The 54487-nt window shown below is 63.5% G+C and carries 56 protein-coding genes and 2 pseudogenes (1 of these 58 cut by a window edge); 26 read left to right on the top strand and 32 right to left on the bottom strand.

All coding sequences use genetic code 11. The features are described 5' to 3' along the window. Positions 1-45, bottom strand: partial view of a hypothetical protein gene (locus tag NKJ93_RS29855; protein ID WP_352592740.1) — the 5' portion only. 198 nt of this gene lie to the left of the window's left edge; 45 of the gene's 243 nt are visible here — the first part of the coding sequence; it begins with the start codon at positions 43-45; its stop codon lies off the left edge, out of view. A gap of 208 nt (positions 46-253) precedes the next feature. Here NKJ93_RS29855 and NKJ93_RS29850 point away from each other — a divergent pair, with 208 nt between their 5' ends. Next, positions 254-949: an XRE family transcriptional regulator gene (locus NKJ93_RS29850; RefSeq protein ID WP_023722940.1), complete on the top strand. Its 696-nt coding sequence runs from the start codon at positions 254-256 to the stop codon at positions 947-949. Positions 950-1171: 222 nt separating this feature from the next. Here the strand turns inward: NKJ93_RS29850 and NKJ93_RS29845 are convergent, their stop codons facing one another. Beyond that, positions 1172-1468 (bottom strand): hypothetical protein, encoded by a 297-nt coding sequence (locus NKJ93_RS29845; protein WP_031195369.1) that lies wholly within the window; start codon positions 1466-1468, stop codon positions 1172-1174. Between the two features lie 185 nt (positions 1469-1653). On the opposite strand from NKJ93_RS29845, the gene NKJ93_RS29840 reads away from it, so the two are divergent. The 3 genes from NKJ93_RS29840 (at position 1654) to dinB (ending at position 4189) form a co-directional block, all read left to right on the top strand. Beyond that, positions 1654-2016 carry a hypothetical protein gene (locus NKJ93_RS29840; RefSeq protein ID WP_031195368.1) on the top strand — a complete coding sequence of 121 codons (363 nt, stop codon included), beginning with the start codon at positions 1654-1656 and terminating at the stop codon, positions 2014-2016. A 70-nt stretch (positions 2017-2086) separates the two neighbouring features. Then, the gene (locus NKJ93_RS29835) at positions 2087-2545 is read left to right on the top strand and encodes a GNAT family N-acetyltransferase (RefSeq protein ID WP_352592737.1); all 459 of its coding nucleotides are present in this window, start codon (positions 2087-2089) and stop codon (positions 2543-2545) included. Between the two features lie 402 nt (positions 2546-2947). Further along, entirely contained in the window at positions 2948-4189 is a 1242-nt protein-coding gene (gene dinB, locus NKJ93_RS29830) for a DNA polymerase IV (RefSeq protein WP_352592734.1), read from the top strand. Between the two features lie 25 nt (positions 4190-4214). On the opposite strand, the gene NKJ93_RS29825 is transcribed toward dinB, so the two are convergent. From NKJ93_RS29825 to NKJ93_RS29815, 3 genes are all read right to left on the bottom strand, one after another. Next, positions 4215-5735 carry an FAD-dependent oxidoreductase gene (locus NKJ93_RS29825; protein WP_352592761.1) on the bottom strand — a complete coding sequence of 507 codons (1521 nt, stop codon included), beginning with the start codon at positions 5733-5735 and terminating at the stop codon, positions 4215-4217. 158 nt (positions 5736-5893) lie between these two features. Next, positions 5894-6787 (bottom strand): DUF2182 domain-containing protein, encoded by an 894-nt coding sequence (locus tag NKJ93_RS29820; protein ID WP_352592731.1) that lies wholly within the window; start codon positions 6785-6787, stop codon positions 5894-5896. 8 nt (positions 6788-6795) lie between these two features. Next, on the bottom strand, positions 6796-7428 hold the full coding sequence (locus tag NKJ93_RS29815) for a DUF1326 domain-containing protein (RefSeq protein WP_352481656.1): 633 nt from the start codon (positions 7426-7428) through the stop codon (positions 6796-6798). 539 nt (positions 7429-7967) lie between these two features. On the opposite strand from NKJ93_RS29815, the gene NKJ93_RS29810 reads away from it, so the two are divergent. After that, positions 7968-9125, top strand: coding sequence for a sulfite oxidase (locus NKJ93_RS29810; protein ID WP_352592728.1), 1158 nt, complete (start codon positions 7968-7970; stop codon positions 9123-9125). Positions 9126-9477: 352 nt separating this feature from the next. On the opposite strand, the gene NKJ93_RS29805 is transcribed toward NKJ93_RS29810, so the two are convergent. After that, on the bottom strand, positions 9478-10353 hold the full coding sequence (locus tag NKJ93_RS29805) for a sigma-70 family RNA polymerase sigma factor (protein WP_031195362.1): 876 nt from the start codon (positions 10351-10353) through the stop codon (positions 9478-9480). Positions 10354-10397: 44 nt separating this feature from the next. After that, on the bottom strand, positions 10398-10709 hold the full coding sequence (locus tag NKJ93_RS29800; protein ID WP_023722929.1) for a hypothetical protein: 312 nt from the start codon (positions 10707-10709) through the stop codon (positions 10398-10400). Positions 10710-10853: 144 nt separating this feature from the next. On the opposite strand from NKJ93_RS29800, the gene NKJ93_RS29795 reads away from it, so the two are divergent. Further along, on the top strand, positions 10854-11219 hold the full coding sequence (locus tag NKJ93_RS29795; protein ID WP_023722928.1) for a VOC family protein: 366 nt from the start codon (positions 10854-10856) through the stop codon (positions 11217-11219). A gap of 230 nt (positions 11220-11449) precedes the next feature. Beyond that, complete coding sequence (locus NKJ93_RS29790) at positions 11450-11674, top strand: hypothetical protein (protein WP_031195360.1); 225 nt, start codon at positions 11450-11452, stop codon at positions 11672-11674. A 24-nt stretch (positions 11675-11698) separates the two neighbouring features. On the opposite strand, the gene NKJ93_RS29785 is transcribed toward NKJ93_RS29790, so the two are convergent. From NKJ93_RS29785 to NKJ93_RS29745, 9 genes and pseudogenes are all read right to left on the bottom strand, one after another. Further along, positions 11699-12940: an MFS transporter gene (locus tag NKJ93_RS29785; RefSeq protein WP_352494405.1), complete on the bottom strand. Its 1242-nt coding sequence runs from the start codon at positions 12938-12940 to the stop codon at positions 11699-11701. Further along, complete coding sequence (locus NKJ93_RS29780; protein ID WP_352494536.1) at positions 12937-14313, bottom strand: NAD(P)-binding domain-containing protein; 1377 nt, start codon at positions 14311-14313, stop codon at positions 12937-12939. The genes NKJ93_RS29785 and NKJ93_RS29780 overlap by 4 nt, the downstream gene beginning before the upstream one ends. A 50-nt stretch (positions 14314-14363) precedes the next feature. Continuing rightward, positions 14364-14696, bottom strand: a complete 333-nt coding sequence (locus NKJ93_RS29775; protein WP_352481662.1) for an ArsR/SmtB family transcription factor — start codon at positions 14694-14696, stop codon at positions 14364-14366. Between the two features lie 100 nt (positions 14697-14796). After that, positions 14797-15505 (bottom strand): annotated as a pseudogene (gene arsH / locus NKJ93_RS29770) (arsenical resistance protein ArsH). Positions 15506-15598: 93 nt separating this feature from the next. Further along, a complete protein-coding gene (gene arsC / locus NKJ93_RS29765; RefSeq protein WP_352494406.1) occupies positions 15599-16021 on the bottom strand; it encodes an arsenate reductase (glutaredoxin) in 423 nt (140 codons plus the stop codon). Further along, positions 16018-16704 carry an aquaporin gene (locus tag NKJ93_RS29760; protein WP_352494407.1) on the bottom strand — a complete coding sequence of 229 codons (687 nt, stop codon included), beginning with the start codon at positions 16702-16704 and terminating at the stop codon, positions 16018-16020. The genes arsC and NKJ93_RS29760 overlap by 4 nt, the downstream gene beginning before the upstream one ends. 1 nt (position 16705) lies before the next feature. Next, positions 16706-17212, bottom strand: coding sequence for an arsenate reductase ArsC (locus tag NKJ93_RS29755; protein ID WP_352494408.1), 507 nt, complete (start codon positions 17210-17212; stop codon positions 16706-16708). Positions 17213-17226: 14 nt separating this feature from the next. Then, positions 17227-17559: an ArsR/SmtB family transcription factor gene (locus NKJ93_RS29750; RefSeq protein WP_023722919.1), complete on the bottom strand. Its 333-nt coding sequence runs from the start codon at positions 17557-17559 to the stop codon at positions 17227-17229. A gap of 347 nt (positions 17560-17906) precedes the next feature. After that, positions 17907-18575, bottom strand: coding sequence for an NAD(P)H-dependent oxidoreductase (locus NKJ93_RS29745; protein ID WP_352494409.1), 669 nt, complete (start codon positions 18573-18575; stop codon positions 17907-17909). Positions 18576-18868: 293 nt separating this feature from the next. On the opposite strand from NKJ93_RS29745, the gene NKJ93_RS29740 reads away from it, so the two are divergent. Then, positions 18869-19612: an SDR family oxidoreductase gene (locus tag NKJ93_RS29740; protein ID WP_352592725.1), complete on the top strand. Its 744-nt coding sequence runs from the start codon at positions 18869-18871 to the stop codon at positions 19610-19612. Positions 19613-19654: 42 nt separating this feature from the next. Here NKJ93_RS29740 and NKJ93_RS29735 read toward each other — a convergent pair whose 3' ends face one another. Next, positions 19655-20245 (bottom strand): DUF922 domain-containing Zn-dependent protease, encoded by a 591-nt coding sequence (locus NKJ93_RS29735; RefSeq protein ID WP_352592722.1) that lies wholly within the window; start codon positions 20243-20245, stop codon positions 19655-19657. Between the two features lie 115 nt (positions 20246-20360). Here NKJ93_RS29735 and NKJ93_RS29730 point away from each other — a divergent pair, with 115 nt between their 5' ends. The 3 genes from NKJ93_RS29730 (at position 20361) to NKJ93_RS29720 (ending at position 23372) form a co-directional block, all read left to right on the top strand. Next, complete coding sequence (locus tag NKJ93_RS29730) at positions 20361-21125, top strand: pseudouridine synthase (RefSeq protein WP_352592719.1); 765 nt, start codon at positions 20361-20363, stop codon at positions 21123-21125. A 100-nt stretch (positions 21126-21225) separates the two neighbouring features. Beyond that, positions 21226-22617, top strand: a complete 1392-nt coding sequence (locus NKJ93_RS29725) for an NfeD family protein (RefSeq protein WP_352592716.1) — start codon at positions 21226-21228, stop codon at positions 22615-22617. After that, the gene (locus NKJ93_RS29720) at positions 22614-23372 is read left to right on the top strand and encodes a slipin family protein (protein WP_023722913.1); all 759 of its coding nucleotides are present in this window, start codon (positions 22614-22616) and stop codon (positions 23370-23372) included. Before NKJ93_RS29725 ends, NKJ93_RS29720 begins: the two co-directional genes overlap by 4 nt. Positions 23373-23413: 41 nt before the next feature. Here NKJ93_RS29720 and NKJ93_RS29715 read toward each other — a convergent pair whose 3' ends face one another. Then, positions 23414-24343, bottom strand: coding sequence for a LysR family transcriptional regulator (locus NKJ93_RS29715; protein WP_352592713.1), 930 nt, complete (start codon positions 24341-24343; stop codon positions 23414-23416). A gap of 106 nt (positions 24344-24449) precedes the next feature. Between NKJ93_RS29715 and NKJ93_RS29710 the strand changes: the two genes are divergently transcribed. Then, entirely contained in the window at positions 24450-25460 is a 1011-nt protein-coding gene (locus NKJ93_RS29710; RefSeq protein WP_352592710.1) for a zinc-dependent alcohol dehydrogenase family protein, read from the top strand. 229 nt (positions 25461-25689) lie between these two features. Here the strand turns inward: NKJ93_RS29710 and NKJ93_RS29705 are convergent, their stop codons facing one another. From NKJ93_RS29705 to NKJ93_RS29695, 3 genes are read right to left on the bottom strand one after another with little or no spacing between them, the layout of a single operon-like run. Continuing rightward, positions 25690-28011: a xanthine dehydrogenase family protein molybdopterin-binding subunit gene (locus NKJ93_RS29705; protein ID WP_352592707.1), complete on the bottom strand. Its 2322-nt coding sequence runs from the start codon at positions 28009-28011 to the stop codon at positions 25690-25692. Then, a complete protein-coding gene (locus NKJ93_RS29700) occupies positions 28008-28988 on the bottom strand; it encodes an FAD binding domain-containing protein (RefSeq protein WP_352592704.1) in 981 nt (326 codons plus the stop codon). Before NKJ93_RS29700 ends, NKJ93_RS29705 begins: the two co-directional genes overlap by 4 nt. Then, positions 28985-29470: a (2Fe-2S)-binding protein gene (locus NKJ93_RS29695; protein WP_352592701.1), complete on the bottom strand. Its 486-nt coding sequence runs from the start codon at positions 29468-29470 to the stop codon at positions 28985-28987. The genes NKJ93_RS29700 and NKJ93_RS29695 overlap by 4 nt, the downstream gene beginning before the upstream one ends. A 779-nt stretch (positions 29471-30249) precedes the next feature. Between NKJ93_RS29695 and NKJ93_RS29690 the strand changes: the two genes are divergently transcribed. Beyond that, positions 30250-30882, top strand: coding sequence for a TetR/AcrR family transcriptional regulator (locus tag NKJ93_RS29690; protein WP_023722352.1), 633 nt, complete (start codon positions 30250-30252; stop codon positions 30880-30882). Between the two features lie 18 nt (positions 30883-30900). Here the strand turns inward: NKJ93_RS29690 and NKJ93_RS29685 are convergent, their stop codons facing one another. Beyond that, positions 30901-31341, bottom strand: a complete 441-nt coding sequence (locus NKJ93_RS29685; protein ID WP_023677323.1) for a lipid-binding SYLF domain-containing protein — start codon at positions 31339-31341, stop codon at positions 30901-30903. 285 nt (positions 31342-31626) lie between these two features. On the opposite strand from NKJ93_RS29685, the gene NKJ93_RS29680 reads away from it, so the two are divergent. Continuing rightward, a complete protein-coding gene (locus tag NKJ93_RS29680) occupies positions 31627-32562 on the top strand; it encodes a hypothetical protein (RefSeq protein ID WP_023722353.1) in 936 nt (311 codons plus the stop codon). 30 nt (positions 32563-32592) lie between these two features. On the opposite strand, the gene NKJ93_RS29675 is transcribed toward NKJ93_RS29680, so the two are convergent. Together NKJ93_RS29675 and NKJ93_RS29670 are read right to left on the bottom strand one after the other, a co-directional pair. After that, positions 32593-34116 (bottom strand): serine hydrolase, encoded by a 1524-nt coding sequence (locus tag NKJ93_RS29675; RefSeq protein WP_502904411.1) that lies wholly within the window; start codon positions 34114-34116, stop codon positions 32593-32595. 172 nt (positions 34117-34288) lie between these two features. Continuing rightward, a complete protein-coding gene (locus NKJ93_RS29670) occupies positions 34289-35722 on the bottom strand; it encodes a coiled-coil domain-containing protein (RefSeq protein ID WP_352592695.1) in 1434 nt (477 codons plus the stop codon). 247 nt (positions 35723-35969) lie between these two features. Here NKJ93_RS29670 and NKJ93_RS29665 point away from each other — a divergent pair, with 247 nt between their 5' ends. After that, positions 35970-36908, top strand: a complete 939-nt coding sequence (locus NKJ93_RS29665; protein ID WP_352549414.1) for a DUF930 domain-containing protein — start codon at positions 35970-35972, stop codon at positions 36906-36908. A gap of 166 nt (positions 36909-37074) precedes the next feature. Continuing rightward, positions 37075-37875, top strand: coding sequence for a class I SAM-dependent methyltransferase (locus NKJ93_RS29660; RefSeq protein ID WP_023722357.1), 801 nt, complete (start codon positions 37075-37077; stop codon positions 37873-37875). Between the two features lie 8 nt (positions 37876-37883). On the opposite strand, the gene NKJ93_RS29655 is transcribed toward NKJ93_RS29660, so the two are convergent. The 4 genes from NKJ93_RS29655 to NKJ93_RS29640 all read right to left on the bottom strand — a co-directional run bounded on the left by NKJ93_RS29655 (position 37884) and on the right by NKJ93_RS29640 (position 40263). Next, on the bottom strand, positions 37884-38459 hold the full coding sequence (locus NKJ93_RS29655; RefSeq protein WP_292662105.1) for a dihydrofolate reductase family protein: 576 nt from the start codon (positions 38457-38459) through the stop codon (positions 37884-37886). 101 nt (positions 38460-38560) lie between these two features. After that, positions 38561-39094, bottom strand: a complete 534-nt coding sequence (locus NKJ93_RS29650) for an SRPBCC family protein (protein ID WP_352592691.1) — start codon at positions 39092-39094, stop codon at positions 38561-38563. Beyond that, a complete protein-coding gene (locus NKJ93_RS29645) occupies positions 39091-39480 on the bottom strand; it encodes an ArsR/SmtB family transcription factor (RefSeq protein ID WP_023722360.1) in 390 nt (129 codons plus the stop codon). Before NKJ93_RS29645 ends, NKJ93_RS29650 begins: the two co-directional genes overlap by 4 nt. A gap of 147 nt (positions 39481-39627) precedes the next feature. Continuing rightward, complete coding sequence (locus NKJ93_RS29640; protein ID WP_352592689.1) at positions 39628-40263, bottom strand: ankyrin repeat domain-containing protein; 636 nt, start codon at positions 40261-40263, stop codon at positions 39628-39630. Positions 40264-40492: 229 nt separating this feature from the next. Between NKJ93_RS29640 and NKJ93_RS29635 the strand changes: the two genes are divergently transcribed. Next, complete coding sequence (locus NKJ93_RS29635) at positions 40493-41347, top strand: aldo/keto reductase (RefSeq protein ID WP_031195088.1); 855 nt, start codon at positions 40493-40495, stop codon at positions 41345-41347. Positions 41348-41467: 120 nt separating this feature from the next. Here NKJ93_RS29635 and NKJ93_RS29630 read toward each other — a convergent pair whose 3' ends face one another. Together NKJ93_RS29630 and NKJ93_RS29625 are read right to left on the bottom strand one after the other, a co-directional pair. After that, entirely contained in the window at positions 41468-43579 is a 2112-nt protein-coding gene (locus NKJ93_RS29630; RefSeq protein WP_352592687.1) for an alpha/beta fold hydrolase, read from the bottom strand. Positions 43580-44047: 468 nt separating this feature from the next. Next, complete coding sequence (locus tag NKJ93_RS29625; RefSeq protein WP_023722367.1) at positions 44048-44353, bottom strand: hypothetical protein; 306 nt, start codon at positions 44351-44353, stop codon at positions 44048-44050. A 236-nt stretch (positions 44354-44589) separates the two neighbouring features. Here NKJ93_RS29625 and NKJ93_RS29620 point away from each other — a divergent pair, with 236 nt between their 5' ends. The 9 genes from NKJ93_RS29620 (at position 44590) to NKJ93_RS29580 (ending at position 52742) form a co-directional block, all read left to right on the top strand. Next, positions 44590-45882, top strand: coding sequence for an Nramp family divalent metal transporter (locus NKJ93_RS29620; RefSeq protein ID WP_023722368.1), 1293 nt, complete (start codon positions 44590-44592; stop codon positions 45880-45882). Positions 45883-46618: 736 nt separating this feature from the next. Next, positions 46619-47176, top strand: a complete 558-nt coding sequence (msuE, locus tag NKJ93_RS29615) for an FMN reductase (protein ID WP_023722369.1) — start codon at positions 46619-46621, stop codon at positions 47174-47176. 52 nt (positions 47177-47228) lie between these two features. Continuing rightward, complete coding sequence (locus NKJ93_RS29610; protein ID WP_352592685.1) at positions 47229-48593, top strand: LLM class flavin-dependent oxidoreductase; 1365 nt, start codon at positions 47229-47231, stop codon at positions 48591-48593. A gap of 40 nt (positions 48594-48633) precedes the next feature. After that, a complete protein-coding gene (locus NKJ93_RS29605) occupies positions 48634-49482 on the top strand; it encodes an ABC transporter permease (RefSeq protein WP_352494426.1) in 849 nt (282 codons plus the stop codon). A 54-nt stretch (positions 49483-49536) separates the two neighbouring features. After that, positions 49537-50535: an ABC transporter substrate-binding protein gene (locus NKJ93_RS29600; protein ID WP_352592682.1), complete on the top strand. Its 999-nt coding sequence runs from the start codon at positions 49537-49539 to the stop codon at positions 50533-50535. A gap of 32 nt (positions 50536-50567) precedes the next feature. After that, complete coding sequence (locus NKJ93_RS29595) at positions 50568-51329, top strand: ABC transporter ATP-binding protein (RefSeq protein ID WP_023722373.1); 762 nt, start codon at positions 50568-50570, stop codon at positions 51327-51329. A 174-nt stretch (positions 51330-51503) separates the two neighbouring features. Continuing rightward, positions 51504-52133, top strand: coding sequence for a BA14K family protein (locus NKJ93_RS29590; RefSeq protein ID WP_352592680.1), 630 nt, complete (start codon positions 51504-51506; stop codon positions 52131-52133). A 126-nt stretch (positions 52134-52259) separates the two neighbouring features. After that, positions 52260-52589 (top strand): DUF2934 domain-containing protein, encoded by a 330-nt coding sequence (locus NKJ93_RS29585; protein WP_352592677.1) that lies wholly within the window; start codon positions 52260-52262, stop codon positions 52587-52589. Between the two features lie 3 nt (positions 52590-52592). Next, positions 52593-52742 (top strand): hypothetical protein, encoded by a 150-nt coding sequence (locus tag NKJ93_RS29580; RefSeq protein WP_023722376.1) that lies wholly within the window; start codon positions 52593-52595, stop codon positions 52740-52742. Positions 52743-53068: 326 nt separating this feature from the next. Here NKJ93_RS29580 and NKJ93_RS29575 read toward each other — a convergent pair. Further along, positions 53069-53224, bottom strand: a pseudogene (locus NKJ93_RS29575) (SOS response-associated peptidase); the annotation flags it as partial. Between the two features lie 112 nt (positions 53225-53336). Next, complete coding sequence (locus NKJ93_RS29570; RefSeq protein WP_352592674.1) at positions 53337-53555, bottom strand: hypothetical protein; 219 nt, start codon at positions 53553-53555, stop codon at positions 53337-53339. Positions 53556-54487: the final 932 nt, after the last annotated feature.

Genomic DNA, 54487 nt, shown 5'->3' with positions numbered 1-54487 from the left:
TCCGGCCGCTTGCGCTGCCGGATCCGAGGCGCGAGCCTCGGGCATCGTCCCGGCCGGGGAGGAGGACAGCCAGGACGAAGGGGAAAAGGTTGGCACATGACTACCGCGGCCGCCTCCTTGGCGCTGGGGGGCGGATTCGAGGACCGAAAGCTGGCGGAGCGACTTGTGCATGGCCACATAAGAGCATAACTTAAGCCATAATGCAAGCGATTCTTGCATAGACGAAACCGAATCTTGTGCCTCAGATGGAGCCATGGTGAAAACTGCACTGTCGATCAAGGTCGGGGCGGCGATCCGCCGGGCGCGCAAGCAGCGCGGCCTGGTGATGCGCCACATTGCCGAGCACAACGACACCGACGTCGCTGCCGTCGGCAATTGGGAAACCGGGCGCAACCTGCCCAAGACCGAGAACCTTTTGAAGACCGCCGCCTTCCTGCGCGTCGACCCGGTGGCGCTCGGCAAGGGCGAGGTCGTCTTCCTCGAAGATGCCGGGCCGGTCGCCGATGCCGAGATCGTCACCGATCCCGGCCCCCTGCCCGCCGGGCCGATGGACATCCAGCTTCTCGGCACCGCCGTCGGCGGCGACGATGGCGACTTCACCTTCAACGGCCAGCCGGCCGGCTATGTCCAGCGGCCGCCGGGGATCCGGCATCTGCGCAACGTGTTTGCGCTGCACGTGCTGAGCGATTCGATGGTGCCGCGCTACGAGCCCGGCGAGATGATCTATTGCGGCGGCCGCGAGGCCGTGCCCGGCGACCATGTGGTGATCGAGACGCTGCCCGAGGAGAACGAGCAAAACGGCAAGGCCTTCATCAAGAAGCTGGTCAAGCGCACCGCCGCCGAGCTGATCGTCGAGCAATACAATCCGCCCAAGACGCTGACCTTCAACCGCTACGCCATCAAGAACGTCTTCCGCGTCATCCCGCTCAAGGAACTGCTGGGGTATTGACGGGCGCTTGTTGCCTTCTCCCCTTGTGGGAGAAGGTGGATCGGCGCACAGCGCCGAGCCGGATGAGGGTGCTGGAAGGAACGCGGCGGAGGAAATGTAGACGCGATTTTAAGCACTTACGCCATCAAGGTAGCGATCCGTCCAACACCCCTCATCCGACCGATCTTCGCTCGGCCACCTTCTCCCACAAGGGGAGAAGGGAAGAGCAGCACGCCCTCCCCCTCAAGCCCGCCTCGATTGCTCCAGCTCTCGACCGTTGAGCAGGCGCGCCTCGGCGCGGGCTCGCTGCCGGTCGTCGATGAAGGCAGCCTGGATCGAAACGGCGGCGCCCGGCAGGCCGTCGGCCCGGCAGGCCTTGCAGATCAGGCGCCCGGAAAGTGCTGATAGCGGTGTCTCCGGCCTCACCCCATGCCGCTTGAGCTCGGCCGGCTTCCACCACCTGTTGCGGCCGCAATCGATGCACTCGACGGCAATCGAGACGACATCGGCGATCGTCGCTTCCTTGCCCGCTAATGCCATGGCCATCCCCATCGTTGTTCCTGCTTTGTTCACATTATCGGTTTTCGAGGCGGAGTCGAGTCGGTTCCGCTTACACCAACGTGAAAGTTTCACTTGTTCATTTATTTGAGTTATGCTTCTATACCATGCAAGCTGGAATCGGCGCAGCCGCGGCCGCTCCGTCCACCGAATGCAAGGGAGTGACGATGGACCTCGCCCAGTTCGCCCAGGCCTGCGGTTATGCCGGCGACAGCCCGGCCATGCTTGCCGCCTTCGCGGCCATCCGCCAGGACGGCATCCGCACGGCGCGCCAGGGCCATCGCCAGCGCAAGGCGGCGATCGACCGGATGAAGCCGAGCCGCGCTTTGTTCCTGGCGGCGATCCGCCCGGCGCAGTCGGCCGAGGAGGCGATCGAGGACGCCGCCCGCTTCCTGTCGATGTTCCGCAACATGCCGCACTGGCGACAGGAAAGGCGCAGCGCCGACCTCGCCCGCGCCAGGCAGCAGCGCCTCTTCGCCCGCTTCTTCCGCCGCTACGGCTATCGCCTCTGGGCGTTGGAGGCCGCCTGAAGACGCGCGCCCCCCTTGCAGTCAAAACGGATATTGCGATCGCCAACACTGCGCCGTATGTCTCCGCGCGATGAGCGAGATCGAATTCCGTCGTGCCCAGGCGCCCGACCTGCCGGCGATCGTTGCAATGCTTGCCGACGATGCGCTCGGCGCAGACCGGGAAGACCCGTCCACGCCGCTCGCGCCATCCTATCTCGATGCCTTCAGCGCGATCGATGCCTATCCCAACCAGTTGCTGGCCGTGGCCGTCGAGGCCGGGCAATTGGTCGGAACGCTGCAACTCAGCTTCCTTCCAGGCATTTCGAGGAAAGGCGCCTGGCGCGGCCAGATCGAAGGCGTTCGCGTCGCCCGGCAATGGCGCTCTCGCGGCGTCGGCAAGCTGATGATCGAATGGGCGATTGAAGCGTGCCGTTCGCGCGGCTGCAGCCTCATTCAGCTCACCACGGACAACAGTCGACGGGAAGCGCACACCTTCTACGAGCGCCTCGGTTTCACCGCCAGCCATCTCGGCTACAAGATGGCGCTGTAGGTCGCTGCAGCAGGCGCCGTCGGCGAAGCTGCCGATCTCCCCCCTTGCGGGGGAGATGCCCGGCAGGGCAGAGGGGGGTGCTGTCCCTCCGACCTGTCAACCAATCGGAGCCAAACCCTCAGGCTGATTCGAGTTGGCAACAACTGAAGTCGAAGTTGGCGATCCGTCCCACCCCCCTCTGTCCTGCCGGACATCTCCCCCGCAAGGGGGGAGATTGGATGTTGCTTCGACTTTCGCCAACCACCAACGCTGGAACGCAGGCAGACAGAGGGCGCCAAACTGAAACAATTGCCCTCCACCTGCCCTCCGCGCCGCTTGACAATCCGCCCACAATGTTCTCTTTATGTTCTCATCAAAACTCTAGACAAGGCGGCGTTTGAACCGCCGCGGGCGAACGGGCGGATGGAAGCCAACATCCTCCACGCGGATCTGGATGCCTTCTATGCCTCGGTCGAACAACTGCTCGACCCGGCCTTGCGCGGCAAGCCGATTGCCGTCGGCGGCGGGGTAGTGCTCGCCGCATCCTATGAAGCCAAGGCGTTCGGCGTGCGCGGCGGCATGCCGGGACGGCGGGCGCGGGAACTCTGCCCGCAACTCATTTTCGTCGGCGGCCATTTCAAGGACTATCAGCGGCTGGGCGATGCGGCAATCAAGGTGCTGGGCGATTTCACGCCGGTGGTCGAGCGAATTTCCATCGACGAGGCCTTTGCCGACGTCGCCGGCTGCAACCACCTGTTCGGCTCGCCGGCCGAGATCGCCGGCAAGATCCGCCACCGCGTGCGGGCAGAGCTCGGCCTGCCGATCTCGGTCGGCGTAGCCCGCACCAAGCATCTGGCCAAGATCGCCTCACAGGTCGCAAAACCCGACGGGCTGGTGGTGGTCGATCCGCGCCACGAGCTGGAGTTCCTGCACCACCTGCCGGTCGAGCTGATGTGGGGTGTCGGCCCGGTCACCAGGGAGCGGCTGGCCGGCATCGGCGTCAACACCATCGGCGAGCTGGCGAAGACCAACGATGGCGCGCTGGAGCGCCTGCTCGGGCCGGCGGCGGGAGAAAAACTCAACGCGCTGGCGTGGAACCGCGATCCGCGCAAGCTGGAGACGCAGCGCCGGGCGCGCTCGGCCGGCGCGCAATCGGCGCTCGGCCGAAAACCGGCCGAGGAGCAGGTCTTCGTGCCTGCGCTGCTGCATCTGGCCGATAGGGTCGCCACAAGATTGCGGGCGAAATCCCGCCCCGGCCGCACGGTGACGGTTCGCGTCCGCTTTGCCGACCTGCGCTCGGTGACGCGCTCGATCACGCTCGACCAGCCGATATCGGCAACCGCCATGCTGGCCGAGATCGCCGAGGCGCTGGTGCGCAAGGTGCTCATCGACCATCCGCACGAAAAGACAATCTCGCTGCTGGCGATCGCTGTCTCGCATCTGGAGCAGCATGCCGGCCTGCAACTGGAACTGCCGCTCGGGCTCGCCGACGACCGCCGCCGCCCCGGCACCAGGAAGGGCGCGGCGCGCTGGACCGCAGATCGCGCCGTCGACAAGATCCGCGACCGCTTCGGCTGGGAGGCGGTCGGCTACGCCTCGGTCGCGCTCGGACTGTCGCGGTCCGTTCCCGACGCGTTTCGCGAGCTCGCCGAAAAGGAATTGTGAGCTGCGCGGCCGGGGCGAAAAAAGATTATCCGGCAGGAGCCAGGGGCGATACGGCCGGCCCGTTCAAAGCCGTGCCATCGACGGCAAAATGCGAGCCGTGGCAGGGGCAGTCCCAGCAGCGTTCCAGCGAGTTCCAATGGACATGGCAGCCGACATGGGTACATGCGGCCGAGCGTTTGTAGAGCGTGCCGTCCTCGTCGCGAAAGGCCGCGACTTTGGTAAGACCTTCGCGGACGATGGCGCCCTGCCCCGGCCGCAGCTTGTCGGCGGAATCGATTTCACCAGGCGCGACATACTCGGCAAAACTCCTGATCGCTGTCGCATTCTCCGCTAGATAATCGGCGATCGCCCGTACCGTCTTGCGAGAGGGTTCGTAAAGTTCCCGCCAGGGGCTTTCCCCCTTCAGAATCAGGTCCGAAATCAACAGGCCTGCCACGACCCCATGGGTGATGCCCTGGCCGGAATCGCCGGTAGCAACGAAGACTCGCCGATCACCGGGATTGCGGCCGATGAACCCGGCATAGTCGACCGTCTCCATCACCTGCCCGGACCATCGATTGGCTTCCGCGCCGACATCGGGCACCAATTTTTTGATCCAGGCCGCCAGGGCCGTGAAGCGGTGGTCGGCGTCGTCGGCCTGCCCTGTCTTATGGTCTTCACCACCGACGATCAGAAAGTCGGTCTTGCCTTCGCCAGGCTGCAGACGGACGTAGTGATAGGGGTCCAGCGTGTCCCAATAGAGTGCATCCGGCAAAACGTCGCGCGCGATCTCGAACGACATGGCGTAGGTCCGATACGGCGCCTGCTTGGTATGGAGCGCGACCCGATCGTTGATCGGCGAGTTGGTGGCGACAACGGCCGACCTGGCAGACACGGCAAAGCCCGAGACCGTGCTTACGCGCACGCCGCCGTCGGTCTCCTCGACCTTATCGACGATGGTCTCCGCATAAAGCGCGCCGCCGTGCGCGCGGATGCCGGCAGCCAGCCCGCGGAGATATTTGAGCGGGTGGAATGTCGCCTGATTGGCGTAGCGAAGGATCGGTGCATCCGAAAAGCCTGCAAACGGCACGCCTGCGGTTTTCTCGACGTCGACCCCGATCTTCAGAGCGGCGTCCAGTTCGCGCTCGATGACGGATTCCTTCCTGCCCGACGCCGGAAACAGAAAACCGTCGAGGCGGCGGAAATCACACGCCATACCCTCCGCCTCCAGGATCGATTGGATACGGTCAATAGCGGCCGACTGGCTTTGATAGTAAATCCGCGCCAGTTCCTCGCCGCGCAATTTGATCAGTTCCGAAAAATAGTCATCGCAGATCGATGACAGGTGCGCGGTGGTGCGGGCCGTCATGCCGCTTCCGATCCGGCCGCGATCGAGCACCGCCACCTTTTGCCCGGCGATGGCCAGTTCGTAGGCGACCGACAGTCCGACAATGCCAGATCCGACGACCACGACATCGACCTGTTCACTCCGCTCGAGCGGAACCGCATCAGGCGCGACTTCGGTTCTCGCCCAAACGGATACAGTCCTTTCGTCGCCGACATTCATGGCGGAGCCCTTCATACCCGACATTCGGATAAACGGACGCCAGGATTCAAAGTTCCTTGACGCCTGAATGCCTGCGTAAGCTTGACGTCACCGCCGGTCCGCCCCGACGCGTTGTGAGCCGGCCTGGCTGGGGCGGTGCGATGCACTTTACGTGGCCGTCACACCAAAAGCGTTGCGCTGCCCCAGGCGATCAGGGCGATGCCGGCTGCCCGGCCGACCCACTGGCCGGCAGGAAACGCCTTTTCAACCAGCACCAGAATGGCGAGCCCGGCAACCCACACCAGGTTCATGATGCCACCCACGAACAATAACGCCATCAGCATCCAGCAGCATCCGACACAGAACGCCCCGTGCAGCGCGCCCAAACGCAGCGCGCCAAGTGTGTGGGGACGCCAGTGGCGGGAAAGGAACGCCGTCGGCTTCCTGCAATGCGACAGGCAGGCGTTCTTGAGCGGCGAGAGCTGATACAGGCCCGCGGCGATCAGGACGATGCCTGAAAGCCAGCGGCTCTGCGAACTCATCATCGCCGCGGTAACGACCGCCTCGCGTTCGAGCAGCCAATGCAACGCAGCTGCCGCGACGGAGAACCCCAGCCAGACCAGGAGATAGCCTGCCATGAATACGCCGGTGGGCGCGAGCTTGTCCTGGATCTGGCCCTGTGCGAGCGCATGGCGATGCACGCGCGCATAGAGCAGGATAGTCGGCGCCGCACTCGGGGACATCATCGCAACCATCATGACCCACCACATCGCAATCATCAGCGCCCAGATCGCGGCCCCCCAAACCCGCGGTTCGTTCGCCATGGCCATCGCGCTCATGTCCATCCCGCTCATGTCCATGCCAGACATATCCATGCCAGACATATCGGAGGTCATGTCGGCGGTTTGCTGGTGGGGGAATAGCGCGACCCTCGTCATCTCCCACGCATTCATGCCGAGCCCTGCACCGGCGACGATATAAAGCCAGCCCAGCAGGCACAGCGCCGCCACGCCCGCAATCGTGATGACGCGGTCGCGTCTGAGCAGCCGTTCCAGTGGCGACCCACCGTCCATGCGGCGCGTCAGGCTCGCACCACCCCGTGATTGTTGAGATGCAGCCGGGCGAACTGGCCGTAACTGTCCTTCATATTCACCTGAACCGGCCCGCTGGTTGTGCTTGAAGCGCTGCCGATCTCGGCGACCGCATATTCGAAGCCGTTCGGCAACACGATCTGAGCGCGCGAGTCCGCGCCCGTCACCTTGTTGCGAATCGGTTCGCCGACCGTTTCGATGTAGTCCTTGACGAAGATGCGGCCCCTGCGGCCGTCGATATCGAGGTCGAGATCGATCTTGGTGAAAACCGGCTCATTCATTTTTGTCACGGTTGAGGCGTAGACGGCGAACATCGTCGCGAACGGGTCGGTGTCCTGGCCGGTCATGATGCGCAGCAGCGCGTCACGCTGCCGGTCGGTTGCATTCTCGTCGACGAAAGCGATGGCTTCACCATTGCCTTCGTGGATCGCGCCAGGCCATTTGAAGATCGCGGCGATCCGCAGGCCGTCGAGAGCGGTTTCGCCATGATGACCTTCGTCAATCTGGATGCCCGCCACCGCATGGCAATGGCCTTTGTCGGGCAGCGCATTGAATTGACAGTTGCAGCCATATTCGCAGGTGCAATTGACGAGTTCCCGTCCCTTGATTTCCCAAGACGTCATGCTGTCCTCCCTGATGCGAAGTATTAGACCATCATCATACACCTGCGCCGGCCGTGCCGCCATCCTGTGGCGCCAAGAGTGATCGCGACAAGAGGCGGCAGGCCAATGCGGTTTCTTGTCGAATTTGGGTGAACATACCCCCCGGAGATGGCGGGGCGATATCGGAACGGCAGACGTGGGTCGAAACAAGCGTTTCCGAGCGCAACCCGCCAAGGTCCGGAAATGACCCAGAAGGGGCGTTCGGCAGCGATCCGAGCAGCAAGGATTTGGCAGGACCGGAAATCGGCATGGAATGCCGCAATCATCATCATGTCCCGTCCAAGTTGTGGACACTTCCTTCTCAAAGGCGCACTCTTGGCATGCGAAACGCGAGCCAGAGTTTCGTCCAACGCTTCACATGCCTGACTTGCGTCGGTGATTGTCTGACCTATCCGGATACTTCCGGATGGGCAGACCTCACATTGTGTCGCCTATCCGTGATCAGGCTACGGCCTAAGGCACGTTGCAGCCCGTTCCGGATCAACTGGGAGGTAAACAACATGCCTGATTTTCAGCGCAGAGAACTTCTTGTTCAAGGAAGCGCGGCTCTTGCCGCAATTGCTGCTCTCTATACCTCGCGTCGGGCTTACGCTTTTCCAACACGGCCGAGCGAGGAAGTTATTCCGTGGCTGGATCAGCCGACCAAAAATCCCGATCCGGTGGGTATCCAGAAGCAGCTTGTCTGGGAGGATTTGGATAGCTGGATAACGCCAAACGACAAGTTCTTCAGCATCTCGCATTTCAACCGACCAACGATCGACGAGAAGACATGGTCGATGGAGATCGGAGGCTTGGTCAAGAAGCCCTTGGAGTTAACGCTCGCCGACATCAGGGCGCGACCGCGGCAGGAGGTCGTTTTCACAGTGGAATGCTCGGGCAACCACGGATTTCCCTTTTTCACCGGCGGCATCGGCAATGCCCGTTGGGCAGGGACGCCGCTCGCCCCGATCCTCGAGGAAGCCGGTGTTCTGGAGAAGGGCATCGAGGTCGTCTTTTTCGGTACCGACACAGGCGAGGTCCCGATACGCGACGTCAAGATGCAGCAGAACTTCGCTCGTAGCATGTCGCTCGCCGACGCGATGAACCCCGACAATCTCCTCTGCTATGAAATGAATGGAGCCGCCTTGCCGGCGGCCAACGGCTTCCCGGTACGGCTCATTGCTCCAGGCTGGTACGGGATCGCCAACGTCAAGTGGCTAAAGCGCATCGAGGTTCGCGATACGCGGTTCATGAGCCTTCTGATGGCCCGTGACTATGTCACCATCCGGGAGGAGGACCACAACGGCGAGACCGTATGGGCCGAGACTTCGGTCGGGCGAGCGCTGATAAAGTCCGCGCCCGCGAAGGTTACCCGGAAAGATTCAGATTACTCCATCATTGGAGCAGGCTGGGGGGCGCCGATCGAACGGGTCGAAGTGCAAATCGATCAGGGGCCTTGGGCACCAGCGACCATTGACCACAGTGAGGAGGCAGAACACGCCTGGAAAATTTGGTCCCTGGATTGGGCAAATCCCTCTCCTGGAGAACACACGGTGACCTCGCGCGCGGTCAGCACCACGGGACAAATTCAACCGGCGATGGACGATCCCTTGATTGCCAAGAAACACACATACTGGGAAAGCAATGGCCAGGTGACGCGCCGCGTGCGTATCGGCTAGCGCATTTTGCAGCCAAATGGAATCATTTGGCGTCCGCATAAATGCGGCAAAACAGATAGTTAGAGCGGGTTACCGGTTCCAGAGAACCGGAACCAGTCTAAGAACTTGCTGCCGTGTGACAATTTGCGTTTGGGTCACCCAGGAGGAGGCTGCCTGATCCGAAAGCTGGCACCGCTCTGTATCGAGCATGACGGGTGTAGGCCGTAGATCCTCTTCGCGACGATACCGGTCCCCGAAATCGGGGGCGGAGCCCTTCAGCTTAGTGATCGAGGCGATGGCAGACTTGTCCGGTGGCGCAACCTTGGCCATGTCGCCTTCGCGCGCCATTTCCGCACCATTTCCAGCCTTCTGCTCACCTCTCCACGGCCCTGATCTCCGCGTCGACCAGGCACCAGGGCGCATAGCGGAAGTCGCGGATCTGGATGACCTCCTCGCCCGCCCATTCAACCAGCACGAAGCCGCGCACGGCGCCGTCGGCCGCTTGCGGGTCGCGGATGAGGATCGCCGGCCTGCCGTCGACGAAGCCGAGCGACAATGTCCAGTCGCTGATACGATCGTAATTGCCGAAATAGGTCGACGCCTGGGCCTTGCCGCGCAGGCGGACGCGGTTGACGACATCGAGCCGGACGTCCTCTGCGATCAGTGCCCTGACCGCGTCGAAGTCGCGCGCGTTGAACAGGTCGACATAGCGCCGCAGCCGGCGCTCGTCATCGGCGTCGAGCCTCGGCGCGAGCGCCTGCTCGGGCTGCAGCGCCAGCAGCTTGAGCTGCGCCCGCCCGCGATGCAGCGCGGCCTTGGTGGCGGCGAGCGTCGCGCCGGTCACCTCGCAGGTCTCATGCAGGCTGAGGCCGAGCACGTCGACCAGGATCACGGCGCTGCGCTGCGGCACCGAAAGCTGCATGAAGGAGCGCAGGCCGGTCTGGGCGGCGAGCCGGCTGTCGGCGCTGCCGGAGGGATCCTCGATGACGCTCATGTCGGCCTCGGTCATGCGCGACCTTTCCCGATTGCGCCGCCGCAGATGATCCTGCGCGGCATTGTGGGCGATGCGAAACAGCCATTGCTCCGGCCGTTCGACCATCGCACCGCCGTCGATCGCCTGCAGCGCGTTGATCAGCATCTCCTGGACGATGTCCTCGCCGTCGATCACCGAGCCGGCCATGCGCGCGCAGTAGCGATGCAGCCTTGGCCGCAACCCGACGAGCATCGCCTCCAACGTCGCCCTGTTCATTTTCGGCGTAGCATCCCGTTTCTGCGCGAGCGGCATGGCAGGCGCTACCCGGCTTCCTGATCCGCCAGCATACGGTAATTGCCGATGACTTTGACAGGCGATCGCATTGCCGGGGTCGAACGGCGTTCGGCGTGGTTTTCCGCAAATGCCTTGAAGGCGGCAAGCCCGGTCAGCGCCGACGAATCGCCGTTCTGGCCGACGATGTGGACGAACGAGCCGTCGTCCAGCTCGAGCACGAGATAGCGCACCGTCGGCGGTGCCGCCTCGCCCAGCGCTTCGAACACTTTTTCGACCAGCGCGCGGTTATCTTCCAGGTCGGCTTGGTTCACACCGTATCGAATGAGCGCGTAGTCCATTGTCGTCTCCTGACTGGTTGGTATGAACGAAGGACGACCGGCTGCGCTGAAAAGATTCTCCTTGTGGAAGAATCTTTTCGGTTGCCCGCATCGTCTTTCCCGCGTGGGCGGCTGCGCGGCAGCCATCAAGCAGGAGCGACGATCATGCATATCCAGTTTGCCGAGCTTCCGGTATTCGACCAGGACCGCGCCAAGGCGTTCTACACCAGGCATCTCGCCTGTCAGGTCCTGGCCGACCAGAAGATGGGCGATGGCGGCTGGCGCTGGATCGAGCTGGCATTTCCGCATGCCGTGACGAACCTGCATTTCATCAGGCGCGCCGACGACGCCCCCGGCGCGGAGCCCGTATTGGTGCTGGTCGACGAAAATGTCGGGGCAATGAGCGCGGCGTTGAAGGCGGGCGGCGTCGAAATCATCACCGATCCGCATGAGGCGCCGTGGCAGCCGGGGCGCACGGTGGCGGAGTTTCGCGACAGCGAAGGCAACCGCATGGTCCTCGCCAGCCGCTAAGCCACCGGAGCCCTCTGTCCGGGGGGCGTCCTACCTAAGTCCTACCTCCGGCCGGACCATCGGCCGTGCTTCCTTCGTATTATTATTTCGTGACCGCTGCGCGCCGGAACCTTCCCTTGCATCGGGCGTTCGGGCGCTGTATTCGCGCTGCCTCATATTTAGGCAGGCGGAGGATATGCGAATAAGGGCGGGTGGCAAAACAAACATGGGCCGGGGAGGAGCATCTTACCATGTCGAACCGTAAAATCGGAATGTCCCACAGTTTGGGGCTGCGCGTCGCTGACCTCAAATCCAGAATGCAAACTGCCCAGATTACCGAGCACGAAATCAAGACGTTTCAAAAGGTTGCCGCCATCATGGGCGGCGCCAAAGGCTCACTGCGCCTCGATGCGGACGATCTGATTGCCGCATCCTTCCTTGTCGATCCCGTGGAAGATCTCCCGCTCTCCAGTTGACGGCGCTGAACGCGGGTCGAAATCCTATCGGGTTTGAACCTGCGATTGCCGCCAGCGGAGCATCCGCCAGCCCAGGCCGCATGCGAGGATGACGTTGGCCAGCGCCAGACCAGAAAGCGCGGCCAACGTCCCATGCGGGCCGAAGCGCTCCAGCAGCAATGCGCCGGCCGAGGGTGCCGCCGCCTGGGCGATCAGGCTCGGCATGGCGAGGCGGCCCATCAGCTTCGCGTAGCCGTTCGAGCCGAACAGCGCGAGCGGCAACGTCCCCCGCGCGATGGATTCCAGGCCGATGCCCGCGCCATAGAAGCCGAGCGCCAGCGGGATGATTGGCATGCCGGCCCAGAGCGCCGAAACGCCGATCGCCACAAACGTAACCGAGGCGAACTTGGTCAGGATCGGATGGTGGTAGCGCGCGATGGTCATCTCGATCGCGCGCGCCGCCACCTGGGACGGGCCGACCAGCGCGCCGAGCCCGACGGCCGCGGCCAGCGCCATGCCGCTGCCTTGCAGGATGGTGAGCAGATGCACCGACACCGTCGAGGAGATCACCGCCGCAAGCGTAAGGGTGGCGGCCAACACGATCATGATCGACGGATCGGGATTGCCTTCGCCGGCCGGCGTCACCTCTTTCAATCCTGGCCCGACCGGCAATCCTGGCCCGACTGCCGGTTGCGGCGCCTCGCGGGGCAGGATCACGAGATAGAGCGGAAGCGCAATCACCAGCTGAAAGACAGCGTAGGCCAGGCAGGTGCCGCGCCAGCCGACCTCCCCAAGAAGCCAGGCCGAAATCGGCCAGCAGATCGTACTGGCAAAACCGCCGAACAGCGTCAGCGTGGTAATGGCGGAGCGCGCGCCGTGGCCGTAGTGGCGCCCAAGCGTCGCGAAAGCGGCATCGTAGAGCCCAGCCCCCATGCCCAGTCCGATGACCAGCCAGGCTGCGATATAGGCCGCAAGATTAGGGGCTAGAGCCAGCCCGATCTGGCCGAGCCCGATGCATGCGGCGCTGAACACCAGAACGTTGCGGCCGCCATGCCGCTCGATCGACGACCCGACGCGCGGCGAGATCAATCCTGCCGTGAGCAAGCCGAGGGACAGGCCGCCGACAACCCATGCCAGCGGCCAGCCGGTATCGGAGGAGACCGCCGGCGCGATGACCGCGGGAAGATAGTAGGAAGACCCCCACGCCATGATCTGCGTCAGGCCAAGCGCGGTGATGATCGCGCCGCGGCTGCGCAAGATGGTGGGCGAAGGCGCCAGAAGGCTCATGCCGCGACGCTGCAGCCGCAGCCGCTTTTGCCGACCGCCTTCGCCTCGGCGTCGGCGACACAGCAGGCGCCCGAAGCCGCCGGCGCCGGACCGCCGCAGCAACCCTTGTCGACAATGCCGATCCTCGGCACGGTGCAGACGCCGGTCTCGGGCAGCACGAGCTGGACATTGTCGGCCGCAACCATGTCGCCGGCAATCGCCGCGGCGACGGAGCGCACCTGCTCATACCCGGTCAGCAGCAGGAAGGTCGGCGCGCGGCCATAGCTCTTGATGCCGACTGTGTAGAACCCATGCTCGGGATGGCTGAGCTCGCGGTGACCGTGCGGCGGCACGTCGCCGCAGGAATGTTCGTTGGGATCGATCAGCGGTCCCAGCGCCTTGACGCTTTCCAGCCACGGATCGAGTTCGAGCCGAAGCTCGCGCGTCAGCGACAGATCGGGGCGCTGTCCGGTCGCGGCGATGATGCGGTCGACCGGGCCAATCCGCTGCAAGCCGTCCTTGGTCTGGCCTTCGACGACCAGCCGGCCGTCGGCATCGCGGATCGAAACGGCTGCAAAGCCCGTCACCAGTCTGACGCCGCGGCTCTCGGCGAGTTCGCGCACTTCGGCGCCGAGTTCGCCGCGTGCCGGCAATTGGTCGGCATCGCCGCCGCCATAGATGCGCACCAGGTCGGTGCCGCGCGTTGTCCAGATGAAGGCCGTGCCGGGCTCCATATCCGCCAGCCTGGCGAGATCCAGCAAGGCATTGGCGGCCGAATGGCCGGAGCCGGCGACCAGCGTCGTCTTGCCGGCATAAAGGCTGCGGTCGCGGCCGAGGATGTCGGGAATGCCGTAGGCGATGCGGTCGGCAAATTGCGCTTCGCCTACGGCATGAATTCCGCCGGCGCCGAGCGGGTTCGGCATTTGCCAGGTTCCCGACGCATCGATGACGGCGCGGGCGCTGTCGCGCCGCGTGCCACTGGCGGTTTCGACCACCAGCATGAACGGCCGGTTTTCGCGTTCCTTGCTCAGCACCTTGTCGGCGCCCCAGCGCGAAATGCCGACGACGCGGGCGCCGGTTTCGACCGACGGTGACAATTGCGGAAGCTTTGCAAGCGGCTCGAGATAGTCCGCGACGAGATCGTTTGCCGTCGGGAATGCCTCGGGCTCCGGCATCCGCCAGCCATGCACCTCGAGCAGGTTTCTAGCCGCCTGATCGACGCAATAGCGCCAAGGCGTGAACACCCGGACATGGCCCCAATCCCTGAGATTGGATGCAACCGCATTGCCGGCTTCGTAGACTTTGACAGGAATACCTTGCGCGATGAGGTGGACCGCTGCCGCCAGGCCGACCGGCCCGGCGCCGATCACCGCAACGGGAAGCCTTTCGATCATATCCATATCTTCCATCCTTCCGGTAGTTTCGAATTACAATGCCAAAAAAATTACGCCGCCGTCTTGGCCGTCGCTTTCACCGATGCCGGCGCACAGGTGGCGTCGGCGCAGCATTCGTCCGCGAGGTATCCGATGAGCCCGTTCATGGCGGAATAGTTGGCCCGGCAGATCAGCGTCGTCGCCTGCCGCTCCTGCGTCACCAAGCCGGTGTCGACCAGCCGCTTGAGGTGATGCGACAGCGTCGAGGCGGCGATGCCGAGCCTGTCCTGGATGCGCCCGACCGGCAGCCCTTCATCGCCCGCCCGCACCAGGGTGCGGTAGAGCTGCAACCGCGTCGGGTTGCCGAGGGCTTCAAGTTGCGCAGCTGCTTTTTCGAGTTTCATGGAAATACCATACTTCCAAGAAGACAGGGCGTCAACGTTTATTTCGAACATTATCGAATAACCGGGCAATCGCCGTCCCCCTTTGCGCCAATCGTCTGCCTCAAATCGACCGCTGGTTTACCCGTCTGGCAAGCTCTTCCGCGCTTTCGACGCGTTCGGAATAGCGGTTGGTGAGATAGGCGGACCGATTCGCGCAGAAGAAGCGTGAATTTCATCAGCTCCTCCATCACGTCGACTATGCGGTTGTAGTAGGGCGAGGGCTTCATGCGCCCGGCCGCATCGAATTCGTTGAATGCCTTTGCCACCGACGATTGGTTCGGGATCGTAAACATACGCATCCAGCGGCCCAGGATACGCAGTTGGTTGACGGCATTGAAGCTTTGTGAGCCGCCGGAAACCTGCATGACGGCAAGCGTCCGGCCCTGGGTGGGCCGCACCGAACCCAACGACAATGGCAGCCAGTCGATTTGCGATTTCATGATGCCGGTCATCGAACCGTGACGTTCAGGCGAACACCAGACCTGGCCTTCGGACCAAAGCGACAGCTCACGCAGCTCTTTCACCTTGGGGTGATCGGCGGGCGTCGAATCCGGCAGCGGCAAACCGGCAGGGTTGAAGATGCGGACTTCAGCGCCAAGCCAGGTCAAGATACGTGCGGCTTCCTCAGTGGCCATGCGGGAATAGGAACGCTCCCGCAAGGAGCCGTAGAGCATCAAGATCCGAGGCTTATGGACCGACGCGGCCACATCGAACAGCGCAGATGCATCGATTGCCGGGAGTTGCTCCCCTGCGTGATCGACTGGTTTCATGGCTTCAAAACTTTCTTATTTCGAGTTTCATCGAAATAGGTAGGCGCGATCCGTCGTGGCGTCAAAGCAAATTTCGAGAAATGTCGAAATACTCTAGGCGACGCGCTTGCCGCTGGCGTCGACGACGACCTCGCCGTCCTCCTTGGTAAAGGGGCCGATATCCGGATTGGGCAGGATATCGAGCACCGCTTCGGAGGGTCGGGCGAGCATGGTGCCGAGCGGCGTCACCACGATCGGCCGGTTGATCAGGATCGGATGCGCCAGCATAAAATCGAGGATCTCGTCGTCGCTCCACTTCGGGTCGCCCAGGCCAAGTTCGGCATAGGGCGTGCCCTTCTGGCGCAGCAATTGGCGCGGCGTCATGCCCATTGCGGCGATCAGCTCGACGAGCTTTTCGCGCGACGGCGGGGTTTTCAGATATTCGATCACCTTCGGCTCCTCGCCGGACTGCCTGATCATGGCCAGCGTGTTGCGCGAGGTGCCGCAATCGGGGTTGTGGTAGATGGTGACGGTCATTGCGCAGCTTTCATCTGTCCGACTGGTTTCGGTTGGGCGAGCAGCCACCCTGCCAATGCCATGGCGAGCAACGCGCCCAAAAGCTCGGCGGCGATGAAGCCCGGCAGATCGGTGGGACGGATCCCGGCAAAAGTGTTGGAGAACGCGCGGGCGATGGCGACGGCCGGGTTGGCAAAGGATGTCGACGCGGTGAACCAATAGGCGGCGGTGATATAGAGCCCAACCAGCCAAGGGATAGAATCCGGGCGCGAACGCAGGCCGGCAAGAATGGTGAAGACCAGCCCGAAGGCGGCGACCAGCTCCGCAATCCATTGGCCGCCTCCGGTCCGCACCGTCGCCGACACTTCCAGGATCGGCAATTCGAACATTGCATGCGCCAGGAACGTTCCAGCGATGCCGCCGGCAATCTGGGCGGCGACGTAGGCCAGCGCTGCGTTCGTTTCGATTTCACGCCGAAGCGCGAACACCAGCGTCACCGCCGGGTTGAAGTGCGCTCCGGAGATCGGCCCGAATATGGTGATGAGCACGACCAGGATCGCCCCGGTCGGCAAGGTGTTGCCGAGCAGCGAGACGGCGACATCGTTGCTCAGCCTGTCAGCCATGATGCCGGAACCGACCACAGTGGCGACCAGCAGAGCCGTGCCGAGGGCCTCGGCAACAAGGCGCCGGGAAAGCTGAACCACCTCAGCCGGCCTTCGGCAGATTGCGGCCGATCTCGTCGAGGCGCTTCTGCAGCGCAAGTCTGTCGACCGCATTGATCGGCAGGCTGACAAAGATCGAAATTCGGTTGTTGAGCATGCGGTAGGCTTCGGCGAAGGCGAGATGCTTTTCCGCCTCGGTGCCTTCGACGGCTGCAGGGTCAGGTACGCCCCAATGCGCCGTCATCGGTTGCCCGGGCCAGACCGGACAGGATTCGTTGGCGGCATTGTCGCAGACCGTGAAGACGAAATTCATCTCTGGGGCACCTGGCTCCGCAAACTCTTGCCAGTCTTTCGAACGGGCGAACGACGTGTCGTAGTTGAGGCTTTTCAAAAGCTGAAGGGCGTAAGGATGAACCTCTCCCTTCGGATGCGATCCAGCCGAATAGGCCTTGAACTTGCCTGCGCCGACGCGGTTCAGGATCGCCTCGGCGAGAATCGACCTTGCCGAATTGCCGGTGCAGAGAAAAAGAACATTGTATGGCTCGCTCATCGCGCACCTCCCTTCTAGCAGTTGCAGGTCACAGCCTGGATCACAGGCTGGCAAAGTTCCGGCGCGCCATTGCAGCAGTCCTCCATCAGGTAGGCCAGCAGATCGCGAAAGCCGGCCATATCGGCGAAATAGCGCACGCTGCGGCCCTCCCGTTCGGTCCGCACCAGGCCGGCATGCGACAGGATCTTGAGATGGGCCGACATCGTATTCGGGAACGCGGCGAGCCGCGAAGCGATCTCGCCCGCCGGCACGCCGTCGGCTCCAGCCCGCACCAAAAGGCGAAAAACGTCCAGCCGGGTTTCCTGGCCGAGCGCGGCAAGCGCCGAAAGGGCGAGTGTCTTGTCCATAATTCCAGGATTCCAGAAATGGCGAAGAGAGTCAACGCGCCTCTGCCAGCGACCCAAGGCAATCTCTCAGTTTTGAATTCGCCCTCTAAGCGTTTGCGTTGCCCCTCACCTGCCTGCCGGCATCCTCTCCCCGTATAGTGACGGGGAGAGGGGCCTCGTCATCGGTGATTTCGCCAAACATCGGCGGTGCAGAAACGACGCCAACGCTGCGGCCAGCCCCTTCTCCCCGTCACTATACGGGGAGAAGTGCCCGGCAGGGCGATGAGGGGCGGCGCCGACTTGTACAACTGATCGTATCCGACACATCGAAGCGATGCCAGCAGCCCTCGGCGGCTCGCTCGACCAAATCAGCCAGGCACCGTGGCGGCAATGGCATCAGCGCGGCCAAGACCGGCAACCGCTTTCCTGACCCGCTGCAGATGCGCCTGGCGTCCGGCGGCCGAGACGCTGTCCATCCGGTAGAGCGCCAGGAATTTGGTCCGGCACAGCGGATGGCAGACGGAGCGGAAGCCGCGCAGCAGGGTTCGCCGGCCGGGCTGTCCCATGATCCACGACATCAGCGGCGTGGCACCGCATGTGGTCATCGCCACCACCCGGCGTATGTGCCGCAATTTGGGCCGCGGACCGCGTCGTGCGGTCGGCATCTCGAAAGCGAAGCCCGGCACCAGCACACGCTCCAGCCAGCCTTTCAGCATCGCCGGCACGCCATACCACCAGGTCGGGTAAATGAAGACGACCGCCTCGGCCCAGATCAGCTCCTGCGCATGTTCGTGCACCGGTTGCAGGTTCGCCGCCTTGTCGTGGTAACCGCGCCATTCCTGCGTGCGCATGACTGGATCGAAGCCGGTCGCATGGAGATCGAGCAGGTGGACCTGATGCCCCCTTTCGGCAAGCGTCTCCAGCACCGTATCGCGCACGGCGCCGTTGAAGCTGTCGGTGCAGGGATGGCAATAGACGACGAGGACCTTCATCTTGCGCTCAGCCCGGTCGGTCGCCAGAGGATCGCGGTGCTGCATGCAAGCGCGTCGCATGCAAACAAGCCACCCGCAGACATAGTCGATCAGCTGTTTTCATGCGAAGCCCCGCAGCCCCATATCAAGACGCAACACCTCCAGTCGCGTCAAGCCCCGCTCGTTCGCTCAAGGAAAATTGCGCAGACATGGGCTTGCTGGAGGGCGCTGTCCCGCATGCCTTGAGGTACTCCGCGGGATGCGGCGCTGCGGAGTATCATGCCCAAGAACTCCCAGCATTGTTCCCAGAATGTCTGCGCCCTAGCTTCAGGGCGTGTTCAAAGCGTCAGGAGAAAACGATGCAGACAGGAAAACTGAGCGGCAAGATCGCCTTGGTGACGGGCGCCTCCTCCGGCATCGGCGAGGCCACCGCCTTGGCGCTGGCGGCCGAGGGCGCCACGCTGGCGATTGCCGCGCGGCGCGCCGAGCGCCTGGACGATCTGGCGAGGCGGATCCGTGAGACCGGCAGCACCGCGCTGCCGATTGCCGTCGACGTCACCGACGAAGCGCAAGCCACGGCGATGGTCGAACGGGTCCTGCAGGAGTACGGCCGGCTCGACATTCTGCTTGCGGTTGCCGGCGTCGGCGTAGCCGCGCCGTTCCGCAATACGACGCCGGAAGAATACCGCCGGATGGTCGACGTCAACATTCTGGGCCTGCTTTATCCGATCCATGCGGCGCTGCCGTCGATGCAACGGCAAGGCGCCGGCCACATCGTCGTCGTTTCTTCCGGCACCGGCCGTTATATCCACCCTTCGGTGGTCTATTCCGGCACCAAGCACGCGGTAAGCGCGATGGCGGAATCGCTTCGCCGCGAGATCGGCAAGGACGGCATCCGCGTGACCTGCATCGAGCCTGGCGCCGTCAAGACCGAGTTCACCCAGAATATGCGCGCCGATGTGCGCCAGGCGGTCGAGCTAAGGCTTGGCGACATGGAGCAGCTGGAAAGGGAGGACATCGCCGCCGCCATCCTGTACGCGGTAACGCAGCCGCCACGGGTCAACGTCAACATCCTGACGCTTTATCCGACCGAGCAGGCATGAGCTTGGCCGACAGATATGGTGCCCCTGCGCCGCCCCGCAGCATCATCCCCCGGTCATCAGCGTGAACACAAGCTGCCGCAGCTTGCCGCCCGGGCCGAATTCGACCCGGTCGAAATCGCGGCTCGCCTGCCGCTGTGCCTGAGAAATTCCGGCGAGCCGTTTCGTCACTTCGGTCCTGATCTTGCTGCAGCCGCGGTCGTCGGGGACGGTCAGGCCGATGGTGGCCGCCTCGATCTTGTGCACCATGTCGATGATGCTGGCGCCGTGCACCTTCTCGTGGGCGGCGAGGCCGGCTGCGAAAACACCCCAGTTCTTCTGGATTGTGCCCGGCAGCCGCGCGGCCGGCTTCGGCAAGGTGTAGGTGATGATCAGCTTCGGCCGCGCCGACACCAGCACGCAGGCGTCGCCTTGCGGCTGGTAGTCCCTCACCCAGGTCAGCTTGAAATTGGTATGCGCGATGACGCGGCGCTCGCCGAGCAGCGGCCCGCGGCCGCCGATCGAGGCATAGAGCTCCGGCCCGGATTGCCCTGAGATGGCATAGGTCTCGACCTTTTCGACCGCCTGCCAGCCGGCATGCGCCGGCGAGGTCAGCAGAGAGGCTAGCAGCAGGCAAAGGCGAATGGCTGTTTTCATGCAAGTCCTCGCAGCTGCTGCGCACGATGCAAAAGACATGCAGTTCCCTTCCGTGGACATAGCCGGCGGCCGGCTATAGTGGGATGCTCGTATACAAGAATCCACAGGCAACGCCATGTCGCCGCGACCGAACATTGCCCGGCAACGCCCTGCCCCCGGGACCCAGCCTCCCGGCGTCAGCCTGTGCCGCGCGCTGTCGAAGCTTGGCCTGTGCTCGCGCAAGCAGGCCGAGCTTCTGGTTGCCGAGGGGCGCGTGCGGGTCGCCGGCAAGATCGTGCGCAACGGCGCGATGCGCGTCGATCCCGGCCGCGACCGCATCGAGGTCGACGGCCGCCGCGTCGCCGCCGAGCGCAAGGTCTATCTGATGCTCAACAAGCCGCGCGGCCTGGTTACCACCCGCGACGACCCGCAGGACCGCGGCACCGTCTATGATTGCCTGGCAGGCCTCGACCTGCCCTTCGTCTCGCCGGTCGGCCGCCTCGACAAGGCCAGCGAAGGCCTGCTGTTGATGACCAACGACACGCGCTTCGCGCAGCGCCTGCTCGACCCCGCCTCGCATGTCGCCAAGACCTATCACGTGCAGATCGGCGCCCTGCCCGACGAGGCCATGCTGGCGCGGTTGCGCGCCGGCGCGACAGTCGATGGCGACTTGCTGACGGCCCGCTCGATCGAGCTGTTGCGCGGCGGCACCAGCACCGCCTGGCTGGAAATCGTGCTCGACGAGGGCCGCAACCGCCATATCCGCCGGCTGCTCGGCGCCCATGAGATCGAGGTGCTGCGCCTGGTACGGATCGCGATCGGCCCATTGCAGCTCGGCGAGCTTGCCAAAGGCAAGGCCCGCCATCTGACCGCCGAAGAGCTGGCACTGCTTCAGGCCTGAAGGACAGAGCGAAGCATCACCCCTGCCCGGGCCGGTTTGATGAGCGTTCTCATGGATTTCGGCAAAATCCAGCCCATATCCTAGATATGGAGCTTTGAGCGTGAAACTCGCGCGTGCGGTCCTGCTTGCCGCGGCTTTCGTGGCTGCTGCGGCCGTTTGTCCCCCTTCCGCAACCGGAGAGGCGAACGGCCGGGAGAAAATTGTGTTGCGCGTCGAGACAGACGGCGCCATCGGTCCGGCGAGTGCCAGGCAGCTCGAGGAAGCGCTGGCGGTGGCCGCGGACCGAAATGCCCAGGCTCTCATCCTGCAGATGGACACGCCCGGCGGGCTGGTTACCAGCATGCGCGAGATGATCGCCGCCATCCTCGCCTCGCCGGTTCCCGTCATCGGCTATGTCGCGCCCGCCGGCGGGCACGCGGCGAGCGCCGGAACCTACATCCTCTACGCCACCCATGTAGCGGCGATGGCGCCCGGCACCAATCTGGGCGCGGCAACGCCGATCGAGATGGGCGGGCCGCTGCCATCGTTTCCCGGCGGCAAGAACGATGGCCCGGAGGCGGACAAGGACAAGAAGAACGCACCCGCGGGCGATGCGATGATCGCCAAGGCGACGAACGACGCCGTTGCCCTGATCCGCAGCCTGGCTGAATTGCGCGGGCGCAATGCCGAATGGGGTGAAAAGGCCGTGCGCGAGGCGGCCAGCCTGTCGGCCGGCGCGGCGCTGCAGGAGCATGTCATCGACTTCGTCGCCCGCGACACCACCGAGTTGCTTCAACTGGCCGACGGCCGGACCGTCGAGATCGCCGGCAAGAAAGAGGCATTGGCGACGAAAGGGCTGCCGGTTGAAACGCTCGAACCAGGCTGGCTCATCCGGCTTCTCGCCGTCATCACGGACCCAAACATCGCCGTCATCCTGATGCTGGTCGGCGTCTATGGCCTCGTCTTCGAATTCACGAGCCCGGGCGCGGTCGCGCCTGGCGTGATCGGCACGATTTGCCTTCTGCTCGGCCTCTATGCGCTCAATCTCCTGCCGATCAGCTATGCCGGCCTTGCCTTGATGCTGCTTGGCATCATCTTTCTCGTCGTCGAAGCCTTGAACCCGACAGTGGTCCTTGGGCTGGGAGGCGTGGCTGCGTTTCTGCTGGGCGCTGCCATGCTGCTCAAGATCGAGGGGCCCGGCTTCGAGATGTCGTGGGCCGTTATCGGCACCGCCGCCGTCCTGACGCTCGGCCTGGCGCTGTTGACCGGCAGCTATCTGTGGGCGGCCCGCAAGAACGTTCCGCGTGTTGGCGCACAGGCCATGCAGGGGCTGCCGGCGGAGATTCTCGACTGGCAGGGCAGCGAGGGCCACGTGCTCGCCCGGGGCGAGCGCTGGCGGGCAAAAGCCGACGAACCGCTTGCGGTGGGCGACAGCGTCGAGGTGGCTGATGTCAGGGGTCTTGTGCTGACGATACGGCGCCGCAATGTGGGAAGCGATGGAGCAAGGCAATGATCATCGGTTATGTGGCCTATCTGGCAGCAGCGCTCGTCGTGGTCATGTTCTTATCCGCGGCCATTCGCGTCCTGAGGGAATATCAGCGCGGGGTGGTCTTCACGCTCGGCCGCTTCACCGGGGTCAAGGGCCCCGGCCTTATCATCCTCATCCCGTTCGTGCAGCAGATGGTGAAGGTCGACCTGCGAGTGGTGGTCCAGGACGTGCCGCCGCAGGACGTGATCTCGCGTGACAACGTCTCGGTGAAGGTCAACGCGGTGCTGTATTTTCGTATCGTCGACGCCGAGCGGGCGGTGATCCAGGTCGAAGACTTCATGACCGCCACCAACCAGTTGGCACAGACCACGTTGCGCTCGGTGCTCGGCAAGCATGAGCTCGATGAAATGCTGGCCGAACGTGACAAGCTCAACAGCGATATCCAGGAGATTCTCGACCAGCGCACCGATGCCTGGGGCATCAAGGTCTCCGATGTCGAGATCAAGCATGTCGACCTCAACGAGAACATGGTCCGCGCCATCGCCAAGCAGGCCGAGGCGGAACGGCTGCGGCGTGCGAAAGTGATCAATGCCGACGGCGAACAGCAGGCGGCGGCAAAGCTCGTCGAGGCCGGCAAGATGCTGGCCGAAGCACCGCAAGCCATGCAGCTACGCTATTTCGAGGCTCTCCATGACATCGCCGGCGAGCGCTCGTCGACGGTCGTGTTTCCGGTGCCAATGGATCTGCTCGGTCATTTCATCAAGCAGGGCGGGAAGTGAGGGAGGAGCGCATAATCTCCCTCGTGGGGAGATCAGCACCCTCACCTCTGCCACGGCGGGACCGGCGCAAAGCGTTTGCCGATCCAGTCGGCGAAGGCACGTGTCTTGGCGGCTTGCCCCTTGGCCGAAGGCATGACGACATAGACGGCCCCTTCGTCGGCAAGCGTCCAGTCCTCCAGCACTGGCACCAGCCGGCCGTCGGCGAGCTCGCGTCCGACCAGCCAATCCGTGCTCATCATCAGCCCGACGCCTTGCACGGCGGCTTCGACCAGGACCTCGGCGTCGTCGGTGACCAGCGGGCCGGAGACCTCGATACTGACGCGGCGGCCCGTGGTGTCGGTCATCTCCCAGGCCGGAAAGGTCTGGAAGCCTGAGAAGCCGAGACAGCTGTGTTCCAGCAGCGCTTCCGGCGCAGCCGGCGTGCCCCGGCCGGCGAGGTAGGACGGCGCGGCGCACAGCAGCCGCCGCCGTGTCGCGACCTTGCGCGCCACCAGCCGCGAATCCTCCAGCGCGCCGAGACGAACGGCAACATCGAAATTCTCGGCGACGAGATCGACGAAGCGGTTGGAGAACTCGGCCTCGATACGGACGTCGGGAAATTCGGCGAGAAACTGTGGCAGCAGGGGGCCGATCCACATGCGCCCGAACGAGCCGGGCAGCGCCAGCCGCAGCACGCCGCGCGGCCCGCCGCCGGCATGCGCCGACGCGACAGCCTCGGCTTCGTCGACGGCGGCCAGGATAGCGCGGATGCGGACGAGGAACTCCGAACCCGCCTCGGTCAGCGACACGCTTCGCGTCGTCCGGTGCAGCAGGCGCACGCCCAACCGCTCTTCCAGGGAGGCAAGGCGCCGCGACAGGATCGTTGCGTCGCGGCCGATGCGAGCCGCCGCCTTGGTGAAGGAGCGTGCTTCGGCGATTGCCGCGAAGGCGGCCATTTCGGCCAATGCTGCCGGTTCGTGCGATTGCTGCATCTGGCGCAGAGCTCAAATGTAAAAGCCAAGGATTATATACCAATAGCGCAGCAGCTAGTTTCACTCAATCCCGGCCCGTCAATCGGCCCATCAACCGGAGTGAGACATGAAAGCGATCGAACTGACTGCCCCGAGACTGGACGCGTTTCGCGCGGCCACCGTTCCCACGCCTGAACCGCAGCGCGGCGAAGTGCTGATCCGCCTGCGCGCCGCAAGCCTCAACTTTGTCGACGTCGCGATCGCGAGCGGCAACTATCCAGGCCCGAGCTTTCCGCTCATTCCCGTCGTCGACGGCGCCGGCGAGATCGTCGGCATCGGCGAGGGCGTGTCGAGGCTCGCCGTCAACGACCGCATCATCGCCCATGCAAAACCGCGTTGGATCGGCGGCCGTCCGCGGCCTTATGAGACCAGAGAGATGCGCGGGCTGACACTGCCCGGCTCGCTCGCCGAATATGTCGTGCTGCCGGCCAATGCCGTCGTGCCGATGCCGGCTCACTTGTCCTTCGAAGCGGCAGCAACGCTGCCGATCGCTGGCACCACCGCCTGGAACGCGATCCGCGCCGCCGATGTCGGGCCCGGATCAGTCGTCGTCCTGCTCGGCACCGGCGGTGTGTCGATCTTGACCCTGCAGCTGGCAAAGGCAGCCGGCGCCACGGTCATCATCACCTCGTCGTCGGACGAAAAGCTGGCCCGCGCCAAGGCCTTGGGTGCGGATCATCTCATCAATTATCGTGAGACACCGGACTGGGACGCCAAGGTGCTCGAGCTGACCGACGGCCTCGGCGCCGATCTGATCGTCGAGACCGGCGGCTCGGCCACCTTCGCCCGCTCAATCAATGCCGCGGCGCCCGGCGGCACGGTGTTCGCGATCGGCTTCGTCACCGGCGCCGAGGCCACCACGAACCTGCTGCCGATCATCATCAAGGCGCTCAAGGTAGTGGGCAACAACACCGGTTCGGTATCCGACCTGCGCGACGCTGCGCGCGCTATCGGCGCCGCCCGTATCGATCCGGTCATCGACACAATCTACAGCCAGCACCAGGCGACCGAGGCCTACGCCCACATGGCGGCCGGCGGCCGGCATTTCGGCAAGCTTGCGTTCAGTCTGTCGTGGTGAGCCTGAAAAGGCAGGGCGTTCAAGCTGCCGATCTCCCCCCTCGTGGGGGAGATGTCCGGCAGGACAGAGAGGGGCGCTGTCCCTCCAGCCTATCAAGCAGTTCGCGCACCCACGTAAGGTTCTCAGCTCATCAAAGTTGAACTGAACGCTGGCGATCCTTCACGCCCCCCTCTGCCCTGCCGGGCATCTCCCCCACGAGGGGGGAGATTGGCAGTTCCACCGCGTCCGCCTAAATCAGCTTCTCCAGCGTGATCGGCAGATCCCGCACCCGTTTCCCGGTGGCGTGGAATACCGCGTTGGCGATCGCCGGCGCCACGCCGACGATGCCTAGCTCGCCGACCCCCTTGCCGCCAAGCACCGAGGAATGCGGGTCGGGAATACCGACTGAGATTACCTCGATGTCGGGAATGTCGGCATTGGTGGCGATGAGATAGTCGGCGAGGTTGTTGTTGACGATGCGGCCGTGGCGGCGGTCGACGATGCCTTCCTCGAGCAGCGCCTGGCCGATGCCCATGATGATGCCGCCCTTCCACTGGCTTTCGGCGAGCTTGGGGTTATAGAGCCGGCCCGAATCCAGCGCCGATACCACGCGCGACACACGAACCGTGCCAAAGTCCTCGTCGACGCGCACTTCGATGAAATGCGCGCACCAGCTGTGGTGGGAATAGTCGCCCTCGGTGTGCGGCAGCGCCATGGCTATGGTGGTGTAGTTCTTGTAGCGGTCCTCGACCGTCGAATTGGCCGGCATCGTGTCGCCCTTGGCCTCGATATGCTGGCGCCCGACGCTGCTGAGCAGTTCGGCGATGGAAACTTCAGGGCCGTTGCCGCGCGGCGACGAAATGCGGCCATTGGCGACGACGAGCGTGTTGGCCTGCAGCGTATGGAACGGCGAAGCCGGATCACTGATGGCGAGCCCGACCAACTGGTCGAGCGCGGCACTCGCCGCCTTGTGGACAGCGCCGGTCATCACCCCGGCCAGCCGCGAACCGCCGGTGACGCCGGCACGGGCATAGCGGGAATCGCCGAGCTTGACGATGACGTTTTCCGCCGGCACGCCCAGCACCTCGGCGGCGGTCTGCGCCAAGATCGTGTAGGTGCCCTGCCCCATGTCGATCGACGAGCTTTCGACCTCAACCGAGCCGTCGGCGAGAATGCGCACGACCGCCTCGCCATAGGCGCGCCGCACCGGGTAGGTGCCGGCGGCGACGCCCCAGCCGATCAACTGGTTGCCGTCGCGCATCGAACGCGGCTGGGGCGTCCGCTTCGACCAGCCAAAGGCTTCAGCGCCGGCCGCGAACGCCTCGCGCAGCTGCCGTGTCGACCACGGCTTCTTCGCATGCGGATCCTGCTCGGCATAGTTCCTGAGACGGATTTCCAGCGGGTCGATACCGACCTCATAGGCGAGCTCGTCGATCGCGCTTTCGATGCCGAAGGCGCTCGGGTTCTCGCCCGGCGCGCGCAATGCCCCCGGCACCACCGTGTTGACCCGCACGACGTTCTGCCGCGACGAGAAATTCGGCGTCGCGTACATGACCGAGGTGACCGAGCCGAGCGGCTCGACCCACATGCCGTCGACCGAGGTCTCGTTGACGCCGCGATGCACGATCGACTGGATCTGACCCTCTGCGTTGGCGCCGAGCGCCACGGTCTGGCGCGTCGCCGCCCGTCCGCCATAGGCGGTGAAGGTCTGCGGCCTGCTGACCGCCAGCTTCACCGGCCGTCCCAGCATTTTCGCGGCGACTGCCGCCACCGCGCCGTAGCCATAGGCGAACGCCTTGGAGCCGAAGCCGCCGCCAATATAGGGCGAGACCAGTCGCACATTCTCGAACGGCACGCCGAACCATTCGGCATAGGTCCGCGCCATGCCGTCGAGCCACTGGCTCGGCTCCCAGACCGTGAGTTGGTCGTCCTGCCACTTTGCGATCAGGCCATGCGGCTCCATCGGCGCCTGGTATTCGCGCGGCGTGTTGTAGGCGTTGCAGATCCTGACCGGAGCCGAGGCGAACGCGGTCTCCGCCTCACCCCACTCCTTGGTCATCGCATCGACCGCAATGCCGTCGCCGGCTTTCGGATCGCTGAGGTCGACGATCGCCGGCGCCTCGTCATAGGCGATCTTGACCAGCGCCGCGGCTGCGACCGCCTGTTCGAAGCTCTCGGCCACCACCGCCGCGATATGCTGGCCGCTGAAGGTGATGCTGCGCGCCAGCGGGCAATAGGCAACAGCCGGCGGCGGCGTGCCCAGCCAGTCCGTGGCGGTTCTCAGCGGCAGGAAATTGTCGGGCGTCAGCACCAGCAGCACGCCCGGCGCGGCTTCGGCCGCTGCCGTGTCGATCGACTGCACCCGGCCGGCGGCAATGGTACTCTCGACCAGCACCGCATAGGTGAGCCCCTCGAGCTGCTGCTCGACGGCGTATTTGGCGGCACCGGTGATCTTGGCCGGTCCGTCGACGCGCGACAGCCGGCCGCCGACCTGATCCGCGAGGACGGCGCCGTCCGAAGCGTCGCCGCGTTTGGCATCGCCAGGTCTTGTTCTCAACTCGTGAACGGTCATGCCGTTTCTCCCATTTTGAGGATGGCGCGGGCGACGACGCGCGGCGCCAGTTCGATCTTGTAGTGGTTGGCGCCATGGTCGACGGCGCCCTCGACGGCGAGCAGGCTGGCTTGCCTGACGACCTCCGGCTCGAGCACCTTGCCTTTCAGCGCCTCTTCGACGGCGCGGGCGCGCCATGGCTTGGTGGCGACGCCGCCAAGCGCGACGCGCAGATCGCGGATCGTCCTTCCGTCGGCCTCGAACTCGATACCGACCGCGGCACTTGCCGCGGCGAATTCATAGGACTGGCGGTCGCGGACCTTGAGATAGGTCGAGCGGCGGGCGGCGGCCGAAGCGGGAATGCCGATCGCGGTGATCATCTCGCCGGGTTCGATCGCATGTTCCCGTTCGGGCGTGCTGCCCGGCAGGAAAAAATCATCGACGGCGACCTGACGGTCGCCGAGATGGACGATCGCGTCGAAGGCGACGAGTGCAACCGCTAGGTCGCCGGGATAGGTGGCGATGCAGGCTTCGCTGGTGCCGAGCACGGCATGGCCACGGGTGACGCCGCCGATCGCCGAGCAGCCGCTGCCGGGCGAGCGCTTGTTGCAAGCGGGGAAATTCGCCGGATCGCGGAAATAGGGGCAGCGCGTACGCTGCATCAAATTGCCGCCGATCGTCGCCATGTTGCGCAACTGCGCCGATGCGGCCTGCCACAATGCTTCCGAGACGGCGGGGAACCGGCTCTTGATATCGGCGTGGTCGGCGACTTGGCTCATCCTGGCCAGCGCGCCGATCGTGGCGCCCCGGTCATCGACGGCAATCGTATCCAGTCCCCTGAGATGGGTGATGTCGACCACGGTCTCGGGTTCGGCAACGCCGCATTTGGCGAGATCGACAAGCGTCGTGCCGCCGGCCAAAAGCATGGCGCCCGGTAGCGCCGCTGCCTGGCGGGCTGCATCGACGGAGCCGGCGCGGAGATACGAAAAGTCCCTCATGATGCGGCCTCCATTGCCGCCTGGCGCACGGCGGCGACGATATGCGGATAGGCGCCGCAGCGGCAGAGATTGCCGGCCATGTATTCGCGGATCTCCTCGTCGGAACCGGCATGGCCCTCGCGAATGCAGGCGACCGCCGACATGATCTGGCCCGGCGTGCAATAGCCGCACTGGAAGGCGTCCTGTTCGAGGAAGGCGGCCTGCACCGCATGCAGCGTGCCATCCTCCCCGGCAAGCCCTTCGATGGTGGTGATGTCCCTGCCTTCAGCCTGAGTGGCAAGCGTCAGGCAGGCCAGCACGCGCTGGCCGTCGATATGGACCGTGCAGGCGCCACACTGGCCCTGGTCACATCCCTTCTTGGTTCCGGTCAGGCCGAGATGGTCGCGCAAGACGTCGAGCAGCGTAACGCGCGGCTCGACCTCCAGTTCACGTCGATGTCCATTGATTTGAAGTTGGATTGGAGTTCGGGTTATGCTTGTCATGGGGCGTCTGGCTCCAGTTGCTTGACGCGGGAGGGGATGATCTGGTGCCCGGCCGGCGAGCGGCAAGGTCAGCTTATGGCTAGGTGAAAGCTAATCTCCCCCTTGCGGGGCAGATGCCCGGCAGGGCGGAAGGGCTCGGTTCGACTTGGCGCGACTTCTGGGAAGGCTGCAGCTTGCGAGGTCGAAAGACGTGACATACCCGATCCCGTGATTACATGATAAAGGCGCTCCACAAATCGGAGGCGCCTCCGTTTACTACGTAGGGACCTGCTCTGCCCTGTTCAAGCCCCGGATCGAAATCGATCGAAATTGAAAAAATTGGCAGGGCAGCAGCCGTCATGCCAAGCCTGAAGCCGCCGCGGCAACCGCTCGCGCGCCGACAATCGCTCGGATTCAGCCGCAACACTCGAAACAGAGCAACGAGCGGACCATTGGGGCGCCGAAGGAGAGTGGTAAAAAAGCACCACCGGCCCAAGCCGGTGGTGCTCTCTGGACTGTCTGTAGGGGCAGGACAGTCCAATGATCCTGAGGGGATCGTGCTCAATGTCGGCTCATTTTTGCCTCAGGGCATCGGCCGAACAGATGAGGAGTGCCGGCCGCGCCAGGAAATATCCTCCGTCGTCATCCACCGGGACAGGCAAGATGCGGAACGCCGGCCCAGACTCGATCCTGTGATTGTATTTACTTGCGATTATATTTGTCGGAGGCGTAACGAAGTTGGAGGCGTCTCCGTTGTTGAAACGGGGCCTGCCCTATTCGGATCAACACTGGAGAAAAAATTGGCCGCAGAGCCGCCCGTCATATCTGGAGACAAGGCCGAAGCCGCCGCTGCAAAACCGCTGCGCGCCGACGCGCAGCGCAACCGCGACGCACTGGTCGAGGTCGCGGCGAAAGCCTTTGCCGCGCATGGCGTCGATGCCTCGCTGGAGGAGATTGCGCGTCAGGCCGGCGTCGGCATCGGCACGCTCTACCGGCATTTCCCAACGCGCGAGCATCTGGTCGAGGTGGTTTATCGGCGCGAAGTGGAAGGACTGTGCCAGGCGGCCGACGAACTCGCCCACGATCATGTGCCCGACGTCGCGCTCGAACAATGGATGCAGCGCTTCGTCGACTACATCGCCACCAAGCGCGGGCTGTCGACAAGCCTGCGCATCCTGCTCACAACCAACTCCACCCTGTTCTCCGACGTTTCGGGCAGGGTGACGCTGGCTTTGCGGCGGCTGATCGATGCCGCGGTCGCCAACGGCTCGATCCGCAGCGACGTCGATGCCTCCGACGTGCTGCATGCGCTGGGCGGCATCTATTCGGCCCCGGACACCAAGGACTGGCGCGACCGCTCGCGCCGATTGGTGTCGCTGCTGATGGATGGGCTGCGGTTTGGAGCGGCCAAATCCGGCCCATCCAGGGAATGACGAATGCAATGACTGCCCTTATTTCAGCGAGATGCTCATACCGCTGAGATCGGCGTTGACTTGCAGACCTACCTGCCTGCCTGTGAGTTCGAGTTGGGCACCCTTGTCATTGGTCATGACGATCACCTGGGCTCCTTTGCCAAGCGCGCCGCCACCGCCCGCTGCACCGTACACCCCCGTCACATCCCGGGCGCGGCGTATGTGGCGCACGGTACCTTTGAAATAGGTCTTGGAGGCGCCGAAGGCGAGGCCGCCCGAGATGCCGCCGACCGAGATGGGATATCGGCGACCATGGAAGGTCAGTGTGCCCTCGCCTCCGGAGCCGCCGATGAAAAAGGCCGCCTTGTAGATGGCGAAGCGGATCGTACCGCTGTCGGCATGCGCGACGCTGGCAAAGCTAACTGCCGCGGCGGCGATGACGGCAACCGCGACTGAACGAAATCTGGACGAAATCTTCATGATGAGAACTCCTCAAGATCGCCGCATGCCCAGCCGACCGGGCACATCGGCGTCGTATCAAAGTCATAGCTGAACAGTCTCGCCCGTCATTGGTTCCAAGCACGCGGCCTGAATTCGGCTGCGAGAAGACAGCTACGAAACGAGGCGGACGGCGAGCATAGACCTGGCTGTAAGAACAGCGGCCGAATGGTGGGAATCCTTCGCCGGCGCTCCTATGAAAACGTAGGTGTTGAAGCCGAACGGTATTAGTCTGCGCTGTCTGGGGTTTCGGGAGCGCGGCAAAGAATGGATTTGAACTCTGGCTACGGCTACCTGCTGATCGGCGGCCTGATCCTGGTCGGTGCCGGGCTCCTGGTCGTTTCGCTGATCGTCAATCTCCGTGTGGCGCACAGTGTGCGTGACGACGTACGCCATCGTGAAAAGCTGCTGGAATATTATCGCAACATCTTTTCGCAGCTGGGCGTGATCCTGATCGGCATTGGCGTGTCCCTGTTCATCTTCTTTTTCCAGCAGAACTATCAGGACCAGCGTAAACGCGAAACGGAGCTCCAGCAGGTTCTCGCCAAACTGGCGGCGCGTATTGCCCGCGGCGGCGCCGTCGTGGAGGCCCTTGGCGAATTCGATGCGCTGCTGGATGATGGCGGCGCCTATGTCAGTCCGGAACTCGGCGGCAACAATGCCGCGGTCAGCGCCCACGGGACGGCGCTCGCCAAGCAGGTTTCGCAGATCCTTCTGGTCGAACGCGACGTCGATGTTCAGGGGTTCGATACCCTGAATTTATCACGCGATTTCGAAGCATCGTTCGTCGTCAACGAGCTCAACCCAACGCTATGGTTCAACATCGTCCGGGACGAGAGCGACATCAAATATGCCACCACTCAGATCGCCCTGGATTACAAGGACCTGCAGGATGCGATCGGCGGCGAGGCGATCGAGGTTGCGATCGCCAATCCCGAAAAGGAGCGGAAGATCAAGCAGGAGGTGCTCGACATTTTTTATGATGCCGACCTCCTGCGCCAGCGCAGCAGGCGGTTTCTCGGCCGCGCATGCTGGCTGTTCAGCAAGGGGCGCGGTTTCGTCAAGCTTGCACCGGCCAATGAGATCGAAGCCGATGCCAGGTCGCACCAAGAATGGATCGACCGGTCGAAACCCTTCCTGACGCAAGCGACGCCGGGCAGCGGCGATTGCTTCAAATTGCTCCAGTTCGGCCCGGCATCCTGAACCGGCAAAGGCTCGCCCGCCCCGCGACGGCTAATCACCCTCGCGCTGCAGCGTGCCGAGATGATTGTCGTTGAGAAACTCGATGGTCACGGCCGACGCCTTGCCGTCGGGGTCGATGACAAAGCTGACGGCCGAGGGCCTGTCCGGCATCTCGGCATCGGGGAAGGTCACGAAGAGGTCGCGGTCGAAATGCTTCAGTGGATAGGACCGCGCACCGGCGGGCCCGACCTTGAGGACAAGAGCCTCTCCTTCGCCCGACACAATAGCATCGCCGATGAAGTCGTTGAAGTAACGGCCGGCATAGGCACTGGCTGGCCCGGCCGGACTTGCCGGAGAGGGCGGCACGGCATAGGTGGCCTTGGCCGCCGCAATCACCGGCCCGAACATGCCTGCATAGATATCATTCCATGCCTTTACCTTATCTTTCCCCAGCTCTCCGTCGAAGACGAGATCGGCGAAGCTGTCGGACAGTCCCTCCGGCACGCCTGTCGGAAAGGCGTTGGCGATGACGACGATGCCAAGCTTCTCCTCGGGGAAGAGCATCACCAGACTGCGTGCGCCGGTGCTGAAGGCGCCCGCATGACCCCAGACCAGCCCGTGCCGGCCGAATTCGACATTCCAGCCGAGGCCGTAGAAGGCCTCGCCTCCGGAGACGGGGTTCTTGCCGCGAACCATCAAGGGAATATGTGTCTGGTCCAGCGCATCGGCGGCAATGAGTCTCTTGCCGGCGTAGGCCCCGTTGCCGAGCACAAGGCGCATCCATTGAGAGAGATCGCGTGCGGTGGAACTGACGCCGCCTGCTGGCGCCTGCGCATCCGGATAGCGCTGGACCTTCGCGGCCCAGGCGCCATCGATCTTGGCGTGGAGTTCGGCGCGGTTGGCGTGCTTGATGAAGTCCGAATGACGCGAACTGGTCGAGGCCATTCCAAGCGGACGATAGAGCTTCTCTTCGGCGACCTCTTCCCAGGGCTTGCCCGTCGGCTTCGCGGCGGCGACGGCACCCTCGGTCAGTCCGAAATTACTGTAGGAATAGCCGGCACGAAAGCTCGACGACGGCGACACGAACCGCAGGCGGCGCAGGATCTCCCCGCGGTCATAGCCAATGTCCTCGAGGTCGTCGCCCGCCGTGCCGGGAAGCCCGCTGCGGTGCGCAAACAGGTCGCGGACCGTGAGTTCGCTGGTCGGATAGGGCTCGGCGAGCCGGAAAGCCGGATCGAGGTCGGCGATCTTCGAATCCCAGGAAGCGACCCCGTTGCTGACCAGCGCCGCCACGACGGTGGCGGAGACCGGCTTGGAGAGGGAGGCGATCTGGAAGACCGTGTCCGCATCGACGGTCTCCGGTTTTCCGGCTTCGCGATGCCCGAACCCCTTGAGGAAGATCACCTCGTCGCCATGCACGACGCCGATGGCCAGACCGGGCACGCTACCATCCGCGACGACGCCTTCGGCAAGTAGTTCGAGCTTCGCAAGGGCCGCGGCGATCCTGTCGGGTGGGATGGTATCGGCCGACGCCGCTTTCGGCAAAAGCACCATGATAGCGATGAAGGCCAACATCCTCCAACGGAGGTGGTTCCGCTTTATGAATAGCCGCATGCTCAGCCCCCTCCGCTTCACCGGCGTGCACTATTGCAGGCCGACGCAGGGAAGGCCAGCCTCACGCTCGACCCGCCATCCATTGACGGATGTCGGTTTCGCACCAGTCGAAATTCAGACAGCCGCGCCTGAGCTAGGATGCCGCGCGCAGGCGAAGGCGCCGCCTGCTGGCGCGGGCCTTCTCCGCCACCGCAGCGGTGATCTCGACCACGCCGTCTTCACGCGGTCTGGCGTTGGTGACCTTGTGGAGCCGCTCATAGGGCAACAGTTCCTTGACCCGGGCTTGAAGCGACGCGACTTCGGCACGCAGATCCTCGCATTCCTGCCGCTGGACGTCGAACTGTATCTGTTCGGATGCCTGCTGCAGGGAAAGCTGCGAAAAATTCGCGCTGACCGCGGAAAGGTTCATCTTGTCGCTTTCGCTCTCCTTCATGAGAGCAGACAATTTTTCCTCGGCGATTTGCTTTTCGGCCACCGCGTCGCTCGCTTGAGCCTTGAGCCTGGCGATCTCGCTGACGGCTTCGCTGTTGTGGTTCGAGGCGGCTTCCAGTCGCGATCGGAGATCCTCGATCTCAGAACGCAAGCCGGTCATCTCCGCGACACCGCGTGCAAGTTCGGCTTCCCTGTCCCCGTCCCTGATGCGGGCCGCTTCCGTCATTTCCGACAGCTTGGCCTGCGCCATGTCGAGCGATTTCTGCAGCCGCATTTCCTCTTTCTCGCTCTTGCCAAGCGCGACCAGCAGTTCCGAAACCTGTGCGGCGTCATTGGCGTGGACAGTCGAGAGTTCGTCCAGCCTGTGCCGGGCCTCGGCCTCCCGTTTCAGCGCCTTGTCGAGGTCGATCGACAGGCTAACATGTTTCTCCCGCAGCATCTCGTTCTCGCGCGAGCGTCTGTTGGCCTCGACCGCTCTGGCCGAGAGCGTTTTGACAAGGTCGCCGAACTCGGCCTCGCGTTTTGCGCTCGCATTGCCTGCCACGACGAGCTCCAGCCTTGCTGCAGCCAGCGCGCCGCGAAGTGCTTCCTTGTCCTCGACCAGGCTCGCCTCATGCTGCTGCAGCGCCTCGATAGCGCTGTCGCGCTCGCGCTGCTTTCTGGTTGCATCGTGGAGCTGTTCGGATAGTGCTCTTTGTTGCGCGGTCAAGCTGGTATTTGCCAGCTCCAATTCGTTGGCGCGAAGAATGTCGCCGTGGAGGAGTTTCAGGAATTCGCCTGTCAGATGATGCGAGGTCGCGATCTCCGACAGTTTCGCATGGATCTCCCCAAGATACTCCTGCGCGTCGTGAAAGAGCCCATCGACCGCACTTAAGGCAGCGAGCCGGGTTTGCGTGTGGGGCGTCAGCCGTCGCGCGGTCTCGAAGGCATCCGCATTGGCCTCAAGTTGCGAGCTGTCATCCATTGCCGCGAGATTCCCATCCGACACAGTCTCATCCGGGACAGTGACGTCGTTCAACGGCGACTGATCGTCCACGTTGAGACATTCGCTAAACGCATCCGCCAAATCGGTTTCGAGCTCCTTGAACGCCCTCTCCACAGTCTCGGCACGCTTGATCAAACCTTTGAAATTCATGACTGAATATCCCTCTCGTGCAGCGCCGTTAAGGAGCGAACATTCGCCTCCCCCGAATACGGGTTCACCCCTGACCGTGCGCTCTGGCCGACGCCACGCTAGGGACAGGCTCGGCCACTGTCCTCGTGTATTTGAATGACGCGCCTCGCGGCAGTCGCCGATGGCGCGATTCGTAGCGACGGCGACAGTTCCAACGAACGCGTTGGGCGGCATCTGCTCGGCCGCCGCAAAACCGTCGAAGCTCGACATGAACCGGTTATTTCGACGTCTGGCGGCATCGGTGCTTGATGCCGCCAATATTTCATTCCACACACCGGTCACGATGACGGACGAGATACGGGATCAGCGCCAGGTGTTCAGGTGGGCCTTGCCTGCCTCCGCGGTCCTGCATTTGCTCGCCGCGGCGCTTCTGTTGTCCGCGCTGCCGGTGTCGCCCCCGCAGCCGCAGAAGGATCAGGCCATCGGGGTGGATCTGGTGCCGCCGCCCAAACCATCGGAGAAAGCCAAACCTCCGCCTCCTGCGAAACCGCCCAAGCCCGAAAAGCCGCCGGAAGCAAAGATCGAGACGCCGGCGCATCCGGAAGCCGGCCCTCAGAGGCCTGTCTTCCAATTCGGCGAGAAGGACGCTGGTCCTCGCAAGTCTCTGGACGGCAACAGTGCGGAGGATGGTTCGGAACAACCGACGGCGCCGCAAGATCCCAATAAACAGGATCTTGCGCAGCCACCTGCCGTGACTGCGGTAGACGGCAAAGACCCGGCTCCGCCGCCTGGCGCATCCGCGCCGCCTAAGCCCAAGCGAGCGGCCAAGGTGCAAAAGCCGCTGAAGCTTGAAGAAGCGAAAAGATTGTTCTCGCAAACAGCAACCGGTGATCCAATCGCGACAACCGCCATGAGAAATGTGCCGCGCCCCGATCGGATCGGTCAGCTCTGCTTCTGGGAAGTGCGCGAACAGTTGCGCCATGCTTCGCCCCCCTACTTTCCTGACGTCTTGCGTCCCTTCAGGTTGAAGGCCGGCAATATCATGCAAGTCTCCAGGACCGAGTTCCGCGCCGGCGGGCAGTGGTACGCTCTGAGCTTTCGTTGCGAGGTCGATCCGGATGCGACGAAAGTCGTGTCGTTCGCCTTCCGTGTTGGAGATCCAGTGCCAGCGCCGCGGACTGCCCGCCAAATGGGTGGCCCAGACTGATCGAGGTCGGCTCGCCGGCCGCATCAAATCTACGATGCCGGCGAAGTCTTCGCGCCCCGGCATCCGTAAGGTGGCTTTCGCCAGCAGCCGCCTCACGGTGGGACGAATGCTCGCCCGCCTTGGCAATCGCTGTGTCGAGGTTTAGCTTATGCTAAGGGAGGGTTCGATGACTTCAAGTTTCAATGTTCACCATGCTGCCGGCTATGAGCAGCTCATGGGTCGCTGGAGCCAAAAGCTCGCGCCGCTGTTCATCGACTTCGCGGGCCTTAAGGACGGCGAAAAGATCCTCGACGTCGGTTGTGGCACAGGCAGCCTGACCTTCGCGCTCGTCAAGGCCGCTGAACTCCGTGAGGTCGCCGCGATCGATTTTTCGGCCGTTTTCGTCGAGGAGGCAATCCGGCGCAACACCGACCCGCGGATAAAAATCCGCCAGGCGGATGCCTGCGCCCTGCCCTTTGAGGACGGCGCGTTTGACCGCGCCCTGGCGCTGCTCGTGCTCCATTTCGTGCCCGAAACCGGCAAGGCAGTCGCTGAGATGCGCCGCGTCGTGCGGCCGGGCGGCGTGGTCGCGGCGACCGTATGGGACCATCTCGGCGGCATGCCCGGAATGCGCATGATGATCGACACGGTGGCAGTGCTCAGCGAAGGCGGCCGCCAGCTGCGCGCCCGCTATTGCACCCAGCCGATGATGCAGCCGGGCGAAATGCAACGGACCTTTGTCGAACAGGGTCTCCGGGACGTTACGGAAACGCAGCTGATGATCCGCATGGACTACCAAAACTTCGACGACTACTGGGCGCCGATTGCCGCCGGCGAAGGGCCGCTCGGCAAGTATGTGGCCACGCTCGATCCAGAAGAGCGGGCGCGCACCGACGCCGCCATGCGCGACGCCTATGAGGCCGGCCGGCCCGACGGCCCGAGGTCCTTTGCCAATGTCGCCTGGGCCTGCCGCGGTGTCGTTGCCTGACGTTGGCGCTAGCCGATCCCGTAGACCAACCCGACGCGGCCGTCCGACAACTGCTCAACCTTGCGCAGTTCGAGCCCACGACGATTCTTCGCCGTTCCAAACAGCGCCTTTCCTTCACCGGCGAGCAGCGGATAGACGATCAGCCTGAGTTCATCCACCAGCCCGGCATCGATAAGGCTCGCGGTAATTCGGGCGCCGCCCATAAGGTAGATGTCCTTGCCGGGCTGCTGTTTCAGCGCAGCGATATCCTCGAAATTCCGCACGAAGCGCGTCTTTGGCCAGGCCGCCGAAGTCATTGTGTTCGACAGCACATAATGCGGCGTCTGGGCGGCGAAGCGGGCCCATTCGAGCTCGGCCGGCTTCGGCAATTTGCCGGTCATCGGCAGCGGCTTGTCGGGCTCGTTCTGGATGGCGCTCCAGTAGCGCTCGTAGCCAGCATACATGACGCTGCCAAGGAGGCAGGCATCGATTTGCGGCGTCAGGCCGTATTCCTCGGACCACGCATCGACCCAATCGGCGTATCCCTCGGGTCCCTCCATCTTGCCGTCCACGGAAATTTTCATTCCAGTGATCAATTTACGCATGACTTCCTCCATCAGGCTTGCGGGATGCAAGCACGTTTCATCGGTTCATCGTTGCTTCGTATGGCTGGCGGCGACCTCAGGGATGGCCGCCGCGAGTTACATCAGGCCGGCAAGCGGCGGTCGTATTCTTCCCGCAGGCGGCTCCAGCCGTCCCAGAACGAGGTCGGTGTCTTGCCCGCCAGACGGGCGGCCAGCAGGTCGAGGTGTATGTGCCAGCCGGCAGTGATGTTGAGCTGGATTGCACGTTCCGGCAGCCGCCGATGGACGACGGTGAGCAGCACATCGCTACCCTTCGCCTCCAGCAAGAAGGAGACGCCGCCGGTGTTTCCCCAGGTGATCGAAAGCTTGCGCGGCGGATCGAGTTCGGTGATCCGGCCCTCCATCCGATGCTCTTCGGGGAAACCCGCGGGGCGCTGGCCAGGCGGGTCGGTCAGCTCGTCGTTGCGCCAGACGAACTCGAACGAGCTGCCGGCCTTCATTTCCATTTGGCCTGCGGCCATCCATTGCCGTCGCAAGTCACTCTCGGTGAGATAGGCCCAGACGCGCTCGATGGGGCCGGGCAAAAGGCGCTGGATGGTGAACGTGGCGGGCTCGGTCAGCTCGCCATAGGCGCCGATGGTTCTCATCTGGTTCATTGCTCGTCTCCTTCTTTCGGATTGGGCGATTTCCTGGGCTCATCCTGGGCTTTGCGTGCGTCCTCTTCGCGAAGAAGGCGTTCGAGAACATCGAGACGACCGGTCCAGAAGCGCTCGTAGAAGCCGAGCCACTGATGTGCGCTGGCTAGGGGTCCAGGGGCTAGTCGGCACAAATGCGTGCGGCCCCTCACCTCTCGATGAATAAGCCCTGCGTTCTCCAGCGCCTTGATGTGCTTGGAGGCGGCCGCGAGCGACATCACGAAGGGTTCCGCCAGCTGGCTTACCGTTTTCTCGCCATCGGCGAGATCGCGAAGCATGTGCCGGCGGGTGGCGTCGCCAAGGGCGTGAAAGACCGCGTCCATCTGGTGTGTCTCTAATTCAACCATTTAGTTGAATATAGACGCGCGCTTTGAGATAGTCAACCGTTTGGTTGAATAATTTATGTGAAGCGCTGCGGGCCGTTTGCGCTCACCGAGGACGTCGAGGTGACAGGGGATGCGGACGCGCGCTCGGGAGCAGTGGAGCGCAGGCTCTTACTTGCCGTCGAAGAAAGTGTGGATCGCGGTTTCCAGCTTTTCGATAAGCTGAGGGTTGTGGCAGCTGCCAGCCCAGATCAGGGCGTTCAGCCTCATCTCCTTGTTGATAGAGCTCACCTTCCCAGAATCCAGCAGGTATTCCGCGATCTCGTAGTGCCGCCCTTTGATCGCCTCGATGAGCGCGTTGTTTCTCCCCGTCTTGTCGGTCAGATTTACTTCCGCGCCATTCTGCACGAGCAACTTGACGACTTCCAGATGCCCGTTCTTCGCCGCCTCGATAAGAGCCGTTCTGCCGTAGTAGTCAGCTCGCGCGTTGATCTCTATTTGGGGGTGTCTCACGAGGACTGAGATACACGCGTAATGTCCCTTGGCCGACGCAAGACTCAAGGGCGTGCTCTTCCACTTGTTTCTGGAATTCACGTCGATTTCCGGGTCTTCGATCAGCGCCTCCACCACAGCTGTGCGGTCATTGAGGGCTGAAAGGTGAAGTGCAGACCAGCCGCCGTCGTCCGACTGATTGATATCGGCGCCAGCCGCCAATTCCGATCGAACCGCCTCCGCATCGCCTTTTTCTGCCGCGATCAGCAGGTGAGACCAGTCTCTTGCCCCTTCGGCTTCCAAGCTGTTGGTCAACGCAGTCGCCTCCTCGGATAGTCGGCAGAATACCACATTATCGGCAATAGTGGCGGCTCCTGTACTCGAGTCCAATGGGTCAAAAGCTGGAACGCTGTCGGCCCGAACGGACATCGAGATCAGCGCTTCACGTCCGTCTCCTCACATTCTCCTGATATCGACTGGCTTTGCCGGCCATCCGGACTAGATAGAGCCTGCGCCGGGCGGAACGATGCAGAAGGACCTGAACATGCCTGAACAGATTACCCTGAATAGACCTGAACAGATCAGATTGAACGACGGCTCCGCCATTCCGCAAATCGGCCTCGGCGTGTGGCAGGTCGATCCAGCCATCACCGCCAAGGTAGTGCGCTGGGGAATCGAGGCCGGCTACAGACTGATCGACACCGCCGAAGGCTATCAGAACGAGGAAGGTGTCGGGCAGGCAATCCGCTCGGCCGGCGTGCCGAGAAGCGAGTTGTTCATCACCTCGAAACTGCGCAACGGCGCGCATCAGCGCGACGCCGCCTTGCGCGCCTTCGACGAGACGATGAGCAAGCTCGGCATCGAGCAGATCGACCTGTTCCTGATCCACTGGCCGGTGCCCAGCCAGGACAGATATGTCGAAGCCTGGAAGACGCTGGTCGAACTCAGGCAATCAGGCCGGATCAAGTCGATCGGCGTTTCGAACTTCAACCAGGACCATCTCGAACGGATCATCGGCGAGACCGGTGTCACGCCGACCGTCAACCAGATCGAGCTCCACCCCCGCTTCCAGCAGCGTGACAAACGCGAATTTCATGACAGGCACAACATCCGCATCGAAAGCTGGAGCCCGCTGGGCAGCGGCCGGCTGTTGAACGATCCGACGCTTGAAAGCATTGCCAGGAAACACGGCAAGTCGCTGGCGCAGACGATCGTCAGGTGGCATCTTCAGGAAGGGCTGATCGTTATTCCAAAGTCGATCCACCAGGACCGCATCGCCGCCAATTTCGATGTCTTCGATTTCGAGCTGGAAGCGAAGGACCTCGAGCTCATTCGGGGCATGGATTCGCCCGACGGCCGCTCCGGCCCGAACCCCGCTACGGCCGCATTCCTGTTCTGAGGGCCGACAGTGAAGCTGCCGATCTCCCCCCTTGTGGGGGAGATGTCCGGCAGGACAGAGGGGGGCGCTGTCCCGCCGGCCTATTGAACTCTCCGGCTCATATCCCAACCCAGCGGGACCTCAGGCAGCCGGTTCACTGACGGAAAAAAGCTGCAGGCTGCCGGGAACACCTGCAAGCTCCATCTCGCCATGCTCTTCAAAAGCCAGGCCGGAACCGGCCACGAGATCACGAACCGTGCGCGACGCGATGATCTCGCCCGGTCCGGCAACGTCGAGCAGATGTGATGCCAGTTGAATTGCAACACCGGTGAAGTCGTCTCCGCGCCTTTCGCATTCGCCAATATGGACTGCCGCGCGAACCTGAAGGTCTAACCTCTTCATTCGACGACGGACCGCGATTGCACATTGGATCGCCCGCGTTGGTCGCAGAAATACCGCGAGAAACCCGTTTCCGGTGCGGCTGATTTCCTGACCGTTAGCAAGATGCAATTCGTTGCGTATCTCGTCGTCGTGTCGCTGCATCAGATCGCGCCGCGCCCGGTCGCTAGCGTTGACGGGAGCCGGCGGCAACCCGACGATTTCCATGTGCAGCACCGTCACAAGCACGCGCTCGCTCGACGTTGCCGGCAGCGAGCCGGTGACAAAAGCCTGGATCTCGTCGACCAAACGATCGGAATTCTCCCCCCAGATTACGTGATCACGGCCGGCAAGCTCAATGTATCTGGCGCCTTCGATATGCGTTGCCAGGTAGCGCCCCTCTTCCGGTTTTACCCAGCGGTCGCCCGCCGTCTGCACGATCAGTGTCGGGACGTGAACGGTTGGGAGAAGGGCGCGAACATCGATTTCAGTGCCCCAGCGCCAGAGCGCGACCGCGTCGGCAGGCGAGGCTGAATTCCTAAGATAGGCGGCGAACCATTCTCTCTCGAAACTGTCGTTCATCAGGCTGGGCGCGGCGTTGCTCATGTCCGCCGGCTCCCCCCACTGTCTCTCGACGGCGGTCAGATCTTCTTCTACCTGCTCGCTTGTCCTTGCCCATGGATAATCCGGCGACCATCGGCCGCTGGCATAGGTTCCGTTGAGCACGACAGCCGCTGTTCGTTCGGGATAGGTCGCCGCGAAAAGCATGCACATAGGCCCCCCTTCGGAGCTGCCGAACAGAACCGTTCGCTTTGATCCGACCGCATCCAACACCGCTCGCATGTCTTCCATCCGCTCTTCCAGCGTTGGCAAACCAACATTGCGATCGGACAGTCCGGTGCCTCGCTTGTCCATACGGATCAGGCGGGCAAAGGAACCGAGACGCTGGAGCATATGCGCCAGCCGCGGCGATGACCAGGCAAGGTCGAGATTGGAGACCCACCCAGGCACATAGATCAGGTCGACCGGCCCGTCGCCGGTTACCTGATAGGCGATGTTGATTCCGGCCGATTTGACATAGTGGGTCGCGGGGCGCATCGGCTCGGCCCGGGACGCCGGCCGCTCACCTGTTCGGGCTGCCGACGTTGGCGGTGTCTGGGAAGGCGACACCGAGGCGGCTATCCGGGTAGCGGCTTGCGGCGTCACGCGGCGCGTCCGCAGGTCATCATAGAGTTGCCGGGTCTCCGGCTCGGGCTGCAAGCGGAGCTGCAGTTGCAGCACATCACGGCAGCGCTCATACTGTTTCAGCGCGAGGTTAAAGCGGCCCTGGGCGGCATAGGTCCGCATCAGGGCTCGGTGGATATCCTCCCGTAAGGGCTCCAAAGCCAGCAGGCGCACCGCCGCCCGCAGGCATGATGGAAGATCATTCGTTGCCGAATAGTGCGCGACGAGCTTCTCCAGCACGATGGTTGCGATTGCCCTCAATCGCTCGCGCTCCACTCTGAGCCAATCTTCGAACGGCTCCTCCTTCAGGCCGAACCCGTCCAGGAGGTCGCCACGATAGACGACGAGCGCCTGCTCGAGTTGCTCCGGGTCGGAGCCGGCGGCCAGCGACTCGAACCGCGCGACGTCGAAATCAAGATCGTCGAGATTGAGCGTAATGCTGTCGCCGTCGCTCAGAAACCTTTCGCCATCGGATGCGCCCATTCCTTTCCTTATGGCGGATAGGGCCTGTCGAAGGTTCATTCGGGCCTGGGTTTGGCTGTTGCCGCCCCACAAAAGCGCGGCGAGCTTCTCGCGCGATTGGGAGTGTCCGGATTGCAGGGCGAGATAAGCCAGCATGGCGCGAGCCTTGCGGCTGAAAACCGGGGCCACCGCTCCTCCGGCAAAGTCAAAGCCGCCTAACAGACAGAGATGAGGGTGCGCCATCGGATCCGCCACAGCCACAGCTTCTTTGCGATCCTTTCCTGTACTTGCCTCTATTTCAACCGTCATTTCGCCCGGCCTGGTGTTTTTCACGAATCCTTCACGCTGGCTCCACCGCGTTTCTCACGACGCAGGGAAGACAAGTGTCGGGAGACTGGTATCTCAGGAGGACGCTGTGCTACCCCCGACGGAATGGCCCATCTGGCATGATGATTCAAGGCAGGACCCGCAGCCGCGCGGCGGGCCACTGCGCCACGACATTGCGCTCGCGCGCTATCTTGAGAACCAGCGGGCCCGCCGGGCGTCAATGATCCAGGGGTTCGATTTCCGGACCGCCGCGGTCAGCTTGCGCGCACTTTTGGCGAATGCGGGTGGCCGTGGATATCGGCTCTTGGAGGTCCTGGGCATTCGGCCCTTTCATATCCCCGAGCCATCCACCAGCGGCACATCTTCGCCTTCCCACGGGCTCGGCATTGAGCCTTTGCTGAGATTGGCCGACGGCAGCGGCATCCAGCACTTCAGTTCGGGTTCGGCATATTCGACGATGCGTCCTGGAGACGAATCGGAAGCGCGCCAGCCTTCGCTGCCGAACTGATCGGCGCGGGCCCAGTAAGCCATGTCGACCTCGGCCGGCCCCTGTTCGGAAGGCCGAACCGTGACAAGGATTCTGCTGCCGTCCCTTGGCGCGCTCGACATGTGGCGCCACTGATCGGGCTCGTCCATTGCACTTCCTCCTGCGATCTTCGCCTCGCGCGGATAGTCGCTTCGCGTTCGGAAGCGGTCAACCCGAACTTTTTTGCCTGAGGCAAAATCCCTGCCCCGTCGTCGAGGAACAAGTCATGGCGCGCCGGGTTTGGGCAAGTTGTTGAAGGAAGCAAAATGAGACCAGCGCGCCGACCGATCGTTAGCATTGTTGCATGGCAGGCCGCGCCCTTCGTTCCCAACCCGGTCCGATCGCAATGAGGCAGGCCGGTTCCGATCGTTCCACCCCACCGGAGGAGGGTAAAGGCGGCATAGGCCGCGCGCTCGGCCTCGGCCTGATAACAGGGGCGGCCGACGACGATTGTTCCGCGATAGGCACCTATGCCAGCGCCGGCGCCCGTTTCGGACCCGACCTGCTTTGGACGGCTCCGGTGACGTTGCCGATGATGTACGCGGTCGTCTACCTGTCGTCGAAGCTCGGCCAGGTATCGGGGCGCGGATTGTTCCACGTCATCAAGGACTTTTACCCGCGGTGGCTGCTCTGGTCGGTGCTTTTGGGTGTGCTCGTCGGCAACACCATCGAGGCAGCGGCGGATCTCGGTGGAATGGCCGCGGCGATCAACATATTCGTGCCGCTTCCCATTCCGCTGATCGTGCTGTTCGTCGCCGCCCTCATCTTCGCCCTCCAGGTCTTCGGCTCCTATACTTTGATCCGCAACATCTTTCGCTGGCTGGCGCTGGCGCTGCTCGCCTATGTCGGTGCCGCCATTCTGGCCAAGCCGGACGCCGCGGCGGTGCTGCGCGGGACGCTGCTCCCCAGGATCGAATTCAACCGTGAGTTCCTGTCGATCCTGGTCGCCATCATCGGCACGACGCTGTCCGCCTATCTCTACACGTGGCAGTCCAATGAGGAGGTCGAGGAGGAGATTGCCCAGGGGCGGACAACGCTCAGGGAAAGGAAGGGCGCCACCGACAGCGAACTCCGTCGCTCTCGCCGGGACATCCTCATCGGCATGATGTTTTCAAATCTCATCATGTATTTCATCATCCTGTCGACGGGTGCTACGCTCTACAAGGCGGGCCACCACGATATCGACACGGCCGCGCAGGCGGCGGAGGCGCTGCGGCCGCTCGCCGGCCAGGCCGCAAGCGTTCTGTTCGCCGCAGGCGTGATCGGCGTCGGTTTCCTCGCGGTTCCTGTCATGACCACCGGCGCTGCCTATGATGTGGCGCAAGCCATCGGCTGGAAAAACAGCCTGCACGCCCGGGCTCGAGAGGCGCCCAAATTTTATCTCGCCATCGGATTTTTTACCGCGATCGCCGCCGGCCTCAACTTCCTTGGCTTCAATCCGATGAAGGCGCTGGTCTGGTCCGGCATCGTTCAAGGCTTCTCGACGCCGCCCTTGCTGCTGCTCATCATGCTGATGACGAACAACCGCAGGATCATGGGCGACCAGGTGAACAGCCGCAGCACCAACATACTCGGTTGGGCAACGACCGCCGCTATTTTCTCGGCGACGATCGGCCTGGTGGCAACCTGGTTCATGTGATCAGGCGGAAGCAAAGGGATGCCGCCGGTTGGATTACCCGTTCCCGCTTGCGGATTGTCCCAACTTTGCCGGTCTTGGAAATTCCACAACGTCGCCCGTGGGCCGCTTGTATTGTGCCGCGACAATTGCATCGATCAGGAGATCCAGAGCCGCACGAGCCGTGCGGCTCGTCTCGTCCTCGCCGCTCAAATAATGGCAGGCTCGTTCGAGGTGGAGGTGTGCGGCGGCAAAGTCGCTTGTCATAGGCTTCTCCTTGTTGCCCGCCGGCCGGCAAGATGACCGCCTCGATTTACCCAAAAGCAAATATCCACAGCCGGATTTGAATCAAATTGGCCTGACTCACCACATGCCGCGGACCCCACGCCAGCACCTTGGCCTGTGCCCGCGCCGCGTCCTCTCCGAGGGCCGCTAGGCCATCCAGGATCGTGGCATCAGGACATGGTTCCCCGACGTCGCGCCGGAGCGCCCGAGGGCGACTTGCCTGATATGTCCGGCCGGCTGTTCATGCGCTCTGTCCGACGCGCTACGCTATCGCGGGCTGCAGGCGCTGCAGCGATCTTTCAGCGCGGTACGGCGCGTTGAATGAACCAATTGCGGGCGATGTGCAGCAAACTCAGTTCGCTCATCGCCCTGCTTTTGAAATTTTCTCGCTCTTTTAATTCTACAATATCTCTAGACTTAAAATAGATCGCTAGACCCAAGATCTTAAAATAGAGCGCTTGAGAGGGAGCCAGGAATGTCGAAAAAGCTCGTGGTGGGGCTGTCGGGCAACTTGACCCGGCCATCGAAGACCAAGGCGTTCGTCAGCCACATTGTCGGGCAGGCCGCCGAAAGCATCGGCGCAGCCTCGGCCGTCTTCGACATCGAGGATCTCGGCGCGTCCCTGCCGCAGGCAAGGCGCCTCGGCGACCTCGACCCGGCGGCGCGCAACATCGTCGAACGGCTGCTGGGCGCCGACATCCTGGTGGCCGGCTCGCCCACTTTCAAAGGCAGTTATACCGGGCTTTTCAAGCACTTCTTCGACCTGCTCGACCCGTCATCGCTGAGGGGCAAGCCCGTCATCCTCGCCGCGACCGGCGGGGGCGAACGCCATTCGCTGATCGTCGAGCACCAGCTGCGGCCGCTGTTCGGCTTCTTCGAGGCGCTGACTGTGCCGACCGCGATCTACGCCTCCGACAAGGATTTTGCCAATGGCGTGCTGGTGTCGGACGCGATCCATGCCCGCGCCCGGCAGGCGGTCGCCGAGGCATGCCGGGTAACCGGAGTGCCCTATCGCGTCGGCCTTGCCGCCTGAACGCACCACTGACCCGAGATCCCCTCCCCGACCAATCCAGGAGCACGCCGCGATGACCAGATCCAGCAAATCCAGGCAAATCAAACTGGGCGCTTTCCTGCCTGGCGGCGGACAGCATATCGCCGCCTGGCGCCATCCCGAGGCGCCAGCCGACGGCGCCACCAATTTCGAGTTCCACAAGCAGCTTGCCCTGACCGCCGAGCGCGGCCTGTTCGACGCTTATTTCCTCGCCGACAATCTGACGGTCGGGCTCGGCGCCCGCGAAGGCGGCAATGCCAAGATCGCCGGCTTCGAGCCAGTGACGCTGTTTGCAGCGCTGGCGCCGCTCACCACGCATCTCGGCTTCATCGCCACCGCCTCGACCACCTATGAGGAGCCCTACACGCTCGCCCGCAAATTCGCCTCTCTCGATCATCTGTCGAATGGCCGCGCCGGCTGGAACGTCGTCACCTCGGCCGGCGACGAAACCGCGCGCAACTTCAATCGCGACACTCAGCCTGCCCACGCCGAGCGCTATGCCCGCGCGCATGAGCATGTCGAGACGGTCAAGGCGCTGTGGGACAGTTGCGAGGACGACGCCTTCATCCGCGATAAGAAATCGGGGCGCTTCTACGACAAGGACAAGCTCCACGACATCGACCACAAGGGCGCGCATTTCAGCGTCAAGGGTCCGCTCAACGTGCCGCGCCCTGTGCAGGGGCACCCGGTGGTGGTGCAGGCGGGGCAATCGGAGGACGGCCGCAAGCTCGCCGCCCACTCGGCGGAAGTCATCTTCACCGCCCATCAGAACCTGGCGTCGGCGCAGGAATTCTACCGCGACATCAAGGCCCGCGTGGCGGCCGTCGGCCGCGATCCCGAGCAGGTGCTGATCATGCCCGGCGTAGCACCCTTCGTCGGCCGCACCGAAGAAGAAGCGCGCGCCAAATACCAGCAGCTGAACGATCTCATCCTGCCCGAAGACGGCGTCGCCCTGCTCAACGGGCTGGCCGGCCAGACGCTCGACATCAGGGGTTATCCGCTCGACGGCCCGCTGCCGCCAAGCAAGGAAACCGAAGGCATGAAGAGCCGCCAGGCGCTGATCCGCCAGATTGCCGACGAGCACAACTTCACCATCCGCCAGCTCTACCAATGGGTGGCGACGGCCCGCGGCCATTACACCGTCATCGGCAGCGCAGTGCAGGTCGCCGACCAGTTGGAGGAATGGTTCGGCAACGAAGCCGCCGACGGCTTCAACATCCTGCCGCCCTGGCTGCCCGGCGGGCTCGACGACTTCGTCGAGCTGGTGATCCCCGAACTGCAGCGCCGCGGCCTGTTCCGCACCGCCTATGAAGGCAGGACGCTGCGCGAGAACCTCGGCCTCAGGCGGCCTGAAAACCCGTGGACCGCCGCCCGCTCGGCCGTGCTGGCCGCCGAATAATCCCGAGAAGCCCACTACCCTCGAAGCGAGAGGCAAGACGATGACCTTGCAGCACATCGAACAGGCCGCCAGCCTCGGCACGCGTGACGGCACGACAAGCCTGGGCACGGACTTCCTGCGCCTCGGCGGCCGGGCAGGCATCCGCTTCCTGTCGCGCTACGGCGCCCTCATTGCCTTCCTCGCAATCTGGCAAGTGTCGAGTAGCGCAGGGTGGGTCAACACGGCCGTGCTGCCGCCGATCGATACGATTGTCGCGGCACTTTGGAAGGGGTTGGCCGGCGGCACTCTGCTCGGTGACATCGCCATCAGCCTGCAGCGCGCCGGTCTCGCCTTCGCGGCCGCCGTGCTGGTCGCCATCCCGCTTGGCCTGTTCATGGGCCAGGTGCGCGCGGTCGAGACCGCGCTCGATCCCATCCTGCAGGTCTTCCGCCAGACCTCGGCGCTGGCGCTCTATCCCGTATTCATCCTGCTGCTTGGGCTCGGCGAAGCCTCCAAGGTGTTCGTCATCTTCTGGGCGACGCTGTTCCCGCTGCTGCTCAACACCATCGGCGGCGTCAAGCAGGTCGATCCGAAACTGCTGGAGATGGCCCGCGTCTATGGCGCCAGGCAGCTCACCGTCTTCCGCCGCGTCGTGCTGCCCGGCGCCGTGCCCTCGATCTTCGTTGGGCTGAGGCTCAGCGCCACCACGGCGCTGCTGCTGTTGATCGCCTCCGAAATGATCGGCGCCAACAAGGGCATCGGCTTTCAGGTGATGAACGCGCAGTACAACTTCCAGATCCCGCTGATGTTTGCGGCAATCGTCATCCTCGCCGGCCTCGGCCTGATCGCCAACCAGGCGCTGGTCAGCCTGCAGCGGCGGCTCTGCCGCTGGAACAATGCCGTCGACTGACCTCCCCTTTCGCCATCGACCAGACCCAAGCCAAGCCAACCAGGAAAGACCACCATGAAAGTCACCCGCCGTTCCCTGCTTGCCGGCGCACCCTTCGCCGCCGGCCTTCTCGCCGCCGGCCTGCCGCGCTTCGCCTTTGCCGAAGCCGCACCCGTCAAGTTCCGCTCCCTCGCCAGCCGCGGCAGCATCTCTCCGCATGAACTGGCCGGCGAGCTCGGCTATTTCAAAGGCCTCGGTATCGAGGTCGAGAATGTCGGCTATTCCGGCGGCGGCCCGGAATCATTGTTTGCGCTCGCCTCCGGCAGCGTCGATATCGGATCGGCCGCAACCGCCGCCGTGATCAATTCGATTTCCGGCGGCAACGACTTCGTCGCCATCTATCCGAGCAACGGCATCAACAGCAAGGTGCGAAGCGTCTTCTACGTGCTCGACGACAGCCCGATCAAATCGATCGCCGACATTGCCGGCAAGACAATCGCCGTCAACACGCTCGGCGCCCATCTCGACTACACCGTGCGCGAGGCGCTGCACAGCGTCGGCCTGTCGCCGGATGCCGCCAATCTCGTCGTCGTGCCCGGACCGCAACTCGAACAGACCTTGCGCTCCCGCCAGGTCGACATCGCGGCGCTCGGCTACTGGCAGGCGACCTTTGCCGGCGCGCTGGTCGACAATGGCGGCGTGCGTGGCGTGTTCAACGACACCGACGTGCTGGGCGAACTGGCCGGCGGCTTCGTCGTGCTCAGGCGCGACTTCATCGCCGCGCATCCCGACGCCGCCCGCAATTTCGTCGAGCAATCGGCGCGCGCCTCCGACTGGTCGCTGCAGAACCCCGACGAAGCGCGCAAGGTGCTCGCGACAATCCTCGACAAGCGCGGCGAAAACGGCGAGCTGGCGCGCTACTGGACCGGCTTCGGGCTGCGCCAGGGGGCCAAGGCGACGGACCGCGACATCGACTTCTGGGTCAGCGTGCTCGAGCGCGACGGTCGCCTGCCAAAGGGTAAGCTGAAGGCAACAGACATCCTCTACCGGCCCGGCGAAACCAAGACCAACTGACAAGGCCAACCGGCAGCTGGGAGACGAGCGCGATGAGCAGCACAAGCGGCGGTGAGGTCAGCATACGCGACCTGTCCAAATCGTTCAGCATCGGCGGGCGCTCGCTTGCCGTGCTGAGGACCCTCAACCTCGACATCCGCTCGGGCGAATGCCTGGTCATCGTCGGCGCCAGCGGATCTGGCAAGACCACGCTGCTGCGCATTCTTGCCGGGCTGGAGGCCGCCGACAGCGGCGGCGTCGCCATCGACGGCAAGCCGGTGCACGGCGTCGGCGCCGAGCGCGCGGTGATCTTCCAGGAACCGCGCCTGCTGCCCTGGCTGACCGTGCTCGGCAATGTCGCCTTCGGCCTCGAAGTGCGCGGCGTGCCGAAGGCCGAGGCCGAGGAACGGGCGCGCTTCTATATCGCGCTCGTCGGCCTCGCCGAATTCGGCGATGCTTTCCCGAGGCAGCTGTCGGGCGGCATGGCGCAGCGCGTCGGCATCGCCCGCGCCTTGACCGTGCAGCCCGAAATCCTGCTGCTCGACGAGCCGCTGGGCGCGCTTGACGCGATGACCAAGATCGGCATGCAGGAGGAGCTGGCGCGCATTTGGAGCGAGGAGAACGTCACCATGGTGATGGTGACGCACGACCTCGAGGAAGCGATCTACCTGGCCGACAGGGTGCTGATCCTGCCCAAGGAGAAAGGCGGCGCGGCGCGGCTGATCGACATCGACCTGCCCCGCCCGCGCGAGCGCAGCGAAAGCCGCTTCGTACGCTACCGCGAAGAACTGCTGCGCGAATTCGGCCTGCACTGAAAGGCCCCCTACGCGATCTTGGGTTCCTCGCCCCGCAAAGCGGGGAGAGGTGGTTCGGCGAAGCCGAGACGGAGAGGGGTCTTCCTTTTTTGAAATCCTCTCCCCCCGCGCTCTTTCCTGGAACCGGATTCCCCGCCCCCGCATTTCCTTAACCGGGAGGCGAAGGAGCGCGGCATGAAAGCTTTGTTCGCAATCTTTGGCGGCTTCGTCCTGACGCTCGCCGTATTCGCCAGCGGCCTCGCATTCGCCACCTGGCTATTGATAGCCAAGCCGGTGCGGCCGCCCGCCCCGGTCTCCAGCGTCGCCGAACTGTGGGCCAAGGATCCGCGCCCGGTAAACCCGGCCTCGCAGCGCCTCGAGCGCCTCCCGGCCCGCCCGGTTCCCGTTCGCACCTCGGAAGTTGATCGCAGCTCGAAACCCGCCGACACCGCCGCAGCTTCGACACCCGACACCACCGGCTCCATCAAGCCGGCGGTGGAAGAGCAGCAGACGCTGCCCGCCGCCCATGTCGAATGGTGCGCCAGCCGCTACCGCTCCTACAGGCCAGGCGACAACCGCTACACATCCTACAGCGGCCAACAGCGCCCCTGCATATCGCCCTATCTCGACGCCGCCGATGACGGCAGCTACGTCGAGGCGAGCGATACGTCGTCAGTGGAGGGCTACCCGCGGCCGGACGAAACCGGCGACGCCGAGCTCTCATCCGACCACGTCCAATACTGCTTCAGCCGCTACCGGTCATATCGACCGGAAGACAATAGCTATCAGCCGTATTCCGGCGGGCCGCGTCGGCAGTGCGAGTAGGCAGGCCGGGCGTGGCTGGCGGCCGCAGGGCATGGCGCCTTGTGCGACCCCACCAACGATCACGCAGATTTCTTGGATCGTTCGGGTTGGCGCGGCGTTCATCCGATACCCAAAGGAGAAATCAACATGGGCGACGACCGGGAAGACAAGATTCGTGAGCGCGCATACCAGATCTGGGAACGTGAAGGCGGGATCCATGGCGATCCCGAGCGGCACTGGCACCGGGCTGAGGCCGAGATCGACAGGGAGGCAGCCCTGCCGCTGACGACAGGCGATGCCCTGCCGGAAACCCGCGAGTTCGCGAGTTCCGACGTCTTGACGGTGGAGGCCCTGGCGGTGCGCACCGGCATATCGGGCGAACAGGCACAGGAGCTGATCGACAGGCTGGGCAACGACCGGGCGGCGATCGAACAAGCCGCGCGCAACCTCAAGGGGAAGCAGCGGCTCGGGGAGTGACAGATGATCAGAAAACTCAAAGACGGAAAATACCGCCTCTATTCGCGCAAGAAGGACGAAAAGACCGGCAAGCGCCGCAATCTCGGGACGTTTGACAGCCGCGAGGCTGCGGAGAAGCACGAACGTGAGGTGCAGTATTTCAAGAAGCATTGAGGCGGCGTTGGGCGTGTTGTCGCTTGCCAGGCAGCCGCGCCGGATGCCTGACGGAACCTGAGCCTGCGAAGACGGCGGCCACGCATCTCTGCGCCGGACAGTTTACGAGAACATGGTGCGTCCAGAAGCAGGTAACGACGCCCATCGCGGTCGCCCGCGGATTTTAGCACGGTATGCAAATTGTTCAGAACCGTACCTGATGCACCTCGCGCAAGCGGCATAAACCTTTCAGTGACGAAGCGTTCGCTTGCAATGTGGGCGATGCCTCCACTAGTTTCTGGTCAAATTGAACAAAACGGGAACAAAAATGTCACGGGCGAATTGAATTCGCGTTCGCCGTCCGGCGTGTTGCGCACCACAGGGCCTGGCTGGTTGGGATAGATGTCGATGGAGGGTTCGAGATTGCCGAGGATATCCCGCAAGGCGCGGGTCCACTGGCGAATGGCCTCCTGGCTGGTCGTGATATTGTAAAGATTGCACATTTCAGGCCGTTCCCGGATGCTTAGGCATCTTGTTGGAAACGGCCCGGAATTTCCAGCGCTGTCCGTTAGGTTGCTGACACGGCAGGCCGTGTCAGCAATGGCTTTGTGAGACCTACCGCGTCGATTGTCTCATAGCTTGTGCGGCGACTGCCGCCAGAAAAGCCCTCGCCGCGGCATCGCAGGCCGCTCGAGACGGGCCCTTGGCGAAAAGAAGAAGCTCGGCGGCTCGAATGTTGAGCCCGTGCTTCCTTGCGAATGTGGCTAGATCGTAAGGCTTGTTGTCGTAAGGCACGTCGTCGTAGTCGATCGTCAGATCGTAGTTTTCTTTCATTTTCTTCCTCCCGTTAGCGATCTTCCCCCTCCTGTCGCTAACGCAAAATTAACGTCGATGGCGTCGGGCGAGTCCACCAATCAGAGATTGTGTAAAAAACGTACGAGCTCGGATGCTCGCCCTCGCCACGGCGCCGCGAGCAATCGCCGCGAGCCGGACCGCTCGAAAGAGCCGATTATGGGGGCACGTTGGAAAAGGCAGCCACGGCCTGGTGCCACGGGGTGTCCGCGACCCTACCGTGCCTAATGGCCGTCATTTTCATCTTCCTGGCCCGGTCCGCAAAGCCGGCCTCGTTGGGTCAGCTAAAGAATAAATCCGGCTAATAACACCGTAAGGAGCAGTGACAGCGGAACAGCCGCAAGACACCAGATCTCCAACGTGTTGTTTTGCAGCGGGTCCATCGTCAGCCTCACTTTTTGGTTCGTCATTGTGACACTAACGGTTGGTCGGAGGTAGCGGTTCCAAGCGACGCTGTTCATAGAGCGCTGCCTGTGCTGCATATTAGCAACAGCTTGACGACCGCTGAGCCCGTACCGCTTGGAGAACTTCACTTGGCGCCGGTGGATGGGCATTCCGCAGGAATGCAAGCGCCCCTCCATCAGGCGTGCGGGGATCGATCGCCGCCTATGATCAGCGCCGAGCCATGCCCCGGAACCCAATGGCTGCGTCGACCTCCGGCCGAAGTTTCGCTACCACCGAGCAGACCCGATGTTCACTCCAGCCAGCGATGCCCGTTTATAGGACCTAAGTCTGACCTGCCTGCGCAATGGTCTCGTGTACGGCCGGCGCCGGGAACAACTGCGCCAGTTGTGTGCGTCAAGTTCTGCAAAAATGGCGTGGCAGTAGCTGTGACGTCGGCGTGTCCGCCCCACACCCCCCCTGTTTTGCGGAGGGGCGGACACACGGCGGTGCTCAGGCGGCCAATGCTCTCA

This window comes from Mesorhizobium sp. M0028, from assembly GCF_040323855.1.
Taxonomy (GTDB): domain Bacteria; phylum Pseudomonadota; class Alphaproteobacteria; order Rhizobiales; family Rhizobiaceae; genus Mesorhizobium.
This window is presented reverse-complemented; position numbering and strand designations above follow the sequence as displayed.

Coding starts and splice junctions, on each gene's coding strand:
- NKJ93_RS29850 (WP_023722940.1), top strand. CDS start 254: ATGGTGAAAACTGCACTGTCGATCAAGGTCGGGGCGGCGATCCGCCGG.
- NKJ93_RS29845 (WP_031195369.1), bottom strand. CDS start 1,468: ATGGCATTAGCGGGCAAGGAAGCGACGATCGCCGATGTCGTCTCGATT.
- NKJ93_RS29840 (WP_031195368.1), top strand. CDS start 1,654: ATGGACCTCGCCCAGTTCGCCCAGGCCTGCGGTTATGCCGGCGACAGC.
- NKJ93_RS29835 (WP_352592737.1), top strand. CDS start 2,087: ATGAGCGAGATCGAATTCCGTCGTGCCCAGGCGCCCGACCTGCCGGCG.
- dinB (WP_352592734.1), top strand. CDS start 2,948: ATGGAAGCCAACATCCTCCACGCGGATCTGGATGCCTTCTATGCCTCG.
- NKJ93_RS29825 (WP_352592761.1), bottom strand. CDS start 5,735: ATGAATGTCGGCGACGAAAGGACTGTATCCGTTTGGGCGAGAACCGAA.
- NKJ93_RS29820 (WP_352592731.1), bottom strand. CDS start 6,787: ATGGACGGTGGGTCGCCACTGGAACGGCTGCTCAGACGCGACCGCGTC.
- NKJ93_RS29815 (WP_352481656.1), bottom strand. CDS start 7,428: ATGACGTCTTGGGAAATCAAGGGACGGGAACTCGTCAATTGCACCTGC.
- NKJ93_RS29810 (WP_352592728.1), top strand. CDS start 7,968: ATGCCTGATTTTCAGCGCAGAGAACTTCTTGTTCAAGGAAGCGCGGCT.
- NKJ93_RS29805 (WP_031195362.1), bottom strand. CDS start 10,353: ATGAACAGGGCGACGTTGGAGGCGATGCTCGTCGGGTTGCGGCCAAGG.
- NKJ93_RS29800 (WP_023722929.1), bottom strand. CDS start 10,709: ATGGACTACGCGCTCATTCGATACGGTGTGAACCAAGCCGACCTGGAA.
- NKJ93_RS29795 (WP_023722928.1), top strand. CDS start 10,854: ATGCATATCCAGTTTGCCGAGCTTCCGGTATTCGACCAGGACCGCGCC.
- NKJ93_RS29790 (WP_031195360.1), top strand. CDS start 11,450: ATGTCGAACCGTAAAATCGGAATGTCCCACAGTTTGGGGCTGCGCGTC.
- NKJ93_RS29785 (WP_352494405.1), bottom strand. CDS start 12,940: ATGAGCCTTCTGGCGCCTTCGCCCACCATCTTGCGCAGCCGCGGCGCG.
- NKJ93_RS29780 (WP_352494536.1), bottom strand. CDS start 14,313: ATGATCGAAAGGCTTCCCGTTGCGGTGATCGGCGCCGGGCCGGTCGGC.
- NKJ93_RS29775 (WP_352481662.1), bottom strand. CDS start 14,696: ATGAAACTCGAAAAAGCAGCTGCGCAACTTGAAGCCCTCGGCAACCCG.
- arsC (WP_352494406.1), bottom strand. CDS start 16,021: ATGACCGTCACCATCTACCACAACCCCGATTGCGGCACCTCGCGCAAC.
- NKJ93_RS29755 (WP_352494408.1), bottom strand. CDS start 17,212: ATGAGCGAGCCATACAATGTTCTTTTTCTCTGCACCGGCAATTCGGCA.
- NKJ93_RS29750 (WP_023722919.1), bottom strand. CDS start 17,559: ATGGACAAGACACTCGCCCTTTCGGCGCTTGCCGCGCTCGGCCAGGAA.
- NKJ93_RS29745 (WP_352494409.1), bottom strand. CDS start 18,575: ATGCAGCACCGCGATCCTCTGGCGACCGACCGGGCTGAGCGCAAGATG.
- NKJ93_RS29740 (WP_352592725.1), top strand. CDS start 18,869: ATGCAGACAGGAAAACTGAGCGGCAAGATCGCCTTGGTGACGGGCGCC.
- NKJ93_RS29735 (WP_352592722.1), bottom strand. CDS start 20,245: ATGAAAACAGCCATTCGCCTTTGCCTGCTGCTAGCCTCTCTGCTGACC.
- NKJ93_RS29730 (WP_352592719.1), top strand. CDS start 20,361: ATGTCGCCGCGACCGAACATTGCCCGGCAACGCCCTGCCCCCGGGACC.
- NKJ93_RS29720 (WP_023722913.1), top strand. CDS start 22,614: ATGATCATCGGTTATGTGGCCTATCTGGCAGCAGCGCTCGTCGTGGTC.
- NKJ93_RS29715 (WP_352592713.1), bottom strand. CDS start 24,343: ATGCAGCAATCGCACGAACCGGCAGCATTGGCCGAAATGGCCGCCTTC.
- NKJ93_RS29710 (WP_352592710.1), top strand. CDS start 24,450: ATGAAAGCGATCGAACTGACTGCCCCGAGACTGGACGCGTTTCGCGCG.
- NKJ93_RS29705 (WP_352592707.1), bottom strand. CDS start 28,011: ATGACCGTTCACGAGTTGAGAACAAGACCTGGCGATGCCAAACGCGGC.
- NKJ93_RS29700 (WP_352592704.1), bottom strand. CDS start 28,988: ATGAGGGACTTTTCGTATCTCCGCGCCGGCTCCGTCGATGCAGCCCGC.
- NKJ93_RS29695 (WP_352592701.1), bottom strand. CDS start 29,470: ATGACAAGCATAACCCGAACTCCAATCCAACTTCAAATCAATGGACAT.
- NKJ93_RS29685 (WP_023677323.1), bottom strand. CDS start 31,341: ATGAAGATTTCGTCCAGATTTCGTTCAGTCGCGGTTGCCGTCATCGCC.
- NKJ93_RS29680 (WP_023722353.1), top strand. CDS start 31,627: ATGGATTTGAACTCTGGCTACGGCTACCTGCTGATCGGCGGCCTGATC.
- NKJ93_RS29675 (WP_502904411.1), bottom strand. CDS start 34,116: ATGTTGGCCTTCATCGCTATCATGGTGCTTTTGCCGAAAGCGGCGTCG.
- NKJ93_RS29670 (WP_352592695.1), bottom strand. CDS start 35,722: ATGAATTTCAAAGGTTTGATCAAGCGTGCCGAGACTGTGGAGAGGGCG.
- NKJ93_RS29665 (WP_352549414.1), top strand. CDS start 35,970: ATGAACCGGTTATTTCGACGTCTGGCGGCATCGGTGCTTGATGCCGCC.
- NKJ93_RS29660 (WP_023722357.1), top strand. CDS start 37,075: ATGACTTCAAGTTTCAATGTTCACCATGCTGCCGGCTATGAGCAGCTC.
- NKJ93_RS29655 (WP_292662105.1), bottom strand. CDS start 38,459: ATGCGTAAATTGATCACTGGAATGAAAATTTCCGTGGACGGCAAGATG.
- NKJ93_RS29650 (WP_352592691.1), bottom strand. CDS start 39,094: ATGAACCAGATGAGAACCATCGGCGCCTATGGCGAGCTGACCGAGCCC.
- NKJ93_RS29645 (WP_023722360.1), bottom strand. CDS start 39,480: ATGGTTGAATTAGAGACACACCAGATGGACGCGGTCTTTCACGCCCTT.
- NKJ93_RS29635 (WP_031195088.1), top strand. CDS start 40,493: ATGCCTGAACAGATTACCCTGAATAGACCTGAACAGATCAGATTGAAC.
- NKJ93_RS29625 (WP_023722367.1), bottom strand. CDS start 44,353: ATGGACGAGCCCGATCAGTGGCGCCACATGTCGAGCGCGCCAAGGGAC.
- NKJ93_RS29620 (WP_023722368.1), top strand. CDS start 44,590: ATGAGGCAGGCCGGTTCCGATCGTTCCACCCCACCGGAGGAGGGTAAA.
- msuE (WP_023722369.1), top strand. CDS start 46,619: ATGTCGAAAAAGCTCGTGGTGGGGCTGTCGGGCAACTTGACCCGGCCA.
- NKJ93_RS29610 (WP_352592685.1), top strand. CDS start 47,229: ATGACCAGATCCAGCAAATCCAGGCAAATCAAACTGGGCGCTTTCCTG.
- NKJ93_RS29605 (WP_352494426.1), top strand. CDS start 48,634: ATGACCTTGCAGCACATCGAACAGGCCGCCAGCCTCGGCACGCGTGAC.
- NKJ93_RS29600 (WP_352592682.1), top strand. CDS start 49,537: ATGAAAGTCACCCGCCGTTCCCTGCTTGCCGGCGCACCCTTCGCCGCC.
- NKJ93_RS29595 (WP_023722373.1), top strand. CDS start 50,568: ATGAGCAGCACAAGCGGCGGTGAGGTCAGCATACGCGACCTGTCCAAA.
- NKJ93_RS29590 (WP_352592680.1), top strand. CDS start 51,504: ATGAAAGCTTTGTTCGCAATCTTTGGCGGCTTCGTCCTGACGCTCGCC.
- NKJ93_RS29585 (WP_352592677.1), top strand. CDS start 52,260: ATGGGCGACGACCGGGAAGACAAGATTCGTGAGCGCGCATACCAGATC.
- NKJ93_RS29580 (WP_023722376.1), top strand. CDS start 52,593: ATGATCAGAAAACTCAAAGACGGAAAATACCGCCTCTATTCGCGCAAG.
- NKJ93_RS29570 (WP_352592674.1), bottom strand. CDS start 53,555: ATGAAAGAAAACTACGATCTGACGATCGACTACGACGACGTGCCTTAC.